This is a genomic window from Amycolatopsis sacchari (assembly GCF_900114035.1).
Classification (GTDB): domain Bacteria; phylum Actinomycetota; class Actinomycetes; order Mycobacteriales; family Pseudonocardiaceae; genus Amycolatopsis_E; species Amycolatopsis_E sacchari.
Genome location: NZ_FORP01000019.1, coordinates 57,094 through 113,329 on the forward strand (window position 1 = coordinate 57,094; position 56,236 = coordinate 113,329).

General features: G+C 70.8%; 51 protein-coding genes (2 of these 51 running past the window's edge). 29 read left to right on the top strand and 22 right to left on the bottom strand.

Annotated features, from left to right (window positions below; translation table 11 throughout):
* Together BMZ92_RS26410 and BMZ92_RS26415 are read left to right on the top strand one after the other, a co-directional pair.
* Nucleotides 1-1,139 carry the 3' portion of a fumarate reductase/succinate dehydrogenase flavoprotein subunit gene (locus BMZ92_RS26410; RefSeq protein WP_091512812.1) on the top strand. It extends 775 nt beyond the left edge of the window, so only the last 1,139 of its 1,914 coding nucleotides appear in the window; its start codon lies off the left edge, out of view; its stop codon occupies nt 1,137-1,139.
* Entirely contained in the window at nt 1,136-1,888 is a 753-nt protein-coding gene (locus BMZ92_RS26415) for a succinate dehydrogenase/fumarate reductase iron-sulfur subunit (protein ID WP_091512815.1), read from the top strand. The genes BMZ92_RS26410 and BMZ92_RS26415 overlap by 4 nt, the downstream gene beginning before the upstream one ends.
* A 1-nt stretch (nt 1,889) precedes the next feature.
* Here the strand turns inward: BMZ92_RS26415 and BMZ92_RS38305 are convergent, their stop codons facing one another.
* The 4 genes from BMZ92_RS38305 to BMZ92_RS26430 all read right to left on the bottom strand — a co-directional run bounded on the left by BMZ92_RS38305 (nt 1,890) and on the right by BMZ92_RS26430 (nt 5,251).
* Complete coding sequence (locus BMZ92_RS38305) at nt 1,890-2,186, bottom strand: response regulator (RefSeq protein ID WP_245783261.1); 297 nt, start codon at nt 2,184-2,186, stop codon at nt 1,890-1,892.
* Between the two features lie 438 nt (nt 2,187-2,624).
* Nucleotides 2,625-3,326, bottom strand: coding sequence for a P-loop NTPase fold protein (locus tag BMZ92_RS38310; protein WP_245783262.1), 702 nt, complete (start codon nt 3,324-3,326; stop codon nt 2,625-2,627).
* Nucleotides 3,327-3,344: 18 nt separating this feature from the next.
* Entirely contained in the window at nt 3,345-4,001 is a 657-nt protein-coding gene (locus BMZ92_RS26425) for a glycoside hydrolase family 75 protein (protein WP_091512817.1), read from the bottom strand.
* Nucleotides 4,002-4,096: 95 nt separating this feature from the next.
* The gene (locus BMZ92_RS26430; protein WP_091512819.1) at nt 4,097-5,251 is read right to left on the bottom strand and encodes an ROK family transcriptional regulator; all 1,155 of its coding nucleotides are present in this window, start codon (nt 5,249-5,251) and stop codon (nt 4,097-4,099) included.
* A gap of 79 nt (nt 5,252-5,330) precedes the next feature.
* Here BMZ92_RS26430 and BMZ92_RS26435 point away from each other — a divergent pair, with 79 nt between their 5' ends.
* From BMZ92_RS26435 to ggh, 5 genes are read left to right on the top strand one after another with little or no spacing between them, the layout of a single operon-like run.
* On the top strand, nt 5,331-6,656 hold the full coding sequence (locus BMZ92_RS26435) for an ABC transporter substrate-binding protein (RefSeq protein ID WP_091512821.1): 1,326 nt from the start codon (nt 5,331-5,333) through the stop codon (nt 6,654-6,656).
* Complete coding sequence (locus BMZ92_RS26440; protein ID WP_091512823.1) at nt 6,656-7,474, top strand: carbohydrate ABC transporter permease; 819 nt, start codon at nt 6,656-6,658, stop codon at nt 7,472-7,474. The genes BMZ92_RS26435 and BMZ92_RS26440 overlap by 1 nt, the downstream gene beginning before the upstream one ends.
* Nucleotides 7,471-8,313, top strand: coding sequence for a carbohydrate ABC transporter permease (locus tag BMZ92_RS26445; protein ID WP_091512826.1), 843 nt, complete (start codon nt 7,471-7,473; stop codon nt 8,311-8,313). Before BMZ92_RS26440 ends, BMZ92_RS26445 begins: the two co-directional genes overlap by 4 nt.
* Complete coding sequence (locus tag BMZ92_RS26450) at nt 8,310-9,383, top strand: ABC transporter ATP-binding protein (RefSeq protein ID WP_091512984.1); 1,074 nt, start codon at nt 8,310-8,312, stop codon at nt 9,381-9,383. The genes BMZ92_RS26445 and BMZ92_RS26450 overlap by 4 nt, the downstream gene beginning before the upstream one ends.
* Nucleotides 9,380-10,765 carry a glucosylglycerate hydrolase gene (gene ggh / locus BMZ92_RS26455; RefSeq protein WP_091512828.1) on the top strand — a complete coding sequence of 462 codons (1,386 nt, stop codon included), beginning with the start codon at nt 9,380-9,382 and terminating at the stop codon, nt 10,763-10,765. The genes BMZ92_RS26450 and ggh overlap by 4 nt, the downstream gene beginning before the upstream one ends.
* 130 nt (nt 10,766-10,895) lie before the next feature.
* Here the strand turns inward: ggh and BMZ92_RS26460 are convergent, their stop codons facing one another.
* From BMZ92_RS26460 to BMZ92_RS26475, 4 genes are all read right to left on the bottom strand, one after another.
* Entirely contained in the window at nt 10,896-11,768 is an 873-nt protein-coding gene (locus BMZ92_RS26460; RefSeq protein ID WP_091512830.1) for an amino acid ABC transporter permease, read from the bottom strand.
* The gene (locus BMZ92_RS26465; RefSeq protein WP_091512833.1) at nt 11,765-12,412 is read right to left on the bottom strand and encodes an amino acid ABC transporter permease; all 648 of its coding nucleotides are present in this window, start codon (nt 12,410-12,412) and stop codon (nt 11,765-11,767) included. The genes BMZ92_RS26460 and BMZ92_RS26465 overlap by 4 nt, the downstream gene beginning before the upstream one ends.
* 78 nt (nt 12,413-12,490) lie before the next feature.
* Complete coding sequence (locus BMZ92_RS26470; protein ID WP_091512835.1) at nt 12,491-13,405, bottom strand: glutamate ABC transporter substrate-binding protein; 915 nt, start codon at nt 13,403-13,405, stop codon at nt 12,491-12,493.
* Between the two features lie 53 nt (nt 13,406-13,458).
* Nucleotides 13,459-14,187 (bottom strand): amino acid ABC transporter ATP-binding protein, encoded by a 729-nt coding sequence (locus BMZ92_RS26475; RefSeq protein ID WP_177228880.1) that lies wholly within the window; start codon nt 14,185-14,187, stop codon nt 13,459-13,461.
* 229 nt (nt 14,188-14,416) lie between these two features.
* On the opposite strand from BMZ92_RS26475, the gene BMZ92_RS26480 reads away from it, so the two are divergent.
* The 6 genes from BMZ92_RS26480 (at nt 14,417) to BMZ92_RS26505 (ending at nt 19,874) form a co-directional block, all read left to right on the top strand.
* Complete coding sequence (locus tag BMZ92_RS26480) at nt 14,417-14,632, top strand: ribbon-helix-helix protein, CopG family (RefSeq protein WP_091512986.1); 216 nt, start codon at nt 14,417-14,419, stop codon at nt 14,630-14,632.
* Nucleotides 14,632-14,979, top strand: coding sequence for a type II toxin-antitoxin system PemK/MazF family toxin (locus BMZ92_RS26485; protein WP_091512840.1), 348 nt, complete (start codon nt 14,632-14,634; stop codon nt 14,977-14,979). The genes BMZ92_RS26480 and BMZ92_RS26485 overlap by 1 nt, the downstream gene beginning before the upstream one ends.
* A 37-nt stretch (nt 14,980-15,016) precedes the next feature.
* Entirely contained in the window at nt 15,017-16,507 is a 1,491-nt protein-coding gene (gene miaB, locus BMZ92_RS26490; protein ID WP_091512843.1) for a tRNA (N6-isopentenyl adenosine(37)-C2)-methylthiotransferase MiaB, read from the top strand.
* The gene (locus tag BMZ92_RS26495) at nt 16,504-16,971 is read left to right on the top strand and encodes an Rv2732c family membrane protein (protein ID WP_091512846.1); all 468 of its coding nucleotides are present in this window, start codon (nt 16,504-16,506) and stop codon (nt 16,969-16,971) included. The genes miaB and BMZ92_RS26495 overlap by 4 nt, the downstream gene beginning before the upstream one ends.
* A gap of 774 nt (nt 16,972-17,745) precedes the next feature.
* Nucleotides 17,746-19,293, top strand: a complete 1,548-nt coding sequence (locus BMZ92_RS26500) for a Na+/H+ antiporter (protein ID WP_091512848.1) — start codon at nt 17,746-17,748, stop codon at nt 19,291-19,293.
* Between the two features lie 41 nt (nt 19,294-19,334).
* Nucleotides 19,335-19,874, top strand: a complete 540-nt coding sequence (locus BMZ92_RS26505; RefSeq protein ID WP_091512850.1) for an NADPH-dependent FMN reductase — start codon at nt 19,335-19,337, stop codon at nt 19,872-19,874.
* 34 nt (nt 19,875-19,908) lie between these two features.
* On the opposite strand, the gene BMZ92_RS26510 is transcribed toward BMZ92_RS26505, so the two are convergent.
* Complete coding sequence (locus tag BMZ92_RS26510) at nt 19,909-21,219, bottom strand: DUF349 domain-containing protein (RefSeq protein WP_091512852.1); 1,311 nt, start codon at nt 21,217-21,219, stop codon at nt 19,909-19,911.
* Between the two features lie 214 nt (nt 21,220-21,433).
* On the opposite strand from BMZ92_RS26510, the gene BMZ92_RS26515 reads away from it, so the two are divergent.
* Genes BMZ92_RS26515 through dapF form a run of 3 tightly spaced genes read left to right on the top strand, consistent with a single transcriptional unit; the run spans nt 21,434 to nt 23,826 of the window.
* Nucleotides 21,434-22,102, top strand: a complete 669-nt coding sequence (locus BMZ92_RS26515; protein ID WP_091512854.1) for a DODA-type extradiol aromatic ring-opening family dioxygenase — start codon at nt 21,434-21,436, stop codon at nt 22,100-22,102.
* Nucleotides 22,096-22,998 carry a tRNA (adenosine(37)-N6)-dimethylallyltransferase MiaA gene (gene miaA / locus BMZ92_RS26520; protein WP_218153557.1) on the top strand — a complete coding sequence of 301 codons (903 nt, stop codon included), beginning with the start codon at nt 22,096-22,098 and terminating at the stop codon, nt 22,996-22,998. The genes BMZ92_RS26515 and miaA overlap by 7 nt, the downstream gene beginning before the upstream one ends.
* Before the next feature lie 9 nt (nt 22,999-23,007).
* A complete protein-coding gene (gene dapF, locus BMZ92_RS26525; protein WP_091512858.1) occupies nt 23,008-23,826 on the top strand; it encodes a diaminopimelate epimerase in 819 nt (272 codons plus the stop codon).
* On the opposite strand, the gene BMZ92_RS26530 is transcribed toward dapF, so the two are convergent.
* Entirely contained in the window at nt 23,817-25,055 is a 1,239-nt protein-coding gene (locus BMZ92_RS26530; protein WP_091512860.1) for an MFS transporter, read from the bottom strand. The genes dapF and BMZ92_RS26530 overlap by 10 nt on opposite strands.
* A gap of 62 nt (nt 25,056-25,117) precedes the next feature.
* On the opposite strand from BMZ92_RS26530, the gene BMZ92_RS26535 reads away from it, so the two are divergent.
* The 3 genes from BMZ92_RS26535 to BMZ92_RS26545 are packed head-to-tail and all read left to right on the top strand — an operon-like array spanning nt 25,118 to nt 28,131.
* Nucleotides 25,118-25,618 (top strand): ArsR/SmtB family transcription factor, encoded by a 501-nt coding sequence (locus tag BMZ92_RS26535; RefSeq protein ID WP_091512862.1) that lies wholly within the window; start codon nt 25,118-25,120, stop codon nt 25,616-25,618.
* A 43-nt stretch (nt 25,619-25,661) separates the two neighbouring features.
* A complete protein-coding gene (gene hflX / locus BMZ92_RS26540) occupies nt 25,662-27,092 on the top strand; it encodes a GTPase HflX (protein WP_091512864.1) in 1,431 nt (476 codons plus the stop codon).
* Nucleotides 27,093-27,111: 19 nt separating this feature from the next.
* Complete coding sequence (locus tag BMZ92_RS26545) at nt 27,112-28,131, top strand: SdiA-regulated/phytase-like domain-containing protein (protein ID WP_425425861.1); 1,020 nt, start codon at nt 27,112-27,114, stop codon at nt 28,129-28,131.
* A gap of 484 nt (nt 28,132-28,615) precedes the next feature.
* Here BMZ92_RS26545 and lexA read toward each other — a convergent pair whose 3' ends face one another.
* Nucleotides 28,616-29,341 carry a transcriptional repressor LexA gene (lexA, locus tag BMZ92_RS26550; protein WP_091512866.1) on the bottom strand — a complete coding sequence of 242 codons (726 nt, stop codon included), beginning with the start codon at nt 29,339-29,341 and terminating at the stop codon, nt 28,616-28,618.
* Between the two features lie 264 nt (nt 29,342-29,605).
* Here lexA and BMZ92_RS37545 point away from each other — a divergent pair, with 264 nt between their 5' ends.
* The 6 genes from BMZ92_RS37545 (at nt 29,606) to BMZ92_RS26580 (ending at nt 37,014) form a co-directional block, all read left to right on the top strand.
* On the top strand, nt 29,606-30,079 hold the full coding sequence (locus BMZ92_RS37545; RefSeq protein ID WP_177228876.1) for a LysM peptidoglycan-binding domain-containing protein: 474 nt from the start codon (nt 29,606-29,608) through the stop codon (nt 30,077-30,079).
* Between the two features lie 867 nt (nt 30,080-30,946).
* The gene (gene nrdR, locus BMZ92_RS26560; RefSeq protein WP_091512868.1) at nt 30,947-31,420 is read left to right on the top strand and encodes a transcriptional regulator NrdR; all 474 of its coding nucleotides are present in this window, start codon (nt 30,947-30,949) and stop codon (nt 31,418-31,420) included.
* Between the two features lie 29 nt (nt 31,421-31,449).
* The gene (locus BMZ92_RS26565; RefSeq protein WP_091512993.1) at nt 31,450-34,248 is read left to right on the top strand and encodes a vitamin B12-dependent ribonucleotide reductase; all 2,799 of its coding nucleotides are present in this window, start codon (nt 31,450-31,452) and stop codon (nt 34,246-34,248) included.
* 631 nt (nt 34,249-34,879) lie between these two features.
* Nucleotides 34,880-35,635: an SDR family oxidoreductase gene (locus BMZ92_RS26570; RefSeq protein WP_342743521.1), complete on the top strand. Its 756-nt coding sequence runs from the start codon at nt 34,880-34,882 to the stop codon at nt 35,633-35,635.
* Between the two features lie 21 nt (nt 35,636-35,656).
* The gene (locus BMZ92_RS26575) at nt 35,657-36,097 is read left to right on the top strand and encodes a MarR family winged helix-turn-helix transcriptional regulator (RefSeq protein ID WP_091512871.1); all 441 of its coding nucleotides are present in this window, start codon (nt 35,657-35,659) and stop codon (nt 36,095-36,097) included.
* Nucleotides 36,094-37,014: an NADP-dependent oxidoreductase gene (locus tag BMZ92_RS26580; protein WP_091512873.1), complete on the top strand. Its 921-nt coding sequence runs from the start codon at nt 36,094-36,096 to the stop codon at nt 37,012-37,014. Before BMZ92_RS26575 ends, BMZ92_RS26580 begins: the two co-directional genes overlap by 4 nt.
* 4 nt (nt 37,015-37,018) lie before the next feature.
* Here the strand turns inward: BMZ92_RS26580 and BMZ92_RS26585 are convergent, their stop codons facing one another.
* Nucleotides 37,019-39,025 (bottom strand): prolyl oligopeptidase family serine peptidase, encoded by a 2,007-nt coding sequence (locus BMZ92_RS26585; RefSeq protein ID WP_091512876.1) that lies wholly within the window; start codon nt 39,023-39,025, stop codon nt 37,019-37,021.
* Nucleotides 39,026-39,172: 147 nt separating this feature from the next.
* Between BMZ92_RS26585 and BMZ92_RS26590 the strand changes: the two genes are divergently transcribed.
* Nucleotides 39,173-39,601, top strand: a complete 429-nt coding sequence (locus BMZ92_RS26590) for a CBS domain-containing protein (RefSeq protein ID WP_091512878.1) — start codon at nt 39,173-39,175, stop codon at nt 39,599-39,601.
* Between the two features lie 9 nt (nt 39,602-39,610).
* On the opposite strand, the gene BMZ92_RS26595 is transcribed toward BMZ92_RS26590, so the two are convergent.
* From BMZ92_RS26595 to BMZ92_RS26615, 5 genes are all read right to left on the bottom strand, one after another.
* Nucleotides 39,611-40,666, bottom strand: coding sequence for a DUF2293 domain-containing protein (locus tag BMZ92_RS26595; protein ID WP_091512881.1), 1,056 nt, complete (start codon nt 40,664-40,666; stop codon nt 39,611-39,613).
* Nucleotides 40,667-40,677: 11 nt separating this feature from the next.
* Entirely contained in the window at nt 40,678-41,529 is an 852-nt protein-coding gene (locus BMZ92_RS26600) for a serine hydrolase (RefSeq protein ID WP_091512995.1), read from the bottom strand.
* A gap of 75 nt (nt 41,530-41,604) precedes the next feature.
* Nucleotides 41,605-42,279 (bottom strand): response regulator, encoded by a 675-nt coding sequence (locus BMZ92_RS26605; protein WP_091512883.1) that lies wholly within the window; start codon nt 42,277-42,279, stop codon nt 41,605-41,607.
* The gene (locus BMZ92_RS26610; RefSeq protein WP_091512886.1) at nt 42,249-43,367 is read right to left on the bottom strand and encodes a sensor histidine kinase; all 1,119 of its coding nucleotides are present in this window, start codon (nt 43,365-43,367) and stop codon (nt 42,249-42,251) included. Before BMZ92_RS26610 ends, BMZ92_RS26605 begins: the two co-directional genes overlap by 31 nt.
* A 5-nt stretch (nt 43,368-43,372) precedes the next feature.
* Complete coding sequence (locus BMZ92_RS26615; protein WP_091512888.1) at nt 43,373-43,873, bottom strand: hypothetical protein; 501 nt, start codon at nt 43,871-43,873, stop codon at nt 43,373-43,375.
* Nucleotides 43,874-44,249: 376 nt separating this feature from the next.
* Between BMZ92_RS26615 and BMZ92_RS26620 the strand changes: the two genes are divergently transcribed.
* Complete coding sequence (locus BMZ92_RS26620) at nt 44,250-45,323, top strand: DUF4192 domain-containing protein (RefSeq protein WP_091512890.1); 1,074 nt, start codon at nt 44,250-44,252, stop codon at nt 45,321-45,323.
* A gap of 484 nt (nt 45,324-45,807) precedes the next feature.
* Here the strand turns inward: BMZ92_RS26620 and galE are convergent, their stop codons facing one another.
* The 3 genes from galE to BMZ92_RS26635 all read right to left on the bottom strand — a co-directional run bounded on the left by galE (nt 45,808) and on the right by BMZ92_RS26635 (nt 49,601).
* On the bottom strand, nt 45,808-46,776 hold the full coding sequence (gene galE / locus BMZ92_RS26625) for a UDP-glucose 4-epimerase GalE (protein WP_091512892.1): 969 nt from the start codon (nt 46,774-46,776) through the stop codon (nt 45,808-45,810).
* 102 nt (nt 46,777-46,878) lie between these two features.
* Complete coding sequence (gene galK, locus BMZ92_RS26630; protein WP_091512998.1) at nt 46,879-48,090, bottom strand: galactokinase; 1,212 nt, start codon at nt 48,088-48,090, stop codon at nt 46,879-46,881.
* 815 nt (nt 48,091-48,905) lie between these two features.
* A complete protein-coding gene (locus tag BMZ92_RS26635) occupies nt 48,906-49,601 on the bottom strand; it encodes an iron-dependent transcriptional repressor DtxR (protein ID WP_091512894.1) in 696 nt (231 codons plus the stop codon).
* Nucleotides 49,602-49,708: 107 nt separating this feature from the next.
* Between BMZ92_RS26635 and BMZ92_RS26640 the strand changes: the two genes are divergently transcribed.
* A complete protein-coding gene (locus tag BMZ92_RS26640) occupies nt 49,709-50,881 on the top strand; it encodes an acetoin utilization protein AcuC (RefSeq protein WP_091512896.1) in 1,173 nt (390 codons plus the stop codon).
* Between the two features lie 551 nt (nt 50,882-51,432).
* A complete protein-coding gene (locus tag BMZ92_RS26645; RefSeq protein WP_091512898.1) occupies nt 51,433-54,162 on the top strand; it encodes a bifunctional acetate--CoA ligase family protein/GNAT family N-acetyltransferase in 2,730 nt (909 codons plus the stop codon).
* Here BMZ92_RS26645 and BMZ92_RS26650 read toward each other — a convergent pair.
* Together BMZ92_RS26650 and BMZ92_RS26655 are read right to left on the bottom strand one after the other, a co-directional pair.
* Entirely contained in the window at nt 54,146-55,663 is a 1,518-nt protein-coding gene (locus tag BMZ92_RS26650; protein ID WP_091512900.1) for a long-chain-fatty-acid--CoA ligase, read from the bottom strand. The two genes, BMZ92_RS26645 and BMZ92_RS26650, sit on opposite strands and share 17 nt — an antisense overlap.
* Nucleotides 55,660-56,236 carry the 3' portion of an acyl-CoA dehydrogenase family protein gene (locus BMZ92_RS26655; RefSeq protein WP_091512901.1) on the bottom strand. It continues 428 nt past the right edge of the window, so the window shows 577 of its 1,005 coding nt (coding positions 429-1,005); its start codon lies beyond the right edge, outside the window; its stop codon occupies nt 55,660-55,662. Before BMZ92_RS26655 ends, BMZ92_RS26650 begins: the two co-directional genes overlap by 4 nt.

Below are 56,236 nucleotides of genomic sequence, written 5' to 3' on the forward strand. Positions count from 1 at the left end.
TCAAGGGCATCCTCGTCACCGAGGGCGTGCGGGGCGACGGCGGCGTGCTCAAGAACTCCGACGGCAAGCGGTTCATGTTCTCCTACGTGCCGGACGTGTTCAAGGGGCAGTACGCGGACAGCGAGGAAGAGGCCGACCGCTGGTACACCGACCAGGAGAACAACCGCCGCACGCCGGACCTCCTGCCGCGTGACGAGGTGGCGCGCGCGATCAACGCCGAGGTCAAGGCGGGCCGCGGTTCGCCGCACGGCGGGGTGTTCCTCGACATCGCCAGCAGGCTCACGCCCGAGGAGATCAGAAAGCGCTTGCCGTCGATGTACCACCAGTTCAAGGAGCTGGCGGACGTCGACATCACGGCGGAGCCGATGGAGGTCGGCCCGACTTGCCACTACGTGATGGGCGGGATCGAGGTGGACCCGGACACGGCGTCGTCGTCTGTGCCGGGGTTGTTCGCCGCCGGGGAATGCTCGGGCGGCATGCACGGGTCGAACCGGCTCGGCGGCAACTCGCTGTCGGACCTGTTGGTCTTCGGCCGGAGGGCTGGCCTCGGTGCTGCGTCCTATGTGGAATCGCTGGCGGAGCGGCCGAAGGTCGCACAGTCCGATGTGGACGCCGCCGCACGCACCGCGCTGGTGCCGTTCGACCCGCCGCGGCAGGGTGTCGAGGAGAACCCGTACACGCTGCAGAACGAGCTGCAGCAGACGATGAACGACCTCGTGGGCATCATCCGCAAGGCCGAGGAGATCGAGCGGGCGCTGGCGAAGCTCGACGAGATCAAGGAACGCATCGGCAACGTGCTGGTCGAGGGGCACCGGCAGTTCAACCCCGGCTGGCACCTGGCGCTGGACCTGCGGAACATGCTGCTGGTGAGCGAATGCGTCGCGCGGGCGGCGTTGCTGCGCACGGAATCGCGCGGCGGGCACACGCGGGACGACTACCCCCAGATGGATTCGCACTGGCGCAACAAGCTGCTCGTGTGCGAGACGACGACGGACGACCCGCTGGCGCCGGGCGTGCGCGTCACGCCCAAGGACCAGGAGCCTCTGCGGCAGGACCTGCTGGAGCTGTTCGAACTGGACGAGCTGGCGAAGTACTACACCGACGAGGAGCTGGCGGCGCACCCCGGGAGGCAGGCGTGAGTTACAAGGCGAACTTCCGGGTGTGGCGCGGGGACGCGGCGGGCGGCGAACTGCAGGACTTCACGGTGGAGGTGAACGAGGGCGAGGTCGTGCTCGACATCATCCACCGGCTGCAGGCGACGCAGGCGTCCGACCTCGCCGTGCGGTGGAACTGCAAGGCGGGCAAGTGCGGCTCGTGCTCGGCGGAGGTCAACGGCAGGCCGCGCCTGTTGTGCATGACGCGGATGTCGGTGTTCGCCGAGGACGAGGTGATCACGGTGACGCCGATGCGCACGTTCCCGGTGATCCGCGACCTCGTGACGGACGTGTCGTTCAACTACACCAAGGCCCGCGAGATCCCGGCGTTCGCGCCGCCGCCGGAGCTGGCGCCCGGCGAGTACCGGATGCAGCAGGTCGACGTGGAGCGCTCGCAGGAGTTCCGCAAGTGCATCGAGTGCTTCCTGTGCCAGAACACGTGCCACGTGGTGCGTGACCACGAGGAGAACAAGGAGCACTTCGCCGGGCCGCGGTACCTCATGCGCATCGCGGAGCTGGAGATGCACCCGCTCGACGCAGGCGACCGGCGCGAGGCCGCGCAGGCCGAACACGGGCTGGGCTACTGCAACATCACCAAGTGCTGCAGCGAGGTGTGCCCGGAGAACATCCACATCACGGACAACGCGCTGATCCCGATGAAGGAGCGCGTGGCCGACAAGCGGTACGACCCGCTGGTGTGGCTGGGCACGAACCTGTTCCGCCGCAAGAAGTAGGTCACTCGCGCTTCGCGACCCCGGCGAGCCACTCCAGTACGTCGCCGGGGTCGGTGGTGACGCCGTCCGCACCCAGCTCCTCGGCCTGCGCGAGTCGCGACGGGGTGACCTGTCCCGTGTAGAACAGGACGGGGCCGTCGTAGAGGCCGCGCTCCCGCAGGTAGCGGAGATCGGTGAAGCCGGCCTGCGGGTCGTCGCCGCGGCGGATGTCCGAGACGAGCGCGGTCGGGCGCACCCGGGGCAGGGCCTCGATCGCGTCCTCCCGGTTCGTGACCGACTCCACCTTCGCGCCGCCCATGCGCATGAGGTCGGCCAGGGCCCCCGGGACCGCCCGGGTCGTCGTCGATCCACAGCGGGAGGCTGCGCAGCAGCGTCACGAACTCCTTGTCCTTGGCCAGTTCCGGGAACTCGACGGGCAGTTCCTGGGTGACCTCGTCGAGGCGCTCGGACAGCACGGCCTTGCTCGCGTCCGGTGCGGGCGGGCGGACGCCGGTGGCCTCGAACAACTGCGCCAGGCGGAGCGGATCGGGTTCCTCGCCGTGGCGGACGGCCTCGCGGACGTCGTGGTAGTCGAGGAACCGGGTGGCCACGTCGTCGTAGGGCGAGTTGACGATCATGTTGTAGAAGCCGGGGTAGAAGTGCCGCAGCAGGATCAAGCGGCTGATCAACAGCTTCGTGGTGGAACACCACCTCGGCCGCATCGGGGACGAGCTCGGCGCCGACAACCTCGTCAAGATCATCCTGCTGCGGCACAGCTGACCTGGATGATCTTCTCCAGGTAGCGCACCCCGTCGCCGACGCGGTCGTGGCCGACGGCCCGCCACAGCACCGCCTGGTCGCACGCGTCGACGAACACGACCAGCAGGCGCTCGTGCCCGCCACCGCCCTTCGCGAGCCACGCCGTCGCCATGTCGCGGACCACGGCCTTGATCTCGTTGCGCGCCTTGGCGTCCACGGCGAGCGCGCGCCACATCGCGTCGACCGCGGCGCCGAGCCCGAAGAAGCTCGACGCCACCGGTGACGCCGCCTTGAGCGCGCCGACCACGTGCGCCCGCCGGAGCGTGCCGCGCACGGCCCGGCGGAGCACGTTGCGGTCGAAGCTGAGCAGGACGGACTTGATGAGCCCTTCGACGGCGTCGGCCCGCTCGGAGGTCCACGCGTTGAACCAGACCGTGCTGACCGCGCCGTCCCTGCTGAGCGCGGTGTCGAGCGCGCGCAGCAGGCTGCTCTTGCCCATCCCCCAGCCGGCGTCGATCGCGACGGTGAACGGCGCCGCGCGCCGGGAGGACAGGATCAGGTCCGCGAGGTTGCCCGCGGTGGCCGTCGACTCCAGCAGGTCCTCGTTGCCGCCCTCGCCGACGGGGGAGTCGTTGAGGACGGCGAACGGTGAGTGACCGGACCCGGTCACGGTGAACCCCTCTGCGTCGAAAACGGTCACCGCAGGGTTATACCGGGTTCAGTTGTTCTGCAGGAACTGGCTTGCCAGTGCTTCGCCCGTCGAGGTGGCCTTGTCGTGGTTCTCGATGGGGGAGACGGTCGAGTTCTTGAAGCAGATGTACGTGACGCCGGAGTCGGTGCCGCCCGTGCTCGGGTCGGGGTCGATGCCCAGCGCCTGCGCGGTGGCGTAGGACGCTTCGCCGATGATGTCGGTCGGGCCGGTGTCACCGATGACCGCGTAGACGACCTTGCCGTTGTAGATCACCGCGCACGAGCCGCCCCCACGCAGGCCCGACGACGAGTAGTTCCACGTGCTGCTCGGGCTCGGCACCACGATGTAGGGCAGCTGTGCGGCGTTCAGGGGCTGGTCGGTCGAGGTGTGGAAGGCCGTGTCGGGGTAGAAGCAGCAGTCGGTGTTCTCGTTGCACTGGCTGGTGCGCTGGCCGTCGCAGTCGATGTCCATGTCGGCGTGCCAGAACACGGCCCCGTTCGCGCCGCACACTCCGACGGTGCGGCTCGCCTCCTCGTCGGTCTTGTACTTCCCGCTGGAGATCTGGCTGCAGCTCTGGGTTTTCGCCAGCAACTGGGCGGCGGTGGGACCGGCGGCCTGTGCCGCGGCGGTCGGGAACAGGCTCACGACGAGCGCGAGCACGGCGAGCACGACCTTCCTGCGCATGAACAGCCTCCTAGTTAGGAAACTTTCTTAACTTTTACGGGGAGTACTCAGGATGCTCCGGCTCGTCACCGTCCGCAAGATACTTTCGTAGGGGTTCAGGCGTGCACGAGCGCGTCGACCGCGGCGGGGGCGAGCATCTCGTCCGCCACGAGTCCGGCGACCCCGGTGAGCGTGGTGTTCACGCCCAGGCGACAGGCGTCCACGCTCACCCCTTCCAGTGCGGTCGTCTGCGCGTTGGCCCGCACCGCGTCGCGCAGGCTGTCCAGGAACGGCGGCAGCACGCCGATCGCCCCGCCCACGCGCAGGTACCGCGGGTTGACGATGGTGACGACGGTGGCGAGCACGGTGCCGACGAGCCTGCCCGCGGCGGCGGTCACGCGGATCGCCTCGATGTTGCCCGCGCGCACGCGCCGCACGACGTCCTCCGCGCTGCGCACGCCGGTCGGCCGCAGCTGCCGGATCACCGCCTGCCCGCTCGCGATGGCCGACACGCACCCCCGCCGCCCGCAGTCGCAGCGCTGGTCGTTGCCCTCGATCCGGATGTGCCCGATCTCCCCCGCCGACGCCGTCTCGCCGCGGTGCGTGCGTCCCGAGATCACCAGCCCCGCGCCGATCCCGGTGCCGACCTTCACGCCGACCAGCGCCGCGTCCGGCCGCCCCAGCTCGCAGTACGCGCCGAACGCCAGCGCGTTCGCGTCGTTCTCCAGGAACACCGGCACCGACAGCGCGTCGGTGAAGCGGTCCCGCAGCGGCAGGCCGGTCCACTCGCGCATGCTCGGCGGGGCGATCGTGGTGCCGCGTTCGTGGTCGATCTGGCCCGGCACGCTGAGCCCGACCGCACACAGGCTGTCCGCCCGCCCCGTCTCCGCCAGCAGTGCGCGGCCCGTGTGCAGCAGGTGGGAAAGCGTTTCCTCCGGCAGGTGGCCGACCGGCAGTGGCCGGTGCAGCTGGGCGAACACGTCACCGCGGAGGTCGACGACGGCGATCGTCGCGTGCCGCTGCCCGACGTCGGCGACCAGCGCGGTGCGCCCGGTGTCGTCCGCCGCGAGCACCTGGGCCGGGCGCCCGCCGTTCGAGGCGCGCAATCCGGTCTGCCGCACGAGCCGGTGGCGCTGCAGCACGTCGAGCCGCTCCACCATCGTCGCGCGGGACAACCCGATGCGGTCCTGGAGTTCCTGCCTGGTCAACGGCCCCTCGGCGCGGAGCACGGCGAGGATGTGCCCGGCGGAGGTCGGCGGCGGCGTGCGCATGTTGACAGGCTCTCCCGGAGAGACTTATGTTCAATTACCTGACAGAAGTCTAACCGGCCCCGGAAGCGGAGAGAGACAGATGCGCGCGGCCCGCCTGCCCGGCAGCGGCCCGACCCGTCGCACCGTCCTGCGGGGACTCCTCCTGGCGGGCACGGCTTCGCTGGCCTCCGGGTGCGTCGGTTTCGCGACGACCGGCGCGGGCGGCACGGTGTTCCTGTCGACGCAGTTCCGGCCGGTCGCGGAGGCCGAGAACTTCCGCCGGTTCCTCCGCAAGGCGCACCTCGACGGGGTCAGCTACGTCACGATCGAGGAAGGGCCGTTCGCGAGCCAGGTGCAGAGCCAGGTCTCGGCCGGGCGCACCCAGGTCGGTCTCCTCGGCGGCTCCCACAGCGACCTCGCGCCGCTGGCCGGGAAGTACCTCGAAGACGTCACGCCGGTGCTGGCCGGGCTCGGCGAGCGCGGCATCCCGCAGGAGTACCTGACGCTCGCGAAGGCCGGCACGCCGCAGACCTGGTACGTGCCGTGGGCGCAGGCCACGTTCGTGCTGGCCGCGCACGAGGAGGCGCTGGCGCACCTGCCGCCCGGCGCGGACCCGGAGTCGCTCACGTACGACCAGCTGCTGGACTGGGCCATCGCCGCGCGGCAGGCGGCGGGGCGACCGCTGCTGGGCCTGCCCGCCGGCCCGAAGGGGCTCATCCACCGGTTCCTGCAGGGTTACCTGCTGCCGTCCTTCACGGGCGGCCAGATCACCACGTTCCGCTCGCCGGAGGCCGTCACGGCGTGGGAGTACCTGCGTGAGCTGTGGCGCAACTGCAGCCCGTCGAGCACCAACTACGACTTCCTGCAGGAGCCGCTGGCCTCCGGCGAGGTGCGGTTCGGCTGGGACCACGTCGCCCGGCTGGTCGACGCGCCCAAGCAGGACCCCGGCAAGTGGCGGATGCTGCCCGCGCCACGCGGTCCGAAGGGGCTCGGGTACATGGCCGTGGTGCTGGGGCTGGCGATTCCCAAGGGCAGCACCGATCCCGAGCAGGCGCAGCGGGTGATCACGGCGTTGTCGGCGAAGGAGACGCAGGTCGAGCTGTTGCGGTCCAACGGTTTCTTCCCCGTCGTCGACGTCGAGATCCCGCGTGACCTGCCGCCCGCCCTCCAGCTGGAGGCCGACGCCGTGCGCAGGCAGCGTGACGCGCAGGGCGGCATCCTTTCGCTGCTGCCGGTCGGCCTCGGCACGCGCGAGGGCGAGGTGACGAAGGCGTTCAAGGACTCCTTCCAGCAGATCGTGCTCGGTGGTGCCGATATCCGCTCCACTTTGGACAAGCAGGCGGGGGTGCTGCGCAAGGTGTTCGACGACCTCAAGGTGCCGTGCTGGGCGCCCGACCCGCCGTCGGCCGTCTGCGAGGTGGCGTGATGCGCCTGCGTGGACCGTGGCTGCTGCTCCTGCCCTCGATCGTGTTCATGCTGGCGTTGTTCGGCTGGCCGCTCGTGCAGGCGCTGATCTCGGCGTTCAGCGAGGGCGCCGGCGCGTGGGAACGGCTCTTCACCGACGCGTACTTCCTGCGAGCGCTGCGGAACACGCTGCTGCTGATCGTCATCGTGGTGCCGGTGCAGCTCGTGCTCGCGGTCGCGATGGCGCTGCTCGTGCAGGCCCGGCCGCGGTTCCTGGCCGGGCACTTCTACCTGTGGACCATCCCGCTCGCGGTGTCGGAACTGGCCGCCGGCCTGGTGTGGCTGTCGGTGTTCGACAGCCGTGGCTACCTGAACTCGCTGCTCGCCTCGCTCGGGCTGCCGACGGTGCAGTGGCTCAACTACACCAGCACCGGCACGATGCTGCTGGCCGTCGTGATCGCCGAGGTGTGGCGGGCGACGTCGCTGGTCTTCGTGATCGTCGTCGCCGGGATCCAGCTGGTCCCGCGTGACTACGACGAGGCCGCGCAGGTGTTCGGCGCGTCGTGGTGGCAGCGGCTGCGGCACGTGACGCTGCCGCAGCTCGGGCCGAGCCTCCAGGTCGCGCTCATCCTGCGCACGATCCTCGCGCTGCAGGCGTTCGCCGTGGCGCAGGCGCTCACCGGCCGCGACTTCCCGCTGCTCGTCGGGGAGACCTACCAGTGGTATGTGAACCTGCAGAACCCGCCGGTCGCCAGCGCGGCCGCGCTCGTGGTGCTGGTGCTCTCGCTCGGCACGGCCGTGCTGTACCTGCGGTCGATGCGGAACAGGGCGGCGGCATGATCCTCCCCGAGATCGACCGCGCCCCGCTGCGCCGCCGCCGGTGGCGGGCCATCGGCGTCCAGGTCGCCTGCATCGTGATCACGGTGTTCATGCTGCTGCCGATGGTCCTCATCGGACTGACCGCGGTGTCGTCCCCGGCCGCGCTGCTGGAGTTCCCGCGCCCGTTCATCCCGAGCGGGTTCTCCGCCGACACGCTGCTGGCGTTCGTCCAGGCCACCGGCACGATCCCCGCGCTGGGCAACTCGCTGCTCGCCGGGGTCTACACCGTGCTGCTCTCGCTCCTCGTGGGCGCGCCCGCCGGGTACGCGCTGGCGCGCTACGCTTTCCGCGGCAAGGACACCTACCAGGTGTTCATGCTCCTCGCCCGCGCGCTGCCGATCGTGGTGCTGTCGGTGCCGCTCGCCACGCTGTTCCTGAACGCCGGGGTGTACGACACGGTGTTCGCGGTGACACTGCTGCACACCACCCTGGCCATGCCCACCACGGTGCTGATCAGCGCGAGCGTGTTCGTTTCGGTGCCCACGGACGTCGAGGAGGCGGCCCGCGTGTTCGGCTGCAGCCGGTTCGAGGCGGCGCGGCGGGTCGTGTTCCCGCTCGCCGCGCCCGGCCTCGCGGCGGCGTCGATCTTCACGTTCGTGTTGTCGTGGAACGAGATCCTCGGCGCGGCGGTGATCACGCTGGGCCACCGCACGCTGCCGGCGCAGGTGCTGGCCTCGCTCGGCGAGGCGCCGCAGACGTACCGGTTCGCCGGCGGGTTCGCGTTGATCCTGCCCGCGCTCGTGTTCATCTTCGTGATGCGCCGGTACCTGGTGAACATGTGGGGGACGACGCTGCGATGAGCGAACTGATCGTGCACGAGCTGGTCAAGACCTACCCCGGCGGTACGCAGCGGGCCACCGACGAGGTGTCGCTGCACGTCGCCGACGGCGAGTTCCTGGTGCTGCTCGGCCCGTCCGGCTGCGGCAAGACGACGTTGCTGCGCATGGTCGCGGGCCTGGAGACGCCGGACTCGGGGCAGGTGGTGATCGGCGGCAAGGACGTCACGTACCTGGAACCGCGGCGCCGCAACCTGTCCATGGTGTTCCAGTCCTATGCGGTGTTCCCCAACAAGAAGGTCTACGACAACATCGGCTTCGGGCTGAAGGTCCGCGGGGCGCCCGCCGACGAGATCCGGCGCAAGGTCGAATGGGCGGCGGACCTGCTGCAGCTGCGGCCGTACCTCGACCGTTACCCGGCGAAGCTCTCCGGCGGCCAGCGGCAGCGCGTCGCCGTCGCTCGCGCCATCGTCGTCGACTCCGACCTGCTGCTGATGGACGAACCACTGTCCAATCTAGACGCTTTGCTGCGGTTGTCCTTCCGCGCCGAGCTGAAGAAGCTGGTGTCGGAACTGGGTATCACGACGCTGTACGTGACCCACGACCAGGTGGAAGCGCTTTCCCTGGGGGACAGGGTGGCCGTCATGCGCGAAGGACGCGTCGTGCAGGCCGGGCCGCCGACCGAGGTGTACGCCCAGCCCGCGGACACGTTCGTCGGCGGGTTCCTCGGCAGCCCGCCGATGAACTTCCTGCGTGGCGCCGTGGACGGCACGCACGTCGACTTCGGCGGGCAGTCGCTGCCGCTGCCGTCGGCGCTCACGTCCTTTTCCGGCAAGGAAATCCTTCTGGGAATCCGGCCCGAGGCCATCACCGTCGACACTGGGGAGACGGGTCTGCACGCGGCGGTCGAGGTGTTCGAACCACTGGGGTCCTCGACACTGCTCACCACGGAAGTCGCCGGTCAGGTGCTCAAGGTGCAGGCACCGGCCGACTTCCGCGCCGAACCCGGCGAACGGCTCGCGCTGCGGCTGCCGCCGGAGCGGTGCCGGTGGTACGACCCCGAAACCCAGTTGTTGTTGGAGGCCCAGGAATGACGGTGGACGCCACGCGCACGACGGAGAGCTCTCCCGGCGATAGACGGCCGGTCCGCTTCACCGAGCCCGCGCTGGCGGCCAGGGCGGCCCGGGTGTTGCGGGACAACGACACCGGTGCCGTCATCACGGCCGCGCCGAGGCTCTACCCGCACATGTGGAGCTGGGACGCCGCGTTCATCTCCATCGGCCTGGCCCGGCTGGACGTGCAGCGCGCCATCGCCGAGCTGGACACCCTGTTCGCCGCGCAGTGGCGCAACGGGATGGTGCCGCACATCGTCTTCACCGACGACGACGCCTACTTCCCCGGCCCCGACCGGTGGGGCACCGACACCGCGCCCGACGGGCCGCGGAACGTGCGCACGTCCGGCATCTGCCAGCCGCCGGTGCACGCGATCGCGGTGCGCCGCGTGCTCGACATCGCGCGCCGCTCCGGGCCGAACGACCGCCTCGACGCCGAACGCTTCGCCCGCCGGATCTGGGCGAAGTTGTACGCGTGGCACCGCTGGCTCGTCGAGTACCGGACGCCGGGGTCGAGCGGGCTCATCGCCATCGTGCACGGCTGGGAGTCCGGAATGGACAACTCGCCGCGCTGGGACGTGCCCTACGACGCGGTGCACCCCGGCGCCGCGCTGCCGCCGTACGTGCGCAAGGACGTCCGGCTGGTCGGCGATCCCGGCGAGCGGCCGACCGACCGCGAGTACGACCGGTACCTGTGGCTGATCGAGGAGATGCGCCGCGCGGGCTACGACCAGCGCAAGATCGTCAGCGGGTCCAGCTTCCTCGTCGGGGACGTGTTCATCACCGCGTTGTTCGCGATGTCCTGCGACGTGCTGATCGAGCTGGGCGAGGAGTTCGGGCAGGAGCCGGAGCAGCTGGCCGACCTGGCGGACTGGGCCGCCAAGGCACGCGCCGCGGTCGCGGGCAGCTGCCACTCGGTGTCGGGGATGGCGCGCGACCGCGACCTGCGCACCGGCCGCTGGCTGGACACGCAGACGATCGCGGGGTTCTCGCCCCTGCTGTGCGGCGGCGCGCCGGACGACGTGCAGCTGCGCCTGCTGTCGCTGCTGGACAGCGACCGCTGGTGCGGGCACCCGGACCTGCTGGCCCCGGTGCCGCCGTCGGTGTCGCCGATGCGCCCCGGCTTCAACCCGAGGCAGTACTGGCGCGGTCCACAATGGCCGGTGGTGGTGTGGCTGTTCAGCTGGGCCTTCGAGCGCCGCGGCTGGCACGAACGGGCGAGGAAGCTGCGGGACGGCGGCATCAGGCTCACGGAGGACGGCTCCTTCGGCGAGTACTACGAGCCGTTCACGGGCGAACCGCTGGGCAGCACGGACCAGTCCTGGACGGCCGCCGTAGTGCTCGACTGGCTCTGCGGCTTCTGAGTACGAAGAGGGCCTGCGCGTTCGCTCGTGCGGGGGTTGGAGCGCCACGCCCCGCATCCCCAGCCCACTCGAGTGCCTGAACACGAAAAAGGGGCCCGCACAACCATGCGGGCCCCTTTCCGTACCGGGATCAGCCTGCCTTGAGGTCGGCTTCGAGGGCGATCTCCTCGGCCTTCGTGTCCGTACCCGCCAGGTGCTTCTTGCTGCGCCGGTTGCGCCGCTCCAGGTACGTGGCGAGCGCGGTGAGCAGCAGGCACAGCACGATGTAGATCGCCGCGACGACGAGCGTCGACGGCACGATCGGCCTGCCGAACTGGCCCTGCGTGCCGATGTAGCGCGCGTAGTACAGCAGCTCCTGGTACGTCACCACGAACCCGAGCGCCGTGTCCTTGAGCAGCACCACCAGCTGGCTGATGATCGTCGGCAGCATCGACCGGATCGCCTGCGGGATCAGGACGAGCGTCATCACCTGGGTCTTGCCCATGCCCAGCGCGTACGCGGCCTCGCTCTGGCCCTTCGGCAGCGCCTGGATGCCGGCGCGGAACACCTCCGCCAGCACCGAGCCGTTGTACAGCGTCAGCCCCAGCACCACGGCCATGAACGACGACATCTGGATGCCCAGCGCCGGCAGGCCGAAGAAGAACAGGAACATCAGGATCAGCAGCGGGATGGCGCGGAACAGCTCGACGATGAAGGTCGAGATCCCGCGCACCCACGCGTGGTCCGACAACCGCCCCGCCGCGAAGACCGCACCGAAGATCAACGCCAGCACCGCACCCAGCGCGAACGCCTTGAGGGTGAACAACAACGCGTTCGCGAGGTCGCGCTGGACCTGCGCGTACTCCAGCCATTCCCAGCGGCGCGCGGTGAACTGCCCGCTGTCGTAGAAGCGATAGACGATGAACGCGAGTACCGCCGCCACCACCAGGATGCCGATGACCGCGAACAGGCGGTACCGCATCCGGGCGCGCGGCCCGGGGATGTCGAACAGGACGTTGCTCATCGGGACACGCTCCACCGCTTCTCGAAGGCACGCTGGACCAGCGACAGGACCGCGACCAGGATGATGAACCCGAGCGCGACCCACAGCAGGCCGACCAGCTGGTTGTCCCCGCGCTCGGCGAGGTACTGCCGGATCGCGCCCGCCTCGACCACGTTGAACCCGGCGGCGATCGTGGTGTTCTTCAGCAGCGCGATGAGCATGCTCATCAGCGGCGGCACCACCGAGCGCACCGCCTGCGGCAGCACGATCTGGCCCAGCACCTGGGTGAACGACAGGCCCAGCGCCCGCGCCGCCTCGGCCTGGCCGACCGGCACGGTGTTGATGCCGGAGCGCACGACCTCGCAGATGAACGCCGACGTGTAGATCGTCAGCGAGACCACCGCGGCCGTGAAGTAGCTGAGCTTGACCACGTCCAGCAGCGGGTACGCGAAGACCAGGAACGCGAACACCAGCGTCAGCGGCGTGTTGCGCAGGATCGTCACGTACACCGTGCCGACCGCGCGGAACACCGGGACGGGGCTCACGCGCAGCATCGCCAGGAACGTGCCGAAGACCAGGCTCGCCACCGCCGCGATGACGAAGAGCTTGATCGTGGTCAGGAAGAACGGACCATAGAGGTCCAGGTTGTCGAGCAGGACGTCCATCGGGCCTTCCCCGCCGCGGGTCGAATCAACGAGGCCGGTGGGCGCTCGGCACGAGCACCCACCGGCCACTGCCGGAAATCAGTATCGCTGGATGGTGGGCTTGGTCGCGGTCGAACCCGACTTGCCCAGGGTGGCGTCGTAGATCTTCTGCCACGTGCCGTCGTCCAGCGCGGCCTGCAGCAGGTCGTCGATCTTGTTGCGCAGCACCGAGTCGTCCTTGTTCAGGCCGATGCCGTACGGCTCGGTCGAGAACGGCTCGCCGACGACCTTCAGGGTGTCGGGGTCCTGCGCGGCGAAGCCCTTGAGGATCGCGTCGTCGGTCGTGACGGCGTCCACCTCCTTGGTGTTCAGCTTCTCGACGCACTGCGAGTACTTCTGGAACTCGACGATGTTGCCCGGCTCGGTCAGGCCCTGGTCGCGCACGCGCTGGATCGGGGTCGACCCGGTCACCGAGCAGACCTTCTTGCCCTTCAGGGTGTCCTTGCCGGTGATCGAGTTGTCGTCCTTGCGCACCAGCAGACCCTGGCCCGCCTGGAAGTACGGGCCCGCGAACGACACCTGCTGCTTGCGCTTGTCGGTGATCGTGTACGTGCCGACGTAGTAGTCGACGGTGCCGTTGGCGATGGCCGCCTCGCGCGCACCGGAGTCGACGGTCTGGTAGGTGATCTTGCTTTCGTCGTAGCCGAGTCCGGCCGCGACGAGCTTCGCGATCTCGATGTCGAAGCCCGCGTACTTGCCCGTCGTCGGGTCCTTCTGGCCGAGGCCGGGCTGGTCGTCCTTGACGCCGATGGTCAGACCGCCCTTGCCCTTGATCTTGGCGAAGGTCGCCGAGCCGGGCAGGTCCACGTTCTGCGCCACCGTGTAGGACGGCGTGGCCGCGGAGTTGGCGCCCGAGTCGCCGGTGCCGCCGCTGGACGGCGTGCCCTCCTTGCCGCAGGCGGTCAGCGCGAGCGCGCCGACCAGCAGCCCTGCCGCCAGGGTGCGGATCCTCATTCGAACTTCCCTGCTTCCTCTGGTGGGGCGGCGCGCGTCGCGCCGCGGACTTCCTAGTGGGTCAGGATCTTGCCGAGAAAGTCCTTCGCACGGTCGGACTTCGGTTGCGTGAAGAACTCGTCCGGCGTGGCGTCCTCGACGATCTCACCGTCGGACATGAACACCACCCGGTGCGCGGCACGCCGGGCGAAACCCATCTCATGGGTGACGACGAGCATGGTCATGCCGTCGGCCGCGAGCGCGGTCATCGTGTCGAGCACCTCCTGGACCATTTCCGGGTCCAGCGCCGAGGTGGGCTCGTCGAACAGCATGACCTTCGGCTTCATCGCCAGCGCGCGGGCGATCGCGGCGCGCTGCTGCTGCCCACCGGACAGCTGCGCCGGGTACTTGTCCGCCTGGTTGGCGATCCCCACCCGCTCCAGCAGCTCCATCGCCGTCTTGCGGGCCTCGCCGCTCGGGACCTTGCGGACCTTCACGGGGGCGAGCATGACGTTCTCGACGATGGTCTTGTGCGCGAACAGGTTGAACGACTGGAAGACCATGCCGACGTCGGCGCGCAGGGCCGCGAGCGCCTTGCCCTCGGCGGGCAGCGGCTTGCCGTCCACCGCGATCTCGCCCGAGTTGATCGGCTCCAGGCGGTTGATGGCGCGGCACAGCGTCGACTTGCCGGACCCGGACGGGCCGAGCACCACGACCACCTGGCCGCGCGGCACCTCCAGGTTGATGTCCTTCAGCACGTGCAGGTCGCCGAAGAACTTGTTCACGCCGGCCGCCTTGATCATCGCCGGCGACGTCGCTGTGGTCATCGATCCCTCCATACACCCCGGCCCATCCGGCGATCTAACACCGAAGCGGCGGTCGCCGCCCGCAAATCGGACCAAAAGCAACCTAGGTGTCATCTGCGCACCCGGCCGAAACCTTAGTCAGCAGGTGAGCCGGTGTGCGCCCGGGTCCGGTTCCGGGTAGCATCAGGGTAGCAAAGGCATTACCACTGAGGGTAGCATGTGGGACATGAAGCTGAGTGTGAGTCTGGGTGAGGAAGACGTCGCCTTCCTGGACGAGTACGCGGCGCGGACGCAGGCGGGGTCCCGTTCCGCGGTGCTGCACCGGGCCATCGAGCTGCTGCGCGCCTCGCAGCTCGAGGACGCGTATGCCGAGGCCTGGCAGGAGTGGGAGATGGAGGAGTCGCGGTGGGAGGCCGTCGCGGGTGACGGTCTGGGCCGCTGATGCGCCGTGCCGAGATCAGGCTCGTCGACCTCGAACCGGTCCGGGGTGCGGAGTCGAACAAGACGCGGCCGGCGGTGATCGTCAGCAACGACGGCGCCAACGCGGTGGCCACCCGGCTGGGCCGCGGCGTGGTCACGGTCGTGCCGGTGACGACGAACGTGACGAAGGTGTACCCGTTCCAGGTACTCCTGCCGGCGAGGGCGTGCGGGCTGAAGGCGGACTCGAAGGCGCAGGCGGAGCAGGTGCGCTCGGTGTCGGTGGAGCGGATCGGGCGCAAGACGGGCCAGGTGCCGGCGGAGGTGATGGCGAAGCTCGACCAGGCGCTGCGGGTGCACCTGGGCCTTTAGCACGGGGCGCCGGTGAGCGGGTTTACCCTGGTGGGCGATGACTACGACAGAGGTCGGCAGAACGTACCAAATCCGTACTTTCGGCTGCCAGATGAACGTGCACGACTCCGAGCGCCTCGCCGGGCAGCTGGAGGAAGCGGGCTACGTGCCCGCTGCCGAAGGGGCCGCGCCGGACCTCGTCGTGTTCAACACCTGCGCGGTGCGGGAGAACGCGGACAACAAGCTGTACGGCACCCTCGGGCACCTGCGTCCCGCCAAGGACGCGAACCCGGGCATGCAGATCGCCGTCGGCGGCTGCCTCGCGCAGAAGGACCGCGGCGAGATCGTCAAGCGGGCCCCGTGGGTCGACGTCGTGTTCGGCACGCACAACCTCGGCTCGCTGCCGGTGCTGCTCGAACGCGCCCGGCACAACGCCGAGGCCGAGGTCGAGATCCTCGAATCGCTGGAGACGTTCCCGTCGACGCTGCCCGCCCGGCGTGACTCCGCCTACTCGGGCTGGGTGTCGATCTCGGTGGGGTGCAACAACACGTGCACGTTCTGCATCGTGCCGTCGCTGCGCGGCAAGGAGCGCGACCGGCGGCCGGGCGAGGTGCTCGCGGAGGTCGAGGCGCTCGTCGCGGAGGGCGTGCTCGAAGTGACGTTGCTGGGGCAGAACGTCAACTCCTACGGGGTCGAGTTCGGTGACCGGCAGGCGTTTTCGAAGCTGCTGCGCGCGTGCGGGGCGGTGGACGGGCTGGAGCGCGTCCGCTTCACCTCGCCGCACCCGGCCGCGTTCACCGACGACGTGATCGAGGCGATGGCCGAGACGCCGAACGTGTGCCACCAGCTGCACATGCCGCTGCAGTCCGGTTCCGACCGGGTGCTGAAGGAGATGCGCCGTTCGTACCGGGCGGCCCGCTATCTGTCCATTCTGGACAAGGTGCGCGCGGCGATGCCGGACGCGGCGATCACCACCGACATCATCGTCGGCTTCCCCGGCGAGACGGAGGAGGACTTCCAGGCGACGCTGGACGTCGTCCGCGAGGCGCGGTTCTCCAGCGCGTTCACGTTCCAGTACTCGAAGCGGCCCGGCACGCCGGCGGCGGAGATGCCCGGGCAGCTGCCGAAGGAGGTCGTGCAGGAGCGTTACGACCGGCTGGTGGAGCTGCAGAACGACATCGCGTGGCAGGAGAACAAGAAGCTGGTCGGGCGCAAGGTCGAGCTGCTGGTCGCGACGGGCGAGGGCCGCAAGGACGCCGAGACGCACCGGATGAGCGGCCGGGCGAGGGACGGCAGGCTCGTGCACTTCACGCCGACCGGTCCGGCGGTGGACCGCGAGGTGCGGCCGGGTGACGTGGTCGAGACCGTCATCACCTACGGCGCGCCGCACCACCTGGTCGCCGACGGTGACCTCCTGACGCACCGGCGCACGCGGGCGGGCGACAACGTGGCGGCGGGGCTGCGGCCGAAGACGGACGGGGTCAGCCTCGGGCTGCCGTCGTTCGGCGCCCCGAAGGCGGTGCCGGTGACGGGCGGGTGTGGCGCATGAGTGAGCGCGAAACGGATCTGGACCGCCTGACCGCGGACGTCGACGCGATCGGCAAGAAGGCCGCGCGGACCGTCGAACTGGGGCGGCGGGGGTTCGTGCTGTCGGTGCTGGTGTTCGCGCTGCTGGTCGCGCAGCTGCTGCCGTGGGTCGGTCACCACGCGGGCTGGCAGGTGCTCGTCGGCCAGGGCGGGGCGATCCCGCAGCTGTTCGCCGTCACGTCGACGGTCATCGGCGTGCTGTGCTCGGCGCTGGCGCTGAGCACGCGCCTGTGGTGGCTGACGTGGGTGTGCGCGATCGGCGGCTGGTTCTCGTCGGTGGACGGCCTGCTCGCGGTGTGGTCGCAGCAGTCGGCGGGCGCGAACGGCGCCGCCGGCGGCGGTCCCGGGCTGGGCATGGTGCTCGCACTGGTGGCGATCATCCTGGTCGCGGCGAACTGGATGCGCACCGCCTTCTCCCGCAGCTGACCGCGGCCCGGGGTCGGGGAGAAACCGGCGCGGTCGACGTGCCACCGCCACGGCTTGAGCTGATTCGGCCGTTGCGCCAGCTCGCTCGGTGGCCGGTGGGCCGGGTTTCCGCTAGTCGCGCGAGGCGCGCGGGAGCCCGTTCGGTGGCCGGTGGCCTCGGGTTCCGCCCGTCGCGCGAGGCGCGCGGGAGCCCGCTCGGCGGCCGGTGGCCCCGGGTTCCGTCCGTCGTGCGAGGCGCGCGGGAGCCCGTTCGGCGGCCGGTGGCCCGGGTTAAGTCTGTAGCGCCAGGTGCGCGCGAGCCCGGCCCGCAGCCAGCGGCGCCCGGGTTCCGCCTGCCGTGCCAGCCGCGAGCCTGCCCGGCGGCCAGTGATCCCGGTTTTCCGCTAGGCGCGCCCGATCTGCGGCCACCGAGGCCCGGTTTCCGCCAGTCACGGCAGCCCGCTCGGCGGCTGGTGGCCTCAGGTTCCGCCGGTCGTGCCAGCCACGCGCGAGCCCGCCCGGCGGCCAGTGGCCCCGGGTTTCCGCCACTCTTGCCAGCCGCGCGAGGCCGCCCGGCGGCGAGCCGTGCCCGTCCCGCCCTGCCGCCAGGCGGCGCGAGCCCGGCCACGGCCTCGGCGGTTCCGACGCGGCCGTCCCGGCTCGAAAGGACAGCAAGCCAGCCCCACCGAGCCGCCCCGAACTCCCCGCGCCCTCCCCAGCCTCCCGCCCCCGAACTCCCCGCCCCAGCCCGCCGGAATCGCGAGCCCGGGGCAACCCCATTAGCCTCCTGGGCACATGCGCGCCGTTGAAACCGTTCTCGCCCTCGTCGTGCTCGCCACGGTCGTCACGGCGTTCGCGGGGCGGTTGCGGGTGCCCGCGCCCTCCCTGCTCGTCGTGGCGGGGATCGTCGCCGGGGTGCTGCCCGGGGTGCCCGACATCCGCGTGACGCCCGACGTCGTGAGCCTCGTCGTGTTGCCGCCCCTGCTGTTCGCCGCGGGGGAGGAGCTGCCGTGGCGGGACCTGCGAGCCGTGTGGCGGCCGGTCTCGGTACTGGCCGTCGGCCTGGTGGTCGCGTCCGCCGCGGTCGTCGCCGTCGTCGCGGCGGCCATCACGCCCCTGCCGCTCGGCCTGGCGTTCGTGCTCGGCGCGGTGCTCGCCAGCACCGACCCCGTCGCCGTCACCGCACTCGGGCGCAGGCTGTCGCTCCCACCCCGCGTACAGGCACTGGTGCAGGCCGAAAGCCTGTTCAACGACGCCACCAGCCTCCTGCTCTTCCGCGTCGCGCTGACCGTCGGCCTCGCGGCGGGCTCCGTGTCGTGGGGGCACACCGCGGCGCAGTTCGGCCTGCTCGTCGGAGGCGGACTACTGGTCGGCGCAGTCGTCGCGGCCGGGGCGTATGCGGTCCGGCGGCGCACGGAGGACCCGGTGCTGGAGACGGTGATCTCGCTCGTCACCCCGTACGCCGCGTACGTGCTGGCCGAGGCTGTCGAAGGTTCCGGGGTCACGGCGGTCGTCGTCGCGAGCGTCATCCTCGGCACCCAGGCCCAGCGCATGACCACCGCCCGCATCCGGCTCCAGCTCGGCGCCGTCTACGGGACCGTGGTGTTCCTGCTCGAAAGTGTCGTGTTCGGCTTGATCGGCCTGCAGCTGCCCGAACTCGTCCGGGACGTCTCGACCACCACCCCTTGGCCGCTGCAGGCCCTGGTCATCGCCGTGACGCTCCTCGTCGTGCGGCTGCTGTGGGTGTTCCCGCTGGCCGCGCTCCGCCAGCGGCGCGCCGGCGGGCGCCCGACGTGGCAGGTGCCGGCGGTGGTGTCGTGGGCGGGTGCACGCGGGGTCGTGCCGCTCGCCGCGGCGTTGTCGATCCCGCTGACCTCACCGCCGGAGCACGGCGACCTCGTCCTGCTGCTCACCACGGCCGTCATCGTCCTCACGCTCGTGGTGCAGGGCTTCACGCTCGCCCCGCTCGTGCGGCGGACAGGCGTCGCGCTGACCGCCGAGGCCGTGCGGCAGGAACACAGCTCCGCCCGGCTCCGGCTCGCGAAGGCCGGTCTGTCCTACCTCGACGAGCTGGCCGAGACCGAGGCCGCGCCGCGGTTCCTCGTCGACCAGCTGCGGGACGCGTGGCAGGCGCGGCTCCAGCGGATCTCCGAGAACGAGCCCGACGAGATGACCAACCTGACCACCGCGCAGGCGTACCGGAAGCTGCGGCGCCAGGTGCTGGCGGCGGAGGGGCGGGAGCTGGACCGGCTGTTCCGGGCGGGCGAGGTCAGCGACCACACCCGTCGCGCGATCCAGCGGGTGCTGGACCTGGAACACGCCGGCCTCGGCGACGACTCCTAGCCCGCGCCGTCCTTGACCTCGACCTTACTTCAGGTTTTGACGTGGCGCCGAACCTGGAGGTGATCGTCGGCAGTGTCCGCAGTGGACGGTTCGGTGCGCACGTCGGAGGCTGGGTGCAGAAGGCACTGCTCGACACCGGCGTCGACGTCGATCTGGTCGACCTGGCGGAGCTGAACTTCCCGCACATGATGGACGGCCACTCCGACGCGGCGGCCTTCGCGGAGCGCGTGGGGTGGGCGGACGCGATCGTGGTGGTGACGCCGGAGTACAACCACAGCTACCCGGGCCCGCTCAAGTCCGCGATCGACAGCGTGCGGGACGAGTGGAAGGCCAAGCCGGTGGGTTTCGTGTCGTACGGCGGGATGTCGGGCGGGCTGCGGGCGGTGGAGGCGCTGCGGCTGGTGTTCGCGGAGCCGCACGCCGTGACCGTGCGGGACTTCGTGAGCCTCCACAACCCGTGGGGCAGGAAGGACTACCCGGGCCCCGCGGAACGCGATGCGCTGCTGGGCATGCTGCGGCAGCTGACCTGGTGGGCGCGGGCACTCGGCAACGCCCGCGCCACGGTGCCCTACCCGGCCTGACGCCCCCGCGACGCCGACCGAAAACCGAATCGCCTCAGCGGTCCGCGACCGCCCGCTCCGCGGCGACCATCCACTCGCGCCACTGCGCGGCCTGCTCCTCGGCCTGCTTCGCACGGCGCTCGTCGCCCGCGGCACGCGCCTTCGCGGCCTGCGCCTCGAACTGGTGCACCCGCTCGCGGAACTGCTCGACCCGCGCCTGCGCCTCCGGATCGGTCCGGCGCCAGCGGCTGTCCTCGGCCTCGCGGATCCGGTCGGCGACAGCCTTGAGCCTGCCGTCCAGCTCCCGCATCCGCTCGCGCGGCACCTTGCCGATCTCGTCCCACTGCTCCTGCAACCGCCGCAGGTGCGCCTTCGCCGCCTCGAGGTTCGCCGCCGGGTCGATCTTCTCGGCCTCGGCGAGCAGTTCCTCCTTCTTCGCGGCGTTCTCGGCGAACTCGGCGTCCCGCTCGGAGAACACCGCCGACCGGCGCGCGAAGAACTTGTCCTGCGCCGCGCGGAAGCGCTGCCACAGCGCGTCGTCGGTCTCCTTCGGCGCGCGGCCGGCGGCCTTCCACTCGGCCATCAGGTCCTTGTACCGCCCGGCCGTGGGCCCCCAGTCGTCCGAGTCGACGAGGGACTCCGCCTCGGCGATCAGCTCCTCCTTGCGGGCCTTGGCCGCCGCACGCTGCTTGTCGAGCTCCGCGAAGTGCGAGCCGCGGCGCCGGTTGAACGCCTCCCGTGCCTTCGAGAACCGCTTCCACAGCTCGTCGTCGGTCTTGCGGTCGACGCCCTTGATCGTCTTCCACTCGTCGAGGATCGCGCGCAGCCGGTCGCCGGCGGCCTTCCACTGGGTCGACTCCGCGGCGATCTGCTCGGCCTCCTCGGCCAGCGCCTGCTTGCGCGCGATCGCCGCCGTGCGGGCCTCCTCGCGCTCCTGCTTGGCGCTGGCGAGCGCCTCCTCGGCCTTCGCGACGATGCGGTCCAGCCGGTCGCCCAGCGCGGCCAGGTCCCCGACCACCGCCGCGTCGGCGAGCCCGTCCCGCAGCTGGACGGCGCTCGACAGCGCGTGCTTGGGGTCGCCCGCCCCGGAGTTCAGCCGCGTGGCCAGCAGTTCGACCTCGGTCCGCAGGTCGTCGAAGCGGCGCGCGTAGTGCAGCAGCCCCTCGTCGGGACTGCCCGCCTGCCACACGCCCACCGCGCGTTCACCGTCCGCGGTCCGCACGTACACGTTGCCTTCGTCGTCCACCCGGCCCCAGCGGGACGGGTTCGGCTCGGCGGGGGGAACCGGCCGGTCCTGGCCCGCCGGCGGGTGCGGCAGCGGCATCTTGTGCGGCGCCGGGGCGCCGGGCGTGATCTCGTCGGCCATCGCAGGCTCCTTATCGCCTGTCGGGCCCGCCTGGTCCGGCGGGCGCCCCACCGGGGTGGGGCCGGGTCGTGCGGGGGAGCGCTTCGACCCCCACGCCGCATTCAAGCAGTTCAGCACGGCTTGTGGTACTCGGTGCGGTGGTCGGAGCGGGTGATTCTACTGTGGCTGGCTGTCGGGCGGGGGTGTTGCGGGCCGCCCGGTAACCTCGACCAGTGTGATCACGCGTGCCGTCGTGGTGCCACACCCCCCGTTGCTGGTGCCACGGCTTTCCCCCGGGCCGGAGCCCGAGCTGACCGCGTTGCGCGACGCCTGCGTGGCCGCCGTGCGCCGTCTCGGGCCGGTCTGGACTGCGGTCGGTGTGCACGAGAAAGACCAGGTCATCGCGCCGGGTTCGGCGGGCACCTTCCGCGGTTACGGGGTCGACGAACGGGTCCGGCTGTCGGCTTCCGGCACCGGGTCCGGCCTCCCGTTGCCCGCGCTCGTCGCGGGCTGGCTGCGGGAGCAGGCGGGTGCGGAATCGGTCGAGGTCCGGCTCGTCGCCGCGACCACACCGCCCGCGGAATGTGCCCGCTTGGGCAAGGAACTCACGGGTGACCTGCTCATCCTCGGGGACGGCTCCAACCGGCACGGCCCGCGTGCGCCCGGCAGTGAGGACGAACGCGCCCCGGCGTTCGACGACGCCGTCGCGAAGGCGCTCGCCAACGCCGACACCGAGGCCCTCCTCGCGCTGGACCCGGCGCTCGCCGACGCGCTCGGCGCCCGGGGCCGCGTGCCGTGGCAGGTGCTGGCGGGCGTCGCCGGTGACTGGCGCGCCGAACTGCTGTACTCCGCGGCACCCTTCGGCGTGGGGTACCACGTCGCGGTGTGGGAGCGCGGGTGCTGAAGCCGATCGCGGTCGTCGGCCCCACGGCGACCGGGAAGTCCGACCTCGCCATCACGCTCGCCGAACGCCTCGGCGGCGAGGTGGTCAACGCCGACGCCATGCAGCTCTACCGCGGGATGGACATCGGCACCGCCAAGGTGCCGCCGCAGGAACGCCACGGCGTCCCGCACCACCTGCTCGACGTCCTCGACGTCACCGAGACCGCTTCGGTCGCCGCGTACCAGCGTGACGCCAGGGCCGTCGTCGAACGGCTGCTGGCCGACGGCAAGGTGCCCGTGCTCGTGGGCGGATCGGGCCTGTACGTGCAGGCGGTGCTCGACGACCTCCGTTTCCCCGGCACCGACCCGGCGATCCGCGCGCGGCTCGACGCCGAGGCGGCGGAACTCGGCCCCGCAGCGTTGCACGAACGGCTCACCCGGCTCGATCCCGCGGCCGCGACGGCGATCCTGCCGTCCAACGCGCGCCGGATCGTGCGGGCGCTGGAGGTCATCGAGCTGACCGGGCAGCCGTTTTCGGCGAACCTGCCCAAACCGGGACCACCCCGTTACGACACCGTGCTCATCGGGATCGACCGCGCGGTCGAGGAACTCGACGAGCGCGTGGAACTGCGTGTGGACCGGATGTTCGCCGAGGGGCTCGTGGCCGAGGTGCGCGCCCTCGCCGCCCGTGGCCTGCGAGAAGGCAAAACCGCTTCCCGCGCTTTGGGGTACCAGCAGGTGCTGGCGGAGCTGGATGGTGCCGGGGACTTCGCGGCAGCCGCCGCGGCCACGAAACAGGCCACGCGCCGATTCGTTCGCAGGCAACGATCCTGGTTCCGGCGGGACGCGCGGATCCAGTGGTTCGACGGAAGCGATCAGGACGTGGCCGAGCGAGTGCTTTCCGTGGTGGCCCAGTAGTCTGATCGGGTGGCGATCGAGTTTCTCAAAGGGCATGGCACACAGAACGACTTCGTGCTGCTGCCCGACCCGGACGGCCTGCTGGACCTGACGCCGTCCCGGGTCGCCGCGCTGTGCGACCGGCAGCGGGGGCTCGGTGCCGACGGCGTCCTGCGGGTGGTCCGGTCCACCGCGCTGGGCCTGCCGTCCGAGGGCGAGTGGTTCATGGACTACCGCAACGCCGACGGGTCCGTCGCGGAGATGTGCGGCAACGGCATGCGCGTGTTCGCGCGGTACCTCACGGACACCGGGCTGGAGTCCGGCAGCGAGTTCGTCGTGGGCAGCCGTGCCGGGGACAAGCCCGTCCTGGTGCGCCCGGACGGCGAGGTCACGGTGCACATGGGCCCCGCGGCCATCACCGGCGCCTCGGTCGCGCTCGTGGACGGGCGCAACTTCTCCGGCGTCGCGGTGAACGTGGGCAACCCGCACCTGGTGTCCATTGTGGAGGACGACGTGGCGGAGCTGGACCTGCGCGACCAGCCGCGGTACGACGAGGATTTCTTCCCCGAGGGCGTGAACCTGGAGTTCGTGAACCCCATCGGTGAGGGCGCGTTGCGGATGCGCGTGTACGAGCGCGGGGTCGGCGAGACCCGCTCGTGCGGCACGGGCACGGTGGCGGCGGTCGCGGCCGCGCTGCACCTCGCGGGCACGGACACCGGTGAGTCCACTGTGGACATCCCCGGTGGTAGGGTCACGGTCGCGCTCGACCACGGGGCGGCGACGCTGACCGGCCCGGTGGAGTTCGTCGCGCGTGGCGAGCTGTTCGACGACTGGTGGGCTCAGGCGTAGGCGTTCTTCGGGACGTCCCGCATCCTGCGCAGCGGCGAGAACAGCAGCAGCGCCATGGGGATCACGAGCGCGGCACAGCCGATCCACAGCGTGCCGCGCACGCCCAGCCACGCGCCCAGCCCACCGCCGACGAGGCCGCCGATCGGCATCGTGCCCCACACGACGAACCGCACGGTCGCGTTCATCCGGCCCAGTAGCCGGTCCGGGCAGACCGCCTGCCGGTAGCTGACCTGCGCGACGTTGTAGACGATCACGCCGAAGCTCTCCACGGTCATGCCGAAGGCGATGAGCGCGATGCGCCAGTCCGGCCCGGCCAGCGGCGTGAGCAGCTGGAACGGCCAGGTCAGCAGCGGGACGAGCCAGATCGACCGCGCCTGCCCGAGCCTGCGGGTGACCCACCCCGCGGACAGCGCGCCGAGCACGCCGCCGACGCCGAACGCGGTCATGAGCGCGCCCACCGCGGCCGGGCTCAGCCCCAGGTCGCGGGTGAAGAACAGGATCATCATCGACTGGAAGACGGTGTTGCCGAGGTTCGCGGTGGCGGTGCACAGCGTGATCGGCCGCAAGGTCGGGTTCCGGAACACGAAGCCCAGCCCTTCGGCGATCTGCCGCCGCAGCGGCAACCCGTTGTGCGGCTCGGGTTCCGGCTCCGGAGTCCTGATGCGCCACAGGAACAACGCCGAGGCGAGGTAGCCGAGCCCGGTCGCGAACACCGCGTTCGCCGCGCCGGCGAGCTGGGTCAGCCCGCCGCCCGCGCCGGGGCCGACGACCTGGGCGACCGACTGGCTGGCCTGCAGCTTCGCGTTGCCCTCCAGCAGGTGTTCGCGCCCGACGAGCGAGGGCAGGTACGACTGGTACGACACGTCGAAGAACACCGTGGCCACGCTGACCAGCAGCGCCACCACGATGAGCTGGGTGAGCGTCAGCACGCCGGTCCACCACGCGATCGGCACGGTGCACAGCAGCGCCGCGCGGGTGAGGTCGGCGCGCAGCATCAGCGGTCTTCGGCGCATCCGGTCCACCCACACCCCGGCGGGCAGGCCGATGAGCAGGAACGCGGCGTTCTCGGCCGCGGTCAGCAGGCCCATCTGGAACGGGGTCGCCGCCAGCACGGTGGCCGCGAGCAGCGGGACCACCGTCTGCCCGACGAACGTGCCCGCCTGGCTCACCGTGTCGCCCGCCCACAGGAGCCGGAAGTCGCGATGGAACCAGAGTGAGTCGCGCCGCATGCCGGACAGCCTCCCGCAAGCGATTGGAAAGCGTCAATCACTTTGCGCCCTAAGCTGAACCGGTGGACCACCCGCGCCGTCCGGCGACCGAGGCGGAGGCGAACGCGCTCGCCTCCGGAATACGCCTGCGCATCATCCGGTTGACCTATGCGGAGGCGTTGACCAACAAGGAGCTGGCGCAGCGCCTAGGCCGGGATCCGGCGACCGTCCTGCACCACGTGCGCAAGCTGGTCGAAACCGGGTTCCTCGCCCCGCAGCCGCCGCGCCGAGGCAAGCGGGGGGCGAAGGAGATTCCCTACCTTTCGACGGGGTTGTCCTGGAGCTTGGAGGGTGCGGGCCTGCACGAGAAGGTCGGCGAGGCCATGCTCGAGGCTTACCTCGGCGAGATCGCCGAGGTGCCGCCCTCCGAACTGCGCCAAACACGGCTCGTGATGCGGTTGAAGCCGGAGGAACGGGCCGAATTCGAAACCCGGTTCCAAGACCTGCTCGAGGAGTTCCGTGCCAGGTCAGCGCCGGGTGGGGAGCAGCTGGCCGTCTACTTCGCGACCTACCCGAGCCGGTAATGCGCTCGGTTTATCCCGCGGGACGTGGGACCATGGAAGGACGATGACAGAACTGACACACACAGACTTTCTGGACGACCCGTCGATCGGCGAGCTGGAGCTGGAGGACCGCGCCTCACTGCGGCGCGTCGCCGGGCTCTCCACCGAGCTGGCGGACATCACCGAGGTCGAGTACCGGCAGCTGCGATTGGAACGGGTCGTGCTGGTCGGCGTGTGGACCGAAGGCACCGCGGCCCAGTCCGAGGCCTCGCTGGCCGAGCTGGCCCGGCTCGCCGAGACGGCGGGCTCCGAGGTGCTGGAGGGTCTCGTGCAGCGCCGCGACAAGCCGGACCCGGCCACCTACATCGGCTCGGGCAAGGTGCGCGAGCTGTTCGACATCGTCGTCTCCACCGGTGCCGACACCGTGATCTGCGACGGCGAGCTCTCGCCAGGTCAGCTGCGCAACCTGGAGCAGCGGCTCAAGGTCAAGGTGATCGACCGGACGGCGCTGATCCTCGACATCTTCGCCCAGCACGCCCGCTCCAAGGAGGGCAAGGCGCAGGTCGAGCTGGCCCAGCTGCAGTACCTCATCCCGCGGCTGCGCGGCTGGGGTGAGTCGCTGTCCCGGCAGGCCGGTGGCCGTGCCGGCGGCGCGAACGGCGGTGTGGGCCTGCGTGGTCCCGGTGAGACGAAGCTGGAGACCGACCGCCGGCGGATCAACAAGCGCGTGGCGAAGCTGCGCCGCGAGATCGCCTCGATGGACGCCATCCGCGAGACCAAGCGCGGGCGCCGCGTCGCCAACGAGGTGCCGAGCGTCGCGATCGTCGGCTACACCAACGCGGGCAAGTCGAGCCTGCTCAACGCCATCACCGGCGCGGGCGTGCTCGTCGAGAACGCGCTGTTCGCCACCCTCGACCCGACCACGCGCCGCAGCGCGACGCCGGACGGGCGCACGTACACGCTGACCGACACCGTCGGTTTCGTGCGGCACCTGCCGCACCAGCTGGTCGACGCGTTCCGCTCGACGCTCGACGAGGCGGCCGACGCCGATCTGCTGCTGCACGTGGTGGACGGGTCGGACCCGGCGCCCGAGGAGCAGGTCAACGCCGTGCACGAGGTGCTGGCGGAGATCAACCAGCGGCGGTCGGGTCCGTTGCCGCCCGAGCTGATCGTGATCAACAAGGCGGACGCGGCGGACGAGCTGTCCCTGGTCCGGCTGCGGCACCTGCTGCCCGACGCCGTGGTCGTCTCGGCGCGTACCGGGTCCGGGGTGAGCGAGCTGGTCGAGGCCATCGCCGAGCGGCTGCCGCGGCCCGAGGTCACCGTCGAGGCCCTCGTGCCGTACACCCGTGGTGAGCTGGTCGCCCGCGTGCACACCGACGGTGAGGTCCTCGCGGAGGAGCACCTGCCGGAGGGCACGCGGCTGTGCGCCAGGGTCCGGCCCGACCTGGCATCGGCGCTGGAGACGTATGTCGTGAACGGCTCTCCGGCCTGACGTCGGTAACGTCGGCGGGGTGACGTCGCGTTGGGGTGCGCTGCTCGCCGTGGTTTCGTTCGTCCTCGCGCTGTCCGTGGCTCCGGCCACGGCGGCGGAGGCGCCGGCCACGGTGTGCACGGTGTCGGACAGGCGGATCAACGAGTTGTCCGGCCTCGTCAGTGACGGGCAGCGCTGGTACGCCATCAACGACGGCGGCTCGAAGGTGCAGGTCTTCGTGCTGGGCCGCGACTGCGCCGTACAGCGGGTGATCAGCAACCCGCTGGACCCGTACGACGTCGAGGACCTGGCCCGCGCGTCCGACGGCACGTTGTGGCTGTCGGACACCGGCGACAACGACAAGAAGCGCGAGACGGTGGCGCTGGTGGCCCTGACACCGCAGGGCAAGGCGACGCTGTACCGGCTGACGTACCCGGACGGCCAGCACGACGTGGAGGCGTTGCTGCTGGACCCGAAGGGGACGCCGTACCTGGTGACGAAGACGCCGTTCGGCGATTCGGGGATCTACCGCCCGGCCGGGGCGTTGAAGAGCCCTGGTCCCACTCCGCTGGAGAAGGTGGGCAGCCTCGATTTCCGCACCACCGACACCCCGGGTGGCCCCGTGGCGGGTTTCGGCTCGGTGCTGGTCACCGGCGGTGCGGTGAGCGCTGATGGCAAGGTCGTCGCCCTGCGCACCTACACGGACGCCTACCTCTACCCGGCCCCGGACGGGGACGTGGCGGCGGCGTTGAAGCGCTCGCCGGTGCGGGTGCCGTTGCCGAACGAGAAGCAGGGGGAGGCGCTGGCCTTCGAACCCGACGGCACGCTCCTGTCCGGTGGGGAGGGCGTCGGGGAACCGATCCGCGCCGTTCGCGGCGCGACGGCGCTCGTGAGCGCGGCGGACGGCGGCGCCCCGGCTGCCGCGGGCGGTCAGGCGAGCACCGGCACGGGCGACCAGAAGGGGATGGGCGCCCTGCCCGCGTTGGTGCTGGCTGTGTGCCTGGCCGCGGGCGGGTTGTTCGTGGTGGGCAAGCTCCGCCGCCGCTTCGGCCGGAAGTGAGCTGGGCGGTGGTGCTGGAGGCGCCGCCGTTGGTGTGGGTGGCGTCGTGGTGTGCTGCCGTGCACCTGCCCCGGGGTGGTTGCTGGTGGTTGGGCAAACTGCGCCGCCGCTTCGGCTGGAACTGACCCGCGGGTTGGAGCCGTCGCCGTGCGCCTGGCCGGGAGGTGGCTGCCGGTGGGCAAGCTGTACCGCCCCGTTGGCCGGAAGTGAGCCGGGCGGTGGTGCTGGAACCGCCGTTGGTGCGGGGTGTCGCGGTGTGGCGATGGCTGTGTCGCCGTGTGGCTGGCCGGAGGATCGGCAAGCTGCACCGCCCCGTTGGCCGGAAGTGAGTTGGGCGGTGGTGCTGGAGGCGCCGTTGGTGGGGGGCGTCGCGATGTGGCGATGGCTGTGTCGCCGTGTGCCTGGCCGGAGGATCGGCAAGCTCCGCCGCCGCTTCCGCCGGAGGTGACCCGGGGCGGCGGTCCCCACACCGCCGCCACCCGCGTCAGAGGCGCCGCAGCACGGCGACGACCTTGCCGAGGATGGTGGCGTCGTCACCGTTGATGGGGTCGTAGGCCTCGTTCTGCGGCATCAGCCAGACGTGCCCGCCCTTGCGCTTGAACGTCTTCACGGTGGCCTCGCCGTCGATCATCGCGGCGACGATCTCGCCGTTGTTGGCCGTGGGCTGCTGGCGCACGGCCACCCAGTCGCCGTCCGTGATCGCGGCCTCGATCATCGAGTCACCGGTGACCTTCAGCAGGAACACCTCGCCCTCGCCGACGATGTCCTTCGGCAGCGGGAACACGTCCTCGACCGACTGCTCCGCCAGCACCGGCCCGCCTGCCGCGATCCGGCCGACCACCGGTACGTACGCCGGCTTCGGCATCTCGCTCTCCGACCGCCCGATGCGCGCCGCGCGCTCGGCCGCGGCCGTGAGCACACCGACCGCGCGCGGGCGGTTCGCGTCCCGGCGGAGGTAGCCCTTGCGCTGCAGCGTGCGCAACTGGTGCGACACCGACGACGTCGACGTCAGGCCCACCGCCTCGCCGATCTCCCGCACGCTCGGGGGGTAGCCGAACCGGTCCACCCAGGCGCGGATGACCTCCAGCACCTGTTGCTGGCGCGGGCTGAGGCCCTCCTCGACGTCCTCGGGGTCGGGGAGCGGGTGCACGTCGCCGAACCGCCCGCCGGGGCGACGGGGAATTTCGGCGGTGTCGTCGATGTCTGTCATGGTGCTGCCTCCCAGCTGCGCTGCTCGTCCTACCTGCCGGGCCGCAGACTCGAACAGCGACCGGCGCGTATCGCCTTGTCCTGGTCACCCACGGTAGTCCACCGGGGCGGGAACATCAAACAACTGTTCGAGCGACACGCCGGGTGGCTCTCGATTTTGTCGGACCCTGGTGGTACACATTCGCGCAGAGGTTCGATAGAACGAGTGTTCGACCGGAGCGCCGCCGGGGCGCGGGGTCGGGCCCGACCGTGAGGAGGTGCCGCGATGGCGGTACTGCTGGACGGAAGCCGCATCGCCGGGGCGCCCGCCGAGGGCAGGACCAGGCAGGACGGGCCGGTCCGCGTCCGCAGGCACGCGGGGGAGACGCGCCGGCCACCGACGCGTGCGCGGGTGGTGGCGGGCCGTGGGCGCGCGGCCGTGCCGGGGTGCGCGCCGCGCCGTGTGTCCCCGCGGTGGCCGTGGCTCGCCGCGGTGGCCGTCGCGGTGGCCCTGGTTGTCACCGGACTGGGTGTTTTCGCCCAGGGGATGTCGCACCCGGTACCGAGCCAGACAGCGACCGTCACGGTGGGCGAAGGGCAGACGCTGTGGGACGTCGCGCACGAGTACGCCCCAGCCTCCGACGCGGACGCGGTCGTGGCGAAGATCCGCGAGCTCAACGGGCTCGGCGACGCCGCCCTCGTGCCGGGCCTGCCACTGACGGTCCCCGTGGACGCTGCGCCGGTCGGTGCTTCCCGCTGAGGTTTGCCGTTGCGTGCTGCGGCCGTCGACCTGCCCGTGAGCTGAGACTCGCCCCGGGCTGCTGCGCGCTGCTGCGGCCCCGGTCGCGCTGAGGCTTGTTGTGCTGCTTACCTCGTGCTTGATCCGGCCTGTTTGCGGCTAAGGCTTGTCCCGCGCCGATGTGGTCCGTCCGTGGGCTGAGGCTTGTCGCGAGTCTCGTGATCCATCGCGCTGGCGTGGCCCGTCCGCCACGGTCCGGCGCTCCCGTTCGCCCTCGTGGCGACGTCGGTGGCCCGCCCGTCCACCGCTGCGACCCCCCGTGCGGCACCGTCACCGCCCACGTTGTCGCACCGCTCCGAGTGCCATCGCCCCGGCCGCTCCACCATCGCCCGTCCGAGGCCGCGCCTTACCGTCCGCCCGCCGGGCCCGCGATCACGGCGAACCACCCACGCTTCCGATTCCACGCAGTGACTGCGCCCCCGTCACCCTCGCGCGCCCGCGCCCCGCCCCGCGACAGCGAAACGAACCTCATCCCCGCTCCCGACGCCGCGCAGTGACCGCACCGCCACCCCTCGAACCGAACCCCAGGCCCGGCCGACCGCTCGCCGCTGGAGGACGACCTCTCGGCGACCGTACCCCTCCCTCAACCGGGCGGTCCGCTTGCACCCCGGTTGCGCGCGATCTAAGGTCAACCGCTATATCTAGTAGTTACATGGATGTAGTTGGTCCACAAGTTGGGGTAGACTGAAACGCGAGTTGTCCACAACTGCTTGATGTTCACCCACCGGATATCCACATGTTGATCGCCAGATCAGCGCCTGCCGGGCCGTTGCGTGGCGGTCGGCGGGGGTGGCCGGGGGACTGACGAGAAGGGGAAGGTGATCGGTCGTGCGGTGTCCGTTCTGCCGCCATGCCGACTCCCGGGTCGTCGACTCCCGTGAGGTGGACGAAGGGCAGGCGATCCGCCGCCGCCGGTCGTGTTCGGCGTGCGGTCGCCGGTTCACCACCTCGGAGACGATGGTGCTCGCCGTCGTCAAGCGTTCCGGGGTGACCGAGCAGTTCAGCAGGGACAAGGTGGTCCGGGGCGTGCAACGGGCCTGCCAGGGCAGGCCGGTCGACGACGACGCCCTGCAGCAGCTCGCGCAGCGGGTCGAGGAGTCGATCCGCTCGGCAGGTGTCGCGGAGATCCCGAGTCACGAGGTCGGCCTTGCCATCCTCGGCCCGCTCCGGGAGCTCGACGAGGTCGCGTACCTCCGCTTCGCCAGCGTCTACCGCTCCTTCTCGTCCGTAGAGGACTTCGAGAAGGAGATCGCGGACCTGAAGGCAGCCATGCAGCGCGAATCGGTAGCGGACGGCGAGTGAAACTCGGCCGGCGGGAGAGGGACAAGGGCATGACGGAGACCGTGACGACAGGCAGTAAGAGCGCGAAGAGGGGCAAGCGCGGGCTCACCGTGGAGCGCGTGTTCACCACCGAGGGCGTACACCCGTACGACGAGGTGAAGTGGGAACAGCGTGACGTGGTGATGACCAACTGGCGTGACGGTTCGGTCAACTTCGAGCAGCGCGGTGTGGAGTTCCCCGAGTTCTGGTCGGTCAACGCCACCAACATCGTCACCAGCAAGTACTTCCGCGGTGCGGTCGGCAGCCCGCAGCGCGAGCACAGCCTCAAGCAGCTCATCGACCGGGTCGTGAAGAGCTACGTCAAGGCGGGCACGGACAACGGCTACTTCGCCACCGGCGCCGACGCGGAGATCTTCGAGCACGAGCTGACCTGGATGCTGCTGCACCAGGTGTTCAGCTTCAACTCCCCGGTGTGGTTCAACGTCGGCACGACCTCGAAGCAGCAGGTCAGCGCCTGCTTCATCCTGGCCGTGGACGACAACATGGAGTCGATCCTCAACTGGTACAAGGAAGAGGGCCTGATCTTCAAGGGCGGCTCGGGCGCGGGCCTGAACCTGTCGCGCATCCGCTCGTCGAAGGAGCTGCTGTCCTCCGGCGGCACCGCCTCCGGCCCGGTCTCCTTCATGCGTGGTGCCGACGCCTCCGCGGGCACCATCAAGTCCGGTGGCGCCACCCGCCGCGCCGCGAAGATGGTCGTGCTCGACGTCGACCACCCGGACATCGAGGAGTTCATCGCCACCAAGGCGCGCGAGGAAGAGAAGATCAAGGTCCTGCGCGACGCCGGGTTCGACATGGACCTCTCCGGTGCCGACATCCACTCGGTGCAGTACCAGAACGCCAACAACTCGGTCCGCGTCAACGACGAGTTCATGCGTGCCGTCGAGACGGGCGGCGAGTTCGGCCTGCGGGCCCGCCTGACCGGTGAGGTCATCGAGACCGTCGACGCCAAGAAGCTGTTCCGTTCGATGGCGCAGGCGGCGTGGGAGTGCGCCGACCCGGGCGTGCAGTACGACAGCACCATCAACGACTGGCACACCTGCCCGGAGTCGGGCCGCATCACGGCGTCCAACCCGTGCAGCGAGTACATGCACCTGGACAACTCCAGCTGCAACCTGGCGTCGCTGAACCTGCTGAAGTTCCTCAAGGACGACGGCACGTTCGACGCGCAGCTGTTCGTCAAGGCGGTCGAGTTCGTCATCACCGCCATGGACATCTCGATCTGCTTCGCGGACTTCCCGACCGAGGCGATCGGTGACACCACGCGCAAGTTCCGCCAGCTGGGCATCGGCTACGCGAACCTGGGCGCGCTGCTGATGGCCACCGCGCACGCCTACGACTCCGACGGCGGGCGCGCGCTGGCCGCGGCGATCACGTCGCTGATGACGGGCACCGCGTACCGCCGCTCGGCCGAGCTGGCCGGCATCGTCGGCGCGTACGAGGGTTACGCCCGCAACGCCGAGGCGCACCAGCGCGTCATGCGCAAGCACGCCGCCGCGAACGACGCGATCCGCACCATGCACAGCAACGACGCCACGGTCCGCGACCTGGCGACGCGCGAGTGGCAGCGCGGGATCGAGATCGGCGCGAAGAACGGCTGGCGCAACGCGCAGGCCAGCGTGCTCGCGCCCACGGGCACCATCGGCTTCATGATGGACTGCGACACCACCGGTATCGAGCCGGACTTCTCGCTGGTCAAGTTCAAGAAGCTGGTCGGCGGCGGTTCGATGCAGATCGTCAACCAGACGGTGCCGCGCGCCCTGCGGGCGCTGGGTTACCAGGACGAGCAGGTCGAGGCCATCGTCGAGTACATCTCGCAGCACGGGCACGTCGTGGACGCGCCGGGGCTGCGCCCCGAGCACTACGAGGTGTTCGACTGCGCGGTCGGCGAGCGCTCGATCGCCCCGATGGGCCACGTGCGCATGATGGCCGCGGTGCAGCCGTTCATCTCGGGTGCGATCTCCAAGACCGTGAACATGCCGGAGTCGGCGACGGTCGAGGACGTCGAGCAGATCTACTTCGAGGGCTGGAAGCTGGGCCTGAAGGCGCTCGCGATCTACCGTGACAACTGCAAGGTCGGCCAGCCGCTGTCCACGGGCAAGAAGTCCGAGGCGAAGGCCGACGCGGAGCCGGAGAAGGTCGTCGAGTACAAGCCGGTCCGCAAGCGGCTGCCGAAGAAGCGCCCGAGCCAGACGCTGTCGTTCACCGTCGGCGGTGCCGAGGGCTACCTGCACGCGGGCTCGTACCCGGACGACGGGCTGGGTGAGATCTTCGTCAAGCTGGGCAAGCAGGGTTCGACGCTGGCCGGTGTCATGGACGCGTTCTCGATGTCCATTTCGGTCGGTCTGCAGTACGGCATCCCGCTGGAGTTCTACGTTTCGAAGTTCTCCAACCTGCGCTTCGAGCCGGCTGGTATGACGGACGACCCGGACATCCGCATCGCGACGAGCGTGCTGGACTACCTGTTCCGGCGGCTCGCGCTGGACTACCTGCCGTACGAGAAGCGGGCGCAGCTGGGCATCTTCACCGCCGAGGAACGCACCGCGCAGGTCGAGGCGTCGGACTACGGCGCCCCGGCGACGGACAGCGTGGACCTCGAGGCGCTGCGCAGCACGGTCGAGTCCAAGCCGGAGGTCGACACGCACGTCGCGCACAGCACGGCCGAGCTGATGGACCTGCACCTCGGCAAGGCCAACGACGCGCCGCTGTGCATGACCTGCGGCACGAAGATGCGGCCCGCGGGCTCGTGCTACGCCTGCGAGGGCTGCGGCGCCACCTCGGGCTGCAGCTGATCGTCGGGGATTTTCCGGGGCCGGAGGTCGCACACCGCGACCTCCGGCCCCGGCCGTTTGGTCAGGCGTTCGTGGTCAGATCGAGTGCACGCCCAGCGTTGTCCAGCAGCTCCTGGTAAGTGATCACCTCGATTCTCGAGTGTTCGGCGTTGCAGGTGCGCAAGGTTTCCGCGATTTCGTGCGTGGTGCACACCTGAATGCGCGATCAGTCCTGTCCGGTGACGCCGGATCAACGGGGCCTCCATGCCGTCCGTGAACCTGCGCCTGATCAACTCGCCTGCGAAATTGCCACTGAAGACCCAGTAGCAGCCACGTAGAGCCTCCTGCAGTTGAGCTTCCCTGGTGTAGGGGCATCGAAGGCACGTACCTGGGTCGCTCGCTGGTGACAGCGCCACAGTTGGTACTTGCGTTCGAGGTCATCGCTCGGAACGCGGCCCGTGGCGTGGCCGATGAGGTCTTCGAGACGCGAAGCTGTGGCGCTGTCTCCGCGATCGTGGATGATCCTGAGCAGGAACTTGGTGTTCGAGTCAGCGCGGATCTTGTTGCTCGAGCCGTCGGTCACCGCCCTTGTCACAAAACGGTCCCCTGCCTTGTCTTCCCTGTAGAGAACCATCGACGGAGGAGCGGGGCCGTGAACGAGAAGATCCTGGTCACCGGCGGCACCGGCACCCTCGGCCGGGTCGTGGCCGAGCGGTTGCTCGGCCACGACCGCGAGGTGCGCGTGCTCAGCAGGCGGCCCGCGCCGGGCGGCACGCCGTACGCCTGGCGCACTGGGGATCTCCGCACGGGGGCGGGGATCGCCGAGGCGACAGCCGGCGTCGACACCATCGTGCACTGCGCGAGCACCGTCAGCCGGGGCGGTGACGTCGAGGCGACGCGGCGGCTCCTCGAAGCCGCCCCGCGGGCGCACCTCGTCTACATCTCCATCGTCGGTATCGACCGGATCCCGTTCTTCTACTACAACGCCAAGCTCGCCACCGAACGGCTCATCGAGCGTTCCGGTGTGCCGTGGACCATCCTCCGCGCCACGCAGTTCCACGACCTCGTCGCCGGCCTGACCGCCGCCCAGCGCCGCCTGCCGGTGACCTTCACGCTCAAGGGCCGCTTCCAGCCGATCGACGTCCGTGACGTCGCGGACCGGCTGGTCGAGCTGGCGCTCGGAGCGCCCGCGGGGCGTGTGCCGGACATCGGTGGCCCCGAGGTCCGGGATGCCCGTGACCTCGCCCGGGCCTACCTCGCCGCCACGCGCCACTCACGGCCCGTCGTCACGTTGCCCGTACCTGGCAAGCCGGACGGGCCTTTCGTGCCGGAGCCAACCTCACGCCGGAGCACGCCGTGGGCCGGATCACCTTTGAGCAGTACCTGGAAGAACATCAGCGCTAATTAGTTATGTGCTAATCTAGTTGGTGTGAACCTCCCGGCCCTCTTCGACGACCTCGTGCGCTTCGAGACCCTCCTGTGGAACGCCGTCGACGCGCGCCTGCGTGACGAAACCGGCCTTCCGCTGGGCAGCCTCGACGTCATGCGGATCATCGGGGCCACGCCGCGGTGCCGCGTGTACGACATCGCCGAAGGGCTCGCCATCACCGTCGGCGGCGCGAGTCAGGCGGTGGACCGGCTCGAGAAGCGCGGGCACTGCGCGCGGCGGCCGAACCCGGACGACCGGCGCTCGTCGATCGTCGAACTCACGCCGGAGGGTCAGGCGCTGCTCGAAACCGCGAGCACCGTCTTCGAGCGCGAGCTGGCGGACTTCTTCGCCACGCCACCACTTCGGCGGGAAGCGCTCGACCACCTCGCCACCACACTCGCCACACTCCGCGCCGCCGCGCAGGAGAGGAGTCGTAGATGACCACCAGGCGTGCCGTCCGGTTCGACCGGTACGGCGACCGCGACGTGCTGTACATCGCCGAGCTGCCGGTGCCCGAGCCGGCGGCGGGCGAGGTGCTCGTCGCCGTCAAGGCAGCCGGGATCAACCCCGGCGAAGCCGCGATCCGTAAGGGGCTCATGCACGAGCGTTTCCCCGGCACACTGCCGTCCGGGCAGGGCAGCGACCTCGCCGGTGTCGTCGCTGTGCTGGGCGAGGGCGTGACGGACTTCCAGGTCGGCGACGAAGTGCTCGGCTACTCCTGGCAGCGGTCCAGCCAGGCGACGCACGTCGTCGTGCCCGCGTCGCAGCTCATCCCGAAACCAGCCGGGCTGAGCTGGGAACAGGCAGGTGCGTTGTACGTCGTGGGCTGCACGGCCTACGCCGCGGTCCGCGCTGTGGACCCGAAACCCGGCGAGACCGTCGCCGTGTCCGCGGCCGCCGGTGGCGTCGGCACGCTCGTCGTGCAGTTGCTCCGGCGGCGCGGCGTGCGCGTGCTCGGTATCGCGTCCCCCGCCAACGACGAGTGGCTCACCGCGCACGGCGTCATCCCGGTCCACTACGGCGACGGCATCGCGGAACGGCTTCAGGAAGCCGGTCCCGTCGACGCCTTCATCGACCTGTTCGGCCCGCAGTACGTCCAGCTCGCCGTCGACCTCGGCATCCCGCCCGACCGGATCGACACCATCATCGCGTTCGACAAGGCGGCCGAACTCGGCGCGAAGGCCGAGGGCAGCATGGCGGCGTCCACCCGCGAGGTGCTCACCGAGATGGCCGGCCTCGTCGCGTCCGGCGACGTCGAGCTTCCCATCGCGGCCACGTACCCGCTGGACCGGGTCGCCGACGCCTTCGCCGAGCTCGAACAGCGGCACACCCGCGGGAAGATCGTCCTGCTGCCCTGAGCCGTCAGCACTTCAGCTGCGACCACAGGAACTCGAACAGCAGGGCCCATTTCTGCGCCAGCTGCTCGTTGTCCGCGGCCGCGCCGTGCCCGCCCTCGATGTTCTCGTGGTAGCGCACGTCGTACCCGAGCTCCCGCATCTTGGCCACCATCTTGCGCGCGTGGCCGGGGTGCACGCGGTCGTCGCGGGTGGACGTCATGAACAACGTCGGCGGGTAATCTCGTCCACTGTGGACGTTCTGGTAAGGCGAGTACTTCCCGATGTACTCCCACTGCTCCGGGTCGTCCGGGTCACCGTATTCGGCCATCCACGAGGCGCCCGCGAGCAGCAGGTGGTAGCGGCGCATGTCCAGCAACGGCACCTGGCACACGATGGCCCCGAACAACTCGGGGTAGCGCGTGAGCATGACGCCCATCAGCAGGCCGCCGTTGCTGCCGCCGTGCGTGCCCAGCTTCTCGCGGGTGGTGATGCCGCGGTCGACGAGGTCCCGCGCCACCGCGGCGAAGTCCTCGTACACCAGGTAACGGTTTTCCTTCATGGCCTGCGTGTGCCACGACGGCCCGTACTCACCGCCGCCACGGATGTTGGCGAGCACGTACGTACCGCCGCGGGCCAGCCAGCCCCGGCCGAGCACGCCGCTGTAGTCGGGCAGGCGGGACACCTCGAAACCGCCGTACCCGGTCAGCATCGTCGGGCCGCCTTCGGCTCGCGGCCGCACGACGAAGTACGGGATCTGCGTGCCGTCGCGCGAGGTGGCGAAGTACTGGTCCACCGTCATGCCCTCGCTGTCGAACCGCTCCGGCGACTGCTTGAGCACCTCGATGGCGCCGCCGACGTGACCGTAGGAGAGCGTCGGCGGATCGGTGAAACCGCTGGTGCTGACCAGGAATTCGTCACTGGAGTCGGGATCGGTGTCGACGATCTGCGCGACGCCCAGTTCCGGGCCCGCCGGCATCGGCTCCCGCCGCCACCCCTCGGCCGGCGTCAGCACGTGCAGTTCGGTGCGGACGTCCGACAACGTCGTGAGCAGGAGGTGGTTGCGCGTCCAGTCGTAGGCCTCCAACGACGTGTGCGCATCCGGCTCGAACACCACTGTCAGCTCGCGTGAACCGGCGAGGTAGTCGTCGAACCGGGCGGCGAGCAGCGTGCCCGCCTCGTACACCCTGTCCTCCAGCTGCCACGGCGAGCGCGTGCGGATCAGCAGCCACTCGCGGTGGACCTCGGTCTGCGCGTCCTCGGGCACGTCGATGCGCACCAGTTCGCCGTCCGTGCGGAGGTACTTGTGGACTCGGTAGAAATCCGGGGAGCTGCCGACGAAATCGCGTTCGAACCCGGGGGTCGGGTCGTGGTAGGCGAAGGCCGCGACGTCCTCCAGCTTGCCCTCGTACACGGTGACGGCCTCGGACAGCGGCGTGCCGCGGCGCCATTCCTTCATCACCCGCGGATATCCCGACGTGGTCAGGGAACCTTCCCCGAAATCGGTGCCGACGTAGATCAGGTCCTCGTTGATCCAGCCGACGCGGCTCTTGGCCTCGGGCAGCTGGAAACCGTCCGGCACGAACTCACGGCTCTCCAGGTCGAACTCCCGCACCACCGTCGCATCGGCCCCGCCCCGCGACAGTTCCACGAGCGCGCGCCGGAACCCAGGACGCAGCACGGTCGCGCCCTGCCAGACCCAGTTCTCGCCCTCCTGCTCGGCGAGTGCGTCCACATCGAGCAGGATCTCCCAGGCCGGGCGCTCCTTGCGGTACTCCTCTAGCGTCGTACGGCGCCACAACCCGCGCGGGTTGTCCGCGTCCTGCCAGAAGTTGTAGAAGTACTCGTCGCGCCTGCGCACGTACGGGATGCGGTCGTCGGCGTCGAGCACTTCGCGGAGTTCCGCCTGGAGTCGCGTGAACCGCTCGCTCCGGCCCATCTCCTCCAGCGTCTCGGCGTTGCGCGCGCGAACCCAGTCGAGCGCCGTTTCGCCGGTCACGTCCTCGAGCCACAGGAACGGGTCTTCGTCAGCCATGCCCCTCAGTCTGCCAGGTCGGGTGCCGCCTCCGTGCCGGTCCGATTACCGTCGGTCGGGGACTGCGTCGCCCGAATCGTGGCTTTTGCCGAAGCGGTCCGCCCCCTAACCTGGTGTGAAGCAGATCACTTCTTCGGGAGGTGCCGGATGCGGATCGCGGACGTGTTGCGGGCCAAGGGCAGTGCGGTGGCGACCGTGTCCCCGGACACCACCGTCGCCGGGTTGCTCGCGGGGCTCGCCGAGCACAACATCGGGGCGATGCCCGTCGTCGGCTCCGGTGGGGTGGTGGGCATCGTCTCGGAGCGCGATGTGGTGCGCAAGCTGCACGAACGCGGTGAAGTGCTGTTGTCGCGGCCGGTCTCGGAGATCATGACGACGGTTGTCGCCACGTGCACGCCGCGTGACTCGGTGGACGATCTGAGCGTGCTCATGACGCAGCGGCGGATCCGGCACGTCCCGGTCATCGAGGACGGCAGGCTCGCGGGCATAGTCAGCATCGGTGACGTCGTGAAGACCCGGATGGAGGAACTGGAGACCAGTCAGGAGCAACTCCAGGCCTACATCGCCCACGGCTAGGGGTTTCGGCTAGGGCGTTTCCCATCGCGCGAGCACCCGGTCGATGTCGCCGCGGATGCGCTCGCGCGCCTCGGCACGCGGCACCCCGGCCATGAGCATCGCGTCGTAGTCGGTGTCCTCGTGGCGGATCGAGGCGATGACGGCGAGCCGCACGGCCTCCTCGTCCAGTGCGCGGCCCGCCGCGGACCGGCCCACCCGGCCGCTGCCGCGAGTTCCGGCGTGAGCCGCGATAGCCTGCGCCCTTTCCTGGGCGCAGCCGGGGAAGAGGCGCCGGATCTCGGCCGCCATCGCCGCCTGGAACTCGACGTCCTGCGCTGCGCGGCGCACCGCGTCGCGTTCCCGGCGCCGCGCTCGGACGTCCTCGTCGGCCAGGCATTGCGCCTCAGCCCGTTCGAGCGCGGCTTCTTCGACCAGGATTCCCTGTCGCTCGAAGCGTTTCCGCCGCTTGTTGAACCGGGTCACGAGCACGGCGAGCGTGCTTTCCTTCTTCGCGCGACGCGACAGCGCGGCGTTGCCCGAGGGCAGGAACACGAGGTGGTCGAAGTCGGCGCAGGAAAGGCAGAGCCACCGGCCTTCCTCCTCGTAGTGGAATTCGCTCGCGGGGAGCTGAATTCCGCAGCTGTCGCACGCGGAATCGTTCAGTGACATCATCACGACGAGGTCGGGCGCCTGGTTCTGCCGTGCTTCGAGCTTTTCGCGCTGTTTGTCCGACAAGTCGGTCGAGACCCAGTGGATGCGGAAGATCCGTTGCAGGGCTTCGTTTTCCGCGAACACGAGTGGCCGGCGGTCCCGGGTGCCCGCGAGGTAGGTGGCTTCACTCGCCTGCAGCCCGCGTTCCCGCGCCCAGTCGCTCAGGTGCTCGAGGGCCGCCAGCGCCTTCGCCGTGTCCACCGGCAGGCGGTCGGCGAGCGCGCCGGGGCGGCCGCGCCGCCAGTCCTCCACGGCCGCGGCCGGAAGCCAGCGCAGACCCACCAGCACGTCCACCGGGGCGACGAATTTCTGCTTGCGCAGCACCGCTTCCGCGGCTTCCGCGACGCGCCGCCGGAGCTTGGGTTGTTCGGACACGAGCGCGCAGTCTAGTGCCCGAGGACAGGTGCGAGTGCGGCGATGCCGGCGGTGAGTGCGGCCCTTCCCCGTGCGTAGGAGGTCTCCAGCGGCAGCTCCGCGAGCAGTACGACGACGTAGCGCGAGTCGACCAGGCCGGTCGTGTTCAGCACGACGGCCCGCTGGATCGTCATCCAGCCCTGCTTGACGGCCCTGGGCAGGTCCGGCAGACCGTCGGGGATGCCGAAGTACTGCGGAAACCCGTCGGCGGCCGGGTTCTGCGCCCCGGCCATCGCGCCGAGGACGAGGCCCCGCGCCTCGTCCGGCACCCGCTCGACGAGGAACCGGTACACCGCGACGAGGTCGTCGGCGGTCGTCTTCGTCATCTCCCACTGATCGCTGAACGTCGGCGGGCGCGTGTGCGCCAAGCCGATCAGCTGCACCATCCGGGTGATGATGGCGGAGCGGCCTCCGTACTCCCACAACGCCTCGGCGATGCCGTCGTCGCTCGCGGACAGCATTTCGGTGAGGTTCGCGCCCAGCCGTTCACTCGGATGCCACTCGTTCCGTTGCAGGGCGTCCAGCGCGATGAACAGCTTCACCAGTGAAGCGGTGTAGAACTGCTGGTCCCCGTTCACCGACGCGAGAGATTGCCCGGTCTGCTCGTCGTACAGCGCGAACGCGAGGTCGGTGCCGGGCGCGACCTCATTGACCGCCGCCGTCACCACGCCCGGATCGAGTGACGGCGGGGTGCTGCTGGGCGGTGGCGCGGGCTGGGCGACGACGGCCTGCGGCGGCGGCTCGCCGAGCCCGCGTGAACCGGCGACGAGGGCGAAGGCGACCAGCACCGCGACGATCGCGGGCAGTCCGGTACGCCAGAACATGGCAGCAAGCGTGACCCGGATCGGCCGGATCGGCACGCCGAGTAGACCGTTAGGTTGATCGAGTAGACCGTTCGGTTAGTGCTGCACCAGCCCGGTGCGGTACGCGAAAGCCACCGCCTGCGCCCGGTCTCGCAACCCCGCCTTCGCGAACAGGTGGTTGACGTGCGTTTTCACCGTGGCCTCGCTGATGAACAGCATGTGGGCGATCTCCGCGTTGGACAGTCCGCCCGCGATGAGGCGGAGCACCTCGATCTCGCGTGTGGTGAGCCCTTCGATCTCGTCGGTGCTGGGAATGTGCGACCGGGCGGCCGCCTCGACGAGCCTCAGCTGCAGTTGTGCGTCCACAGTGGACATCCCGCTCGCCGCGGAACGCAACGCTCCCGCGATCGAGTCGGCGTCGGCGTCCTTGGTGAGGTAGCCCCGCGCCCCGGCCTGCAGCGCCGCCAGCAGCGACTCGTCGTCCGCGTAGGTCGTCAGCACCACCACCTCGGTCGCCGGGTGTTCGGCCCGCACCCGCCGCGTCGCGGTGACCCCGTCACAACGCGGCATCCGGAGGTCGATCAGCAGCACGTCGGGACGGAGCGCGGCGACCAGCTCGAGCGCCTCGTCACCGTCTCCCGCCGCGCCCACCACCTCGATCCCCGGCAGCAGCCCGAGCAGGGTGACCAGGCCCTCTCGGACCACCGCCTGGTCATCGGCGAGCACGACCCGCAGCGGTTTCACGCCGGAACCGTCAACCGCACCTGCCATCCGTCCTCCCCAGGCCCCGTGGTCAGCCGGCCGCCGAGCAACTCGGCACGCTCGCGCATCCCGCGCAAACCGTAACCCGCGGGGCCACCGGGTCGGGGCCGCCGCCCCTGCCGGTCGAGCACGGTGACGGTGACCTCGTCCGGGGTGAAGGCCAGCTCGACCGTCACCGGGGCTCCGGTGGCGTGCTTGCGGGTGTTGGCCAGCGCCTCCTGAACCGCGCGGACGACGGCTGTGCTCGCCGCTGTCGCCACGGGTCGCGGTTCGCCGTGCACCGTCAGGTCCGCGGCGGCACCGGTGTCGAGGCGGTACGCGGTCACGAGGTCCGCCACGGCGCTTTCGAGCGGTACCAGGTCGTCGCGCAGCGTCGCGACCGCGTTCCGGGCTTCGGCGAGCCCCTCCGCGGCGAGCTGCTGCGCGCGCTCGATCTGCGCCAGCGTTTCAGGGCTCGCTCCGTCACGGACCAGCATCAGGCGTGCGCTCTGCAGGTTCAGCGCGAGGCCGGACAGCGAGTGGGCGAGCACATCGTGCAACTCCCTCGCGATCCGCGCCCGCTCGGCGAGCCTCGCGGCGACCGCGTGTTCCTCGGCCGCCGTGCGGGCGCGGGCGAGGGCCAGCTCGGTCTGTTCGAGCCGGGCCCTGCGGGCTCGCCGGTTGAGACCCAGCAGCACGGCGACCGCGATCAGGGCCAGGTCGAGCAGCGCGTTGCGCAGGCCCAGCCGGTAGTAGGAGATCAGGAAGCTCGTTGCCGTCAGCGTGACCGCACCCGCCGCGCTCGCCGCGGGCAGGCTGAGGAGCCGGGCCGCGTAGAAGAGCGCGGTGTAGACGATCACCACGGCAGGTCCGTTGGGCTCGTACACCCACAGGGCACCGCCCGCCCCCGCCAGCACGATCAGCGAAATGGGCAGCAACCACGACGGTCGCGACGGCAGCCACAGCAGTGGGACCGAGGACACGAGTGCGACAGCCGCGAGCGGCCACGTCGTGCCGTCGAGCTTGGGCACAATACTGGCCAGCGGGACGAACACGAGCAGCCAGCGCAGCGAGTCCAGGAGCGGCGCGAACCGGTCCCGGGTGAGGCCCGGCGTCATGTCGTTCAGGATGCCGCAACACGTCGCACCGCGATCGGCAGCTCCCGGCGGCGTGCCCGCTGGTAGATCAACACGTTCTGTACCCCGATGCTCAGGCCCACCGACAGCAGCACCGACGCGGAGGTGAGCGCTCCGGCGGCGCCGAGCGACGCGCCTGCCGCAGCGAACCCGACGCGGATCGCGACGGTCACCAGCCACAGGACGAGTGTCAGCGAGGTGCCCTTCTGGAACGCGTAGCCGTTCCGCAGCCCGAGCCGCGTGCTGGCCGCGCGGGCGACGCCGAGCACCAGCAGGATGGCCAGGTCCGCCACGAGCAGCGCGATTTCCCTGCCGGAGGCCTGCGGGAGGACACGTGCGCAGTTCGCCACACCCAGGACGACCAGGATGACGGGGATCAACGTGAGTCCCCGGATGGTGATGGTGCTGCCCCGCAGTTGCCGGTACACGACGCGCCACAGGACGAGCACCAGGATGACGATGTACAGCAGGAGCTCGCTGATGTTCAAGGTTCCTCCTTTCCGGTTGCTCGTGCCAGCGTCCCGCCGGAGGTGCGCCGTGCGCGTCGGCGTGGAGGTGGTTGGAGGGTTGATTCGCGTCTCCACCCTGGGGTGGAGACGTGGGTGTGAACGGGTGCCCCAAAGGCGGTTGCCTGCATTTCGAGGGCGGCGCAGTGGGCGCCGACAGCTGCCCATTCGAACTGTGCTCGTCCGGATTTCCAGCACGGGCTCGCGTGCGTGCTCTGGGCGAGGGTCTCATGTGGACATTCCGATAATGGTGCGGCGGTTCACGCCGAGCTGGTCCGACTTGTCCACATCACCCCGGTTATCCACAGGCGACCAAACTTTTCCCCCATCCCGCGCCCCGATCGTCCATCGTGGAGACATGACCACCACGACGAACACCCTCGACGGCGCGCTGCCCACCATCACCCTGGCCGACCCGGCCGAACTGATCGCTTCCCTGCCACCGTTGCTCGGATTCCGGCCCGCGGACTCGCTCCTGTTGCTCGGGCTCACCGGTGCCGAGGGCAGGCGGTTGCGCTCGATGGTCCGGGCCGACCTGCCGCCGGAAGGTAAGGAACCCGACGCCGTGTGTGCGGTGATGGACGTGTTCGGCCACAACGGCTTGCAAGCGGTGGAAATCGTCGTCGTCGGCAACCACCCCGCACAGCCGCCACCCTCGTCCGGTCCGCCGCACAGGCTCCTGGTCGACCTGCTGGGGGAGGCGTTCGAGGAGCTGCGGATCCCGGTGCGGCACGCGACCTGGACGCCGGAGATCCGCGGCGGCGCCCCCTGGTGCTGTTATCGGGAAAAGGACTGCGGAGGCACACTGCCGGACGATTTGAGCACCGTCGCGGCCGCGACGATCGCGATGCAGGGCGGCGTCACGTACCGCAGCAGGGAGGATCTGCTCCGGCAGCTGGCACCGGACGATCCCGAGGCTCTCGCGCGCCGGACCGAGATGTTGAACGCGGCGATCGACGCGCTCGACCCGTCGGTGCCACCGGCAGCGCTGACACCGGGCTACGCGAAGGCGGTCAGAGCCGCGATAGAGGCGGTGAGGCGCGGAGATCTGTCCTTTTCGGACGAGCAGCTCGTCGAACTGGCGATGGCGCTGTGCGATCCCTACATCCGGGACGCCGGCCTGGCCGCCGCGAGGGTGCCGCATTGCAGCCGTGACGCGGAACGTCTCTGGCTAGAGCTGGTCCGCCGCATCCCGGCACCGGAACGCGCCGAACCGGCTGTGTTGCTGGCGTACTCGGCGTACTTGCGGGGTGAGGGAGCGCTGGCCGGGATCGCGTTGGACAACGCGCTCGAAGCGAGTCCCGGCCACGTGCTGGCAGACCTGCTGGAGCGCTGTCGTTCGACGTCCATGCCCCCGGACCGGCTCCGGACGCTCGCCCAGCACGAGCACCATCCGGACATCTTCCCGCCGCCCGAGAACGAGCCGGCCTGAGGAATGCGCGATCTCGGGGCACGGGCACAACGTCCGGCGGAGCAAGGCCCACGAGCCGTCGTGCTCGCAGGAGCGGGGGTGGTGCGAGGTCGTGCACACCACGCCCACCGCACGATACCGACTGGAGCCGGTCAGCCGGAAGCCGTCATCCCGGGCGAGGCGCCCGGCGTCGGCGAGGATGCCGGTCAGGTGGGCACGTTCCGGTTCCCCCGGGCTCCGCGCGTGCCCGGTTGTGCACGCCACGCCACTGCGGGATCGCGGCTGGAGCCAGTCAGCCAGGGACGCCACGCCTACCCAGGCTCGGGGCGGCGCTTCGTCAACCGGAAGTCGACGTCAGGCGTCGCGTCCCTCCTCGGCGAGGCGCCACGCGTCGGCGAGGATGCCGGCAGGTGGGCACATTCGGGTTTTCCACCCCAGCTCCTGGGGTGCCCGACCGTGCCCATCCCAGGAGCGAGGCCAGTGCCCGGTCAGCCGGAGTCCAGGCTCAGGCGTTGCGCCGTTCCTGGGCGAAGCGCCACGCGTCGGCCACGATGCCGGTCAGGTCGGCGCGCTCCGGCTTCCACCCCAGCTCCTCGCGCGCCCGGTCGCTGGACGCCACGAGCACGGCAGGGTCACCCGCCCGGCGCGGCGCCACCGCGGCCGGGATCGGGTGGCCGGTGACCTCGCGGCAGGTCTCGATCACCTGCTGGACGGAGAACCCCGTGCCGTTGCCGAGGTTGTAGACGCGGTGTTCCCCGGCCACGGCGTGCTGGAGTGCCAGCAGGTGCGCGTCGGCGAGGTCGACGACGTGGATGTAGTCGCGCACGGCCGTGCCGTCGTCGGTCGGGTAGTCGTCACCGAAGATCTTGACGTCCTCCCGGTTGCCACTGGCGACCTGCAGCACGAGCGGGATCAGGTGCGTCTCGGTCGTGTGCCGCTCGCCGTAGCTGCCGTAGGCACCCGCCACGTTGAAGTAGCGGAGGCTGACGGCGGCGAGCCCGTGGGCCCGGGCGTAGCTCGTGATGGCGTGGTCGATCGCGAGCTTCGAGGCGCCGTAGGTGTTGGTCGGCCGGGTGGGCGCGGTCTCCTTGATCGGCGAGCTTTCCGGCTCGCCGTAGGTGGCCGCGGTGGAGGAGAACACCAGTCGCGGGGTGCCGTGGTCGCGCATCGCGTCGAGCAGGCGGATGGAGGTGATGACGTTACCGTGCCAGTACTTCGCCGGGTCGGTCATCGACTCGCCCACGAGTGACTTGGCGGCGAAATGCAGCACCCCGTCGAACCCTTCGCCGAGCAGGGAGGCGGTGGCCTCGGCGGCATCGCCCTCGACGAACCGCGCGCCGTCGGGGACGGCGTCGGCGTGGCCGGTCGACAGGTCGTCCACCACGACGACCTCGTGCCCGGCTTCCAGGAGGCGGGCCGTGCAGACACTGCCGACGTAGCCGGCACCGCCGGTGACGATCAGTTTGAGGGCCATGAGTTGTCGGAAGCCTTTCTCGGAGACTGCTTGAGGAGGTGGTGGCGCACAGTCTGGACCATCGTGCTGTGAGCCCCGCACAGGCGGCGCCTGTGCCTGCCGTCAGATGTCGCGTCGTGCTCCGGCCGACGGGATGGCGACGAACGTGCGCGGAGCACGCCAGCCTTCGCGCTCGTACGCCGCCGTCACGCTCGCCTCGACGGCGTCGAGCTTCGCCTCGGGCACGAGGGCGATCGCGGAGCCGCCGAACCCGCCTCCGGTCATGCGCGCGCCCAGCGCCCCCGCCTCGCGGGCCGCGTCGACTGCGGTGTCGAGTTCGGCGGTGGAGATCCGGTAGTCGTCACGCATGCTCGTGTGTGAGGCGTCCAGGTACGGACCGATGTCCTGCATCCGGCCGTCGTGCAGCAGGTCCACCACGTCGAGCACGCGCTGGTTCTCGGTCACGACGTGCCGGACCAACGGGGCGAGCGCAGCGGGCAGGCGTTCGAGAGTGGCGTCCAGGTCGGCGAGTGCGACGTCGCGCAGGGCCTTGATGCCGAGCAGCTCCGCGGCGCGTTCGGTACCGCGCCGGCGTTCGCCGTAGCCGGACTCGCTGTGGGAGTGCTTGGTGCGCGTGTCGATGACCATGACCCGCAGCCCGACGGCCGCCGCGTCGAAGGGAACCTGCTCACGCTCGCCGGACCGCACGTCGAGGAAGAGCACGTGCGATTCGGTGCAGCACAGCGACGCGGTCTGGTCGAGCAGGCCGGTCGGGGCGCCGACGAAGTCGTTCTCGGCGTGCTGGACCCAGCGGGCGATCTGCATCCGGTCCGGCGTGCCGGGCTCGTCCAGCTCCTGGCCGTGGAGTCCCAGCAGGGCGAGCGACACGGCGCACTCGAGCGCGTGCGAGGACGACAAGCCGGCTCCCGTCGGCACGTCACCGGCCAGCACGACGTCGGCGCCGCGCGTGATGCCCTGGTCGCGCAGGACCCACGCGACGCCGGCGGGGTAGGCGGCCCAGCCCTCGACCTTGCCCGGCGCCAGGTCGGGGATCGACACCGGGTCGGCCTGCTGGATGCGGCCGTCGGAGCCAAGTGTGGCGACGGTCAGCAGCTGGTCATCCCGCGGCGACGCCGCGGCGGCGATGCGGTGCGGAAGGGCGAACGGCAGGACGAAGCCGTCGTTGTAGTCGGTGTGCTCGCCGATCAGGTTGACCCTGCCGGGAGCGGACCAGACGCCGGCGGGTGACCGGTCGTGCACCGAGCGGAACGCTTCGGCGGCGGCTTCGTGTGCCTGGAACTGCGCGGGCCCTTCCGCGTCGACCGGGCTCTGCATGTCGTTCAACCTCATCCATTCGTGCTGGGGACCCGTGCCCCATGTTCCGGAGCTGGTCCCGGCCTGCTCGCCGGGATCCCGCTGTCCTGGCTCCGCGCTGCCTCCGCGGACCCGTGTCTTCCGATCCTGCCGGGAGACGCTGCCCGTGTCAGCTGGATCCCTCGTCACTCCGATCCTGCCTGCCCAACCTGTGGCGCCGCTGCCCGGGCCCGGCCAGCGCGCCACGGGAGGACGTTGGCGAGGTTGGTGAGCCACCGCCAAGCCGAGGAGGGCAGCGGCGGGCACCAGCGGCGGGAGCGACCGGGCGCAATCCGAGGACGGCGGTGAGGCGATCAACCGAGGCAGGCCGTGAGAAAAGGCCAGGTACGCGAGCATGTGGGGCGGGCCAGCGTGGGAACGGCCGGGACGTGGCCGACCGGGGCGGTCGGCGAAAGGACGGCAGGTACGCAGGCAGGCGGGGCGGGCAGCGCAGGGACCGACCGAGGCGGCCAGCGTGGGAACGGCCGGGAGGCGGCCGATCGGAGCGGCCAGCGTGGGAACGGCCGGGAGGCGGCCGATCGGAGCGGCCAGCGTGGGAACGGCCGGGAAGCGGCCGATCGGAGCGGCCAGCGCGGGGACGGCCGGGACGTGGCCGCCCGGGGCGGGCCCAAGAAAGGGCAGCAGGTACAGCGGCCAAGCGCGGCGCGTAGTAGCGGAGGCCAGTACGCAGGCGACGAGGGGACGGCAGGGCACCTGACCAGCGCGAAAAGGGCACTGACCCGCCACGGGGGCGGCACGGGGAGCCACCCTGCGGGGTGCTCCCCGTCCCCGGCGGGTCAGCGCGCCTGGGCCAGCACCGCGTGCAGCACCGACATCGGCACCTGCACGGCCGCCTCGTCTCCGCTGACCTCGACCGTGCCGCCGCCCGCGGCCCTGCCCACCTTGACCGTGCGCCCCGGCACGACCCCGGCCGACTTGAGGTCGACCATCATCTTCTCGTCGATCTGGACGTGCTCGGCGATGCGCCGGATCTCGGCGTCACCCCCGCCGGCGCGGGCGAACTCGTCCAACCGGATGAGGTCCGCCTCGGGCTGGGGCGCCGGGAGGCTGCCCTGGTCCAGCTTGTCGAGACCCGGGATCGGGTTGCCGTACGGCGACGTGGTCGGGTGGTTGAGCAGCTTGATCAGCTTCCGCTCGACCGCCTCGCTCATCACGTGCTCCCAGTGGCACGCCTCGGTGTGCACCTGCTCCCACTCGAGGCCGATGACGTCGAGCAGCAGCCGCTCGGCGAGCCGGTGCTTGCGCATCACGGCGATCGCCAGCTCCCGGCCGTGGTCGGTGAGCTGCAGGTGCCTGTCGTCGGCGACGCGCACCAGGCCGTCCCGTTCCATGCGGGCCACGGTCTGGCTCACCGTGGGCCCACTCTGCTCCAACCGCTCGGCGATGCGGGCGCGGAGCGGCACGACACCCTCTTCTTCAAGCTCGAAGATGGTTTTCAAGTACATCTCTGTGGTGTCGATGAGATCGTTCACGATGTCCCCTTCGTCCGCAGGAATCCATGGTAGTGCCTGGCACCGACACTCAGCCGAGGTGATCGGGGGCGGCCCGACCGCGCCGACCCCGGCTACGATCGGAGCGCATGGAGCCGCCCGCCGTCGTCTGGGACCCGTCGCTGCTCGGCTACGACCTCGGCGGCGACCACCCGTTCAACCCCGTCCGGCTGCAGCTGACCATCCGGCTGGCCACCGAACTGGGCGTCCTCGACGGCGTCCCCCTGCTGGTTCCCGAGCCCGCGAGTGAGACGGAACTCCTCCGCGTGCACGCCCCCGAGTACCTGGAGGCGGTCAAGCAGGCGCCGATGGCGGGCTGGGACGTCGGTCACGGCCTCGGCACCGCGGACAACCCGGTCTTCAGCGACATGCACGACTCGTCGGCCCTGGTCGTCGGCTCGACACTGCTCGCCGCGCGGAAGATCGCGGAGGGCGAGGCGCGCCGCGCCGTCAACATCGCCGGTGGGCTGCACCACGCGATGCGGGATCACGCGGCCGGTTTCTGCGTCTACAACGACTGCGCCGTGTCCATCTCGTGGCTGCTCGAACACGGCTTCGACCGCATCGCCTACATCGACACCGACGTCCACCACGGCGACGGGGTGCAGGCCGCGTTCTACGACGACCCGCGCGTGCTGACGGTCTCGCTCCACCAGCACCCGTTCACGCTGTGGCCCGGCACCGGGTATTCGGCGGAGGTGGGGACCGGCGAGGCCGAGGGCTGCGCGGTCAACCTCCCCCTGCCGCCGGGCACGCGCGACGCGGGCTGGCTGCGGGCGTTCCACGCGGTCGTGCCGTCGGTGCTCGAAGCGTTCCGGCCCCAGCTGCTCGTCACCCAGTGCGGGGTGGACTCCCACGAGGAGGACCCGCTCGCCGACCTGTCCCTCACCGTCGACGGGCACCGTGCGATCTACTCGACGCTGCGGGACCTCGCCGAGCGGTACACGGGCGGCCGGTGGCTCGCCGTCGGCGGTGGCGGGTACCAGCTGATCCGCGTGGTGCCGCGCTCGTGGACCCACCTGCTGGCGACCGTGCTCGACCGGGACGTGCCGCCGGAGACCCCGATCCCGCCGGGCTGGGCCGACCTCGTGCGCAAGGCCGCGCCGCAGGCCGAGCTGCCCCGCGAGATGACCGACGGAGCCGACCCGGCCCACCGCCCGTGGGGCGACGCCGACGACGACCCGGTGGACATCGCGATCCGGGACACGCGCCGCGCGGTCTTCCCCCTGCACGGCCTCGACCCGGACGACCCGAGGGACTAGCGGGGTGGCGCGAGCGGGGAGCCGCCGGGCGGCGGTGACACGGGCTCCGGGGCGAATCGCCTGGGGAGGTGACGGGTGGCGGGGACGGGACCGGCGGGCCGCGCCGGAGGAGGTGGGGGCCCCATTGGGGCGACGGCGACACGGACTTCGGCTCCGGCGGGCCGCGCGCCGGAGGAGGTGGGGCCCCATTGGGGCGACGGCGACACGGACTTCGGCTCCGGCAGGCCGCGCGCCAGAGGAGGTGGGGGCCTGAATGCGGTGGTGCAAGGGGAGCGGCCTCGGAGCATTGGAGGGAGGCCGCCGGGGGAAGTGGAGGCCCCATCGAGGCTGCGGGAACAACCAGGCGCAGCCTGAGCCGGAGGTGTGGCGCGAGTGCGGGAAACCGCTGGGCGAACGGACCCGCGCAGCGACGGGATGCCTCCCGGAGGTGATAAGCCGGGCGAGCGGGGGAAACCGCCGGGGGCGGCGATGACCCACACTGGGAAGCAAGGCGCGGGCGGGAAGTGACAGGAATGGGCAACGACGGACCAGGGCCGAGAGGCTGAAGCAGCATGAGCACCGGCGACACCACCACGAGCACCGGCGACGACACCGGCGCCAAGCACGTCCCGCGCGATCCGTACGACTACCCCCGCCAGTGGGAGGCCGACGTGGTGCTCTCCGACGGGGGCACCGTCCACTTGCGACCGATCGTGCCGAGTGACGCCGACCGGCTCGTCGCCTTCCACGGGCGGCTTTCGGAGCGCACCCGCTACCTGCGGTACTTCGGCGCGTACCCGCGCATCCCGCAGCGGGACCTCGAGCGCTTCACCACCGTGGACCACCACGACCGCGTCGCGTTCATCGCCTTGCTCGGGGATGACATCGTCGCCGTGGGGCGGTACGAGCGGCTCGGCGACGGGCCTTCCGCGGAGGTCGCCTTCGTCGTCGACGACGCGCACCAGGGGCGCGGGCTCGGCTCGATCCTGCTGGAACACCTGGCCGCCGCGGCGTCCGAATGCGGGCTGCGCCGCTTCGTCGCCGAGGTGCTCGCCGAGAACTCACCCATGGTGCGCGTCTTCCGCGACGCTGGGTACCAGGTCAGCCGCGCCATGGAGGAAGGCGTGCTGCACCTCGAGTTCGACATCGACCCCACCGAGGAATCCCTCGCCGTCGCCCGCGCGCGGGAACAGGCCGCGGAAGCCCGCAGCGTGCACAACCTCCTCCACCCCCGCTCGGTCGCCGTCATCGGCGCCAGCACCGATCCCACCAAGATCGGCTACGTCGTCTTCTCCAACCTCCTCGCCGCGGACTTCGCCGGCACCGTCTACCCCGTCAACCCCGAGCACCGCTCCGTGCGCGGGGTTCGCGCCTACAAATCGGTGCTGGAGATCCCCGACCCCGTCGACCTCGCCGTCGTCGCCGTGCCCGCGGACCAGGTCGAAGCCGTGCTCGACGGGGCGCTCGTGAAGGGCGTGAAAACGCTCGTCATCGTCACCGCCGGGTTCGCCGAGGCCGGGCCGCACGGCCTGCACGCCGAGCTGCGCCTGGTCGGCGAGGCCCGCGCCCACGGCATGCGCGTCGTCGGGCCGAACGCGCTCGGCGTGCTCAACACCGATTCCTCCGTGCGCCTCAACGCGACCCTCGCGCCGCGCCTGCCCGCTCGTGGGCGCGCCGGGTTCTTCTGCCAGTCGGGTGCGCTGGGCACGGCGATCCTCGCCGACGCCGAATCCCGCGGGCTCGGGCTGTCCACGTTCGTCTCCGCCGGGAACCGCGCCGACGTCTCCGGCAACGACCTCCTGCAGTACTGGGAAACCGACCCGGACACCGACCTCGTCCTGCTGTACCTGGAATCCTTCGGCAACCCGCGCAAGTTCGCGCGGCTCGCGCGGCGGCTCGGCCGGACGAAGCCGATCGTCGCGGTGAAATCCGGGCGGCACGCCGTCCGTCCGCAGCTCGCCGCGAACTCCGCCGAGGTCGACGAGTCGAGCGTGCAGGCGCTGTTCGAGCAGGCGGGGGTCGTGCGCGTCGAGAACCTGGCGCAGCTGTTCGACACCGCGCTCGTCTTCGCGCACCAGCCCCTGCCCGCCGGGCCGCGCGTGGGGATCGTGGGCAACTCCAGCGCGATCGGCCTGCTGGCCGCCGACACCGCGCGGGCGCAGGGGCTGCGGCTGGCGTTCGACCCGGTGGACATCGGCGCGCAGGCGGGGCCCGAGGAGTTCGCCTCGGCCGTGCGCGAGGCGTTGAACTCGCCGGACACGGACGCGCTCGTCGCGGTGTTCGTGCCGCCGGTGGCGACGCCGGGTTCGGCGTACGCGCGTGCTCTGCGGGAGGCCGTGCAGGAGCTGAACCTGCACAAGCCCATCGTCTCGACCTTCCTCGCCGTCGAAGGGATTCCCGCGGAGCTGGCGGTCGCCGGCCCGGACGGGGCGCCGGGCAAGGGCTCGATCCCGTCGTTCTCCAGCCCGGAACGCGCGGTGGCCGCGCTGGCGCGGGTCGTGCGGTACGCGGCGTGGCGGCAGCGGCCGCAGGGGCACCTCATCCGTCCGGCGGGGGTGCACGCCGAGGCCGCGCAGGACATCGTGCGCGAGATCCTCGACGGGCAGGACAGCAACGTCGTGCTGGAGGACGCGGACGTCGTGCGGCTGCTGGGCTGCTACGGCATCGACGTGGTGCCGTTCAAGGTGATCTCCAGCGCGGACGCGGCCGTCGCGGCGGCGGAGGAGCTGGGTTATCCCGTCGCGATGAAGGCCGTGGACGAGCGGCTGCGGGGGCGTCCCGATCTCGCGGGTGTGCGGCTCGACCTGGCCTCCGAGGACGCCGTCCGCCGCGCGTACCGAGATCTGCGCGACGTCTCCCACGAGGACGACGTGTACGTGCAGAAGATGGCGCCCAAGGGCATCTCGTGCTTCATCGGGCTGCAGGACGACCCGTCGTTCGGTTCGCTGGTGTCGTTCGGCCTGTCGGGTCTGGTGAGCACGCTGCTCGGGGACAGGGCGTACCGCGCGGTGCCGCTGACGGACGTCGATGCCGCGACGCTGGTGCGCGAGCCGAAGAGCGCGCCGCTGCTGACCGGCTACCGCGGTGACGAACCCGCGGACCTCGCGGCGTTGCAGGACATGGTGTTGCGGGTGGCGGCGCTGGCGGAGGACAACCCCGAGGTGCGGTCGTTGAGCCTGGATCCGGTGATGGCGTCTCCGGCGGGTGCGTTCGTGGCGAACGCGCGGGTGGTGCTGGGTCCGCCGCCGGCGCGGCCGGACACCGGGCCGCGGAGGTTGCGGCCGATCAACGCGGTGGACTGACGTTCGCTCGCCCGATGTGGGGATGCTGTCCGCAGAACGGTGCGTAAACCCCATCCGTCCGTACCCACACCGGATCGGGGCAGCGCACGCCCTCTACGGCCAACAGGCGTTTGACGGTCTTGAACGTGGCCGTCTTCGGGAGTCGGGGGATGATCCGCACGAAGGCGGGCACCTGTTTCGGGCCCAGGTCGGACTGTTCGGCCAGGAAGTCGCCGAACTCCGCTGGGTCGAGCGGGCGGGTGAGCACGAGGGCGGCCATCACCTGGTCGCCCGTTACGGGGTCGGGGACGCCGTACACCGCCGCCTCGGCGACCGCCGGGTGCCGCAGCAGGACGCGTTCGATCGGGGCTGTGCCGAGGTTTTCGCCGTCCACGCGGAGCCAGTCGCCGAGGCGGCCCGCGAAAAAGCAATAGCCGTCCTCGTCCACGTAGGCGAGGTCGCCCGTGTGGTACCAGCCGTCGCGCATCCGTTCGGCGTCCGCCGCCGGATCGCGGTAGTAGCCCGCGAATGCGCCCGCGCCCGCCGTGTTGACCAGCTCCCCGACGACACCGGGAGGGCACACGCGCCCCGCCTGGTCCACCACCGCAACGCCTGGAGGCAGAGGACCCAGCGAACCCGGCGGCGTTTCGGGAGTGCGGGAGAAGCCGATGCCGCCTTCCGTGGAACCGAAGGCGTCCACCACCCGGCACCCGAACCTCCGCTCGAAACTCCTCAGGTCCGCCTCCGCGCCTTCGTTGCCGTACACCAGGCGTAGCGGGTTGTCGGCATCGTCGGGACGTTCTGGTGTGGCAACCACATAGGACAGTGGCTTGCCGACGTAGTTGGCATACGTGGCACCGAACTTGCGCACGTCCGGCATGAAGCCCGAGGCGGAGAACCGGCGCCGCAACGCGATGGTCGCGCCCGCGGCGAGGCCGACCGCCCAGCCCGCCATGATCGCGTTGGAGTGGAACATCGGCATCGACACGTACACTGTGTCCGAAGAGGACAGTCCAAACCTGGAGGCGAGCATCCAACCCGGACCGGCGATCTTCTCGTGCGTGCAGCGCACCGCCTTCGGTTCGCCGCTCGTACCGGAGGTGAAGATCAGCATCAGCAGGTCGTCCGGCGCGGCGGGCACCGGGTCGAGCGGCGCGTGCGGTGGGGTTTCCAGCAGGCGCACGGGCACGTCGAGGCCGGACAGCAACGGCGCGTACCGCGGCTCGGTGAGCACGAACTGGCAGTTGGTGTGCCGGACGTCGCGGGCCAGCGCCTCGCCGCGGCGGGTCGGGTTCAGGCCCACGAGCACCGAACCCGACAGCGCGCAGCCGCCGAGCAGGAACGAGAACGCGGGCAGGTTGCCGGCCAGCAGGCCCACGTGCGGTGGCTCGCCGGGGCGCAGCATCCGCCGCAGCATCGCCGCGTGGTCCGCGCACACCTGCACGTGCTCGTCCCCGGTGTAGTACTCGTCCTCGAACCGCAGGGCCGAGCGCCCGGAGAGCAGCAGTTCGGTGACCGTCATGCCGGGTCCGCCGCGAGCAGGTCGCCCAGCGCCCGCAGGTGTGCCGTCGCGCCGCCCCACGTGAACTCCAGCCGTTTCGCCGCCGCGAAATACCGGTGCACGGGATGCTCGACGTCGATGCCGACCCCGCCGTGGACGTGGACCGCGGTGTGCGCGACGCGGTGCCCGGCGTCGGCGGCCCAGTACTTCGCCGTCGCGACCGCCTCCGTCGCGGGCAGGTCCTCCGCCACCCGCCACGCCGCCTGCCACAACGACAACCGCACCGCCTCGACGTCGAGGTAGGCGTCCGCCAGCCGGTGCCGCACCGCCTGGAACCCACCGATGGGCTGGCCGAACTGCTTGCGTTCACGTGCGTAGGACGCCGTGCGCTCCAGCGCGCTTTCCAACACCCCGAGCTGCACCGCGCACAGGCCCACGGTGGCGTGCAGCCGCAGCCACTCCGCGGGTACGTCCACCGGCTCACCGGGCACGTCGTCGAGCTGGACCAGTGCCGCGTCGGCGGTGTCGATCACGCTTTGCGGCTGGACCTCGGCCTGCTCGACGAGGAAGACCCCGTCGCCGGTGGGCACCAGG

What these genes read in the sequence shown, in the direction of transcription:
- BMZ92_RS38305 (WP_245783261.1), bottom strand. Translation starts at nt 2,186, where the DNA reads ATGGGCGGCGCGAAGGTGGAGTCGGTCACGAACCGGGAGGACGCGATC.
- BMZ92_RS26425 (WP_091512817.1), bottom strand. Translation starts at nt 4,001, where the DNA reads ATGCGCAGGAAGGTCGTGCTCGCCGTGCTCGCGCTCGTCGTGAGCCTG.
- BMZ92_RS26430 (WP_091512819.1), bottom strand. Translation starts at nt 5,251, where the DNA reads ATGCGCACGCCGCCGCCGACCTCCGCCGGGCACATCCTCGCCGTGCTC.
- BMZ92_RS26435 (WP_091512821.1), top strand. Translation starts at nt 5,331, where the DNA reads ATGCGCGCGGCCCGCCTGCCCGGCAGCGGCCCGACCCGTCGCACCGTC.
- BMZ92_RS26440 (WP_091512823.1), top strand. Translation starts at nt 6,656, where the DNA reads ATGCGCCTGCGTGGACCGTGGCTGCTGCTCCTGCCCTCGATCGTGTTC.
- BMZ92_RS26445 (WP_091512826.1), top strand. Translation starts at nt 7,471, where the DNA reads ATGATCCTCCCCGAGATCGACCGCGCCCCGCTGCGCCGCCGCCGGTGG.
- BMZ92_RS26450 (WP_091512984.1), top strand. Translation starts at nt 8,310, where the DNA reads ATGAGCGAACTGATCGTGCACGAGCTGGTCAAGACCTACCCCGGCGGT.
- ggh (WP_091512828.1), top strand. Translation starts at nt 9,380, where the DNA reads ATGACGGTGGACGCCACGCGCACGACGGAGAGCTCTCCCGGCGATAGA.
- BMZ92_RS26460 (WP_091512830.1), bottom strand. Translation starts at nt 11,768, where the DNA reads ATGAGCAACGTCCTGTTCGACATCCCCGGGCCGCGCGCCCGGATGCGG.
- BMZ92_RS26465 (WP_091512833.1), bottom strand. Translation starts at nt 12,412, where the DNA reads ATGGACGTCCTGCTCGACAACCTGGACCTCTATGGTCCGTTCTTCCTG.
- BMZ92_RS26470 (WP_091512835.1), bottom strand. Translation starts at nt 13,405, where the DNA reads ATGAGGATCCGCACCCTGGCGGCAGGGCTGCTGGTCGGCGCGCTCGCG.
- BMZ92_RS26475 (WP_177228880.1), bottom strand. Translation starts at nt 14,187, where the DNA reads ATGATCAAGGCGGCCGGCGTGAACAAGTTCTTCGGCGACCTGCACGTG.
- BMZ92_RS26480 (WP_091512986.1), top strand. Translation starts at nt 14,417, where the DNA reads ATGAAGCTGAGTGTGAGTCTGGGTGAGGAAGACGTCGCCTTCCTGGAC.
- BMZ92_RS26485 (WP_091512840.1), top strand. Translation starts at nt 14,632, where the DNA reads ATGCGCCGTGCCGAGATCAGGCTCGTCGACCTCGAACCGGTCCGGGGT.
- miaB (WP_091512843.1), top strand. Translation starts at nt 15,017, where the DNA reads ATGACTACGACAGAGGTCGGCAGAACGTACCAAATCCGTACTTTCGGC.
- BMZ92_RS26495 (WP_091512846.1), top strand. Translation starts at nt 16,504, where the DNA reads ATGAGTGAGCGCGAAACGGATCTGGACCGCCTGACCGCGGACGTCGAC.
- BMZ92_RS26500 (WP_091512848.1), top strand. Translation starts at nt 17,746, where the DNA reads ATGCGCGCCGTTGAAACCGTTCTCGCCCTCGTCGTGCTCGCCACGGTC.
- BMZ92_RS26510 (WP_091512852.1), bottom strand. Translation starts at nt 21,219, where the DNA reads ATGGCCGACGAGATCACGCCCGGCGCCCCGGCGCCGCACAAGATGCCG.
- BMZ92_RS26530 (WP_091512860.1), bottom strand. Translation starts at nt 25,055, where the DNA reads ATGCGGCGCGACTCACTCTGGTTCCATCGCGACTTCCGGCTCCTGTGG.
- hflX (WP_091512864.1), top strand. Translation starts at nt 25,662, where the DNA reads ATGACAGAACTGACACACACAGACTTTCTGGACGACCCGTCGATCGGC.
- lexA (WP_091512866.1), bottom strand. Translation starts at nt 29,341, where the DNA reads ATGACAGACATCGACGACACCGCCGAAATTCCCCGTCGCCCCGGCGGG.
- BMZ92_RS37545 (WP_177228876.1), top strand. Translation starts at nt 29,606, where the DNA reads ATGGCGGTACTGCTGGACGGAAGCCGCATCGCCGGGGCGCCCGCCGAG.
- BMZ92_RS26565 (WP_091512993.1), top strand. Translation starts at nt 31,450, where the DNA reads ATGACGGAGACCGTGACGACAGGCAGTAAGAGCGCGAAGAGGGGCAAG.
- BMZ92_RS26580 (WP_091512873.1), top strand. Translation starts at nt 36,094, where the DNA reads ATGACCACCAGGCGTGCCGTCCGGTTCGACCGGTACGGCGACCGCGAC.
- BMZ92_RS26585 (WP_091512876.1), bottom strand. Translation starts at nt 39,025, where the DNA reads ATGGCTGACGAAGACCCGTTCCTGTGGCTCGAGGACGTGACCGGCGAA.
- BMZ92_RS26590 (WP_091512878.1), top strand. Translation starts at nt 39,173, where the DNA reads ATGCGGATCGCGGACGTGTTGCGGGCCAAGGGCAGTGCGGTGGCGACC.
- BMZ92_RS26600 (WP_091512995.1), bottom strand. Translation starts at nt 41,529, where the DNA reads ATGTTCTGGCGTACCGGACTGCCCGCGATCGTCGCGGTGCTGGTCGCC.
- BMZ92_RS26605 (WP_091512883.1), bottom strand. Translation starts at nt 42,279, where the DNA reads ATGGCAGGTGCGGTTGACGGTTCCGGCGTGAAACCGCTGCGGGTCGTG.
- BMZ92_RS26610 (WP_091512886.1), bottom strand. Translation starts at nt 43,367, where the DNA reads ATGACGCCGGGCCTCACCCGGGACCGGTTCGCGCCGCTCCTGGACTCG.
- BMZ92_RS26620 (WP_091512890.1), top strand. Translation starts at nt 44,250, where the DNA reads ATGACCACCACGACGAACACCCTCGACGGCGCGCTGCCCACCATCACC.
- galE (WP_091512892.1), bottom strand. Translation starts at nt 46,776, where the DNA reads ATGGCCCTCAAACTGATCGTCACCGGCGGTGCCGGCTACGTCGGCAGT.
- galK (WP_091512998.1), bottom strand. Translation starts at nt 48,090, where the DNA reads ATGCAGAGCCCGGTCGACGCGGAAGGGCCCGCGCAGTTCCAGGCACAC.
- BMZ92_RS26640 (WP_091512896.1), top strand. Translation starts at nt 49,709, where the DNA reads ATGGAGCCGCCCGCCGTCGTCTGGGACCCGTCGCTGCTCGGCTACGAC.
- BMZ92_RS26645 (WP_091512898.1), top strand. Translation starts at nt 51,433, where the DNA reads ATGAGCACCGGCGACACCACCACGAGCACCGGCGACGACACCGGCGCC.
- BMZ92_RS26650 (WP_091512900.1), bottom strand. Translation starts at nt 55,663, where the DNA reads ATGACGGTCACCGAACTGCTGCTCTCCGGGCGCTCGGCCCTGCGGTTC.